38 protein-coding genes and 1 pseudogene (1 of these 39 running past the window's edge) are annotated in these 57,671 nt (G+C 66.2%); 25 read left to right on the top strand and 14 right to left on the bottom strand.

What is annotated here, in order from left to right; genetic code table 11:
- The 3 genes and pseudogenes from ACPYOD_RS10830 to ACPYOD_RS10840 all read left to right on the top strand — a co-directional run.
- The coding region (locus ACPYOD_RS10830) for an FKBP-type peptidyl-prolyl cis-trans isomerase (protein ID WP_481301747.1) at window positions 1–568 on the top strand (568 nt) is incomplete at its 5' end.
- 95 nt (window positions 569–663) lie between these two features.
- Window positions 664–1,466 (top strand): annotated as a pseudogene (locus ACPYOD_RS10835) (CoA pyrophosphatase).
- Window positions 1,460–2,329, top strand: coding sequence for a sulfurtransferase (locus tag ACPYOD_RS10840; RefSeq protein WP_481301748.1), 870 nt, complete (start codon window positions 1,460–1,462; stop codon window positions 2,327–2,329). Before ACPYOD_RS10835 ends, ACPYOD_RS10840 begins: the two are co-directional and overlap by 7 nt.
- 101 nt (window positions 2,330–2,430) lie before the next feature.
- Here the strand turns inward: ACPYOD_RS10840 and ACPYOD_RS10845 are convergent, their stop codons facing one another.
- On the bottom strand, window positions 2,431–3,462 hold the full coding sequence (locus ACPYOD_RS10845) for an oxidoreductase (protein ID WP_481301749.1): 1,032 nt from the start codon (window positions 3,460–3,462) through the stop codon (window positions 2,431–2,433).
- A 95-nt stretch (window positions 3,463–3,557) separates the two neighbouring features.
- Here ACPYOD_RS10845 and ACPYOD_RS10850 point away from each other — a divergent pair, with 95 nt between their 5' ends.
- Window positions 3,558–5,117 (top strand): POT-type proton-dependent oligopeptide transporter, encoded by a 1,560-nt coding sequence (locus tag ACPYOD_RS10850; RefSeq protein ID WP_481301750.1) that lies wholly within the window; start codon window positions 3,558–3,560, stop codon window positions 5,115–5,117.
- A gap of 56 nt (window positions 5,118–5,173) precedes the next feature.
- On the top strand, window positions 5,174–5,980 hold the full coding sequence (locus ACPYOD_RS10855; RefSeq protein WP_481301751.1) for an SDR family oxidoreductase: 807 nt from the start codon (window positions 5,174–5,176) through the stop codon (window positions 5,978–5,980).
- A gap of 117 nt (window positions 5,981–6,097) precedes the next feature.
- On the opposite strand, the gene ACPYOD_RS10860 is transcribed toward ACPYOD_RS10855, so the two are convergent.
- The 5 genes from ACPYOD_RS10860 to ACPYOD_RS10880 all read right to left on the bottom strand — a co-directional run bounded on the left by ACPYOD_RS10860 (window position 6,098) and on the right by ACPYOD_RS10880 (window position 10,548).
- Entirely contained in the window at window positions 6,098–7,411 is a 1,314-nt protein-coding gene (locus ACPYOD_RS10860) for a PQQ-dependent sugar dehydrogenase (protein ID WP_481301752.1), read from the bottom strand.
- Complete coding sequence (locus ACPYOD_RS10865; protein WP_481301753.1) at window positions 7,404–7,847, bottom strand: DUF2231 domain-containing protein; 444 nt, start codon at window positions 7,845–7,847, stop codon at window positions 7,404–7,406. Before ACPYOD_RS10865 ends, ACPYOD_RS10860 begins: the two co-directional genes overlap by 8 nt.
- 94 nt (window positions 7,848–7,941) lie before the next feature.
- Window positions 7,942–8,739 (bottom strand): metallophosphoesterase family protein, encoded by a 798-nt coding sequence (locus ACPYOD_RS10870; RefSeq protein ID WP_481301754.1) that lies wholly within the window; start codon window positions 8,737–8,739, stop codon window positions 7,942–7,944.
- Window positions 8,736–9,692 carry a diacylglycerol/lipid kinase family protein gene (locus tag ACPYOD_RS10875; protein WP_481301755.1) on the bottom strand — a complete coding sequence of 319 codons (957 nt, stop codon included), beginning with the start codon at window positions 9,690–9,692 and terminating at the stop codon, window positions 8,736–8,738. The genes ACPYOD_RS10870 and ACPYOD_RS10875 overlap by 4 nt, the downstream gene beginning before the upstream one ends.
- Before the next feature lie 40 nt (window positions 9,693–9,732).
- Complete coding sequence (locus ACPYOD_RS10880) at window positions 9,733–10,548, bottom strand: phosphatase PAP2 family protein (RefSeq protein WP_481301756.1); 816 nt, start codon at window positions 10,546–10,548, stop codon at window positions 9,733–9,735.
- A gap of 42 nt (window positions 10,549–10,590) precedes the next feature.
- Here ACPYOD_RS10880 and ACPYOD_RS10885 point away from each other — a divergent pair, with 42 nt between their 5' ends.
- The 4 genes from ACPYOD_RS10885 (at window position 10,591) to prpC (ending at window position 16,305) form a co-directional block, all read left to right on the top strand.
- Window positions 10,591–12,177: an alpha/beta hydrolase gene (locus ACPYOD_RS10885; protein ID WP_481301757.1), complete on the top strand. Its 1,587-nt coding sequence runs from the start codon at window positions 10,591–10,593 to the stop codon at window positions 12,175–12,177.
- 85 nt (window positions 12,178–12,262) lie between these two features.
- Complete coding sequence (gene prpE, locus ACPYOD_RS10890; protein WP_481301758.1) at window positions 12,263–14,170, top strand: propionate--CoA ligase; 1,908 nt, start codon at window positions 12,263–12,265, stop codon at window positions 14,168–14,170.
- A gap of 81 nt (window positions 14,171–14,251) precedes the next feature.
- Window positions 14,252–15,139: a methylisocitrate lyase gene (gene prpB, locus ACPYOD_RS10895; protein ID WP_481301759.1), complete on the top strand. Its 888-nt coding sequence runs from the start codon at window positions 14,252–14,254 to the stop codon at window positions 15,137–15,139.
- Window positions 15,140–15,150: 11 nt separating this feature from the next.
- The gene (gene prpC, locus ACPYOD_RS10900) at window positions 15,151–16,305 is read left to right on the top strand and encodes a bifunctional 2-methylcitrate synthase/citrate synthase (RefSeq protein WP_481301760.1); all 1,155 of its coding nucleotides are present in this window, start codon (window positions 15,151–15,153) and stop codon (window positions 16,303–16,305) included.
- 142 nt (window positions 16,306–16,447) lie between these two features.
- On the opposite strand, the gene ACPYOD_RS10905 is transcribed toward prpC, so the two are convergent.
- Complete coding sequence (locus tag ACPYOD_RS10905; protein WP_481301761.1) at window positions 16,448–18,466, bottom strand: FAD-dependent oxidoreductase; 2,019 nt, start codon at window positions 18,464–18,466, stop codon at window positions 16,448–16,450.
- A 300-nt stretch (window positions 18,467–18,766) separates the two neighbouring features.
- Between ACPYOD_RS10905 and ACPYOD_RS10910 the strand changes: the two genes are divergently transcribed.
- From ACPYOD_RS10910 to ACPYOD_RS10935, 6 genes are all read left to right on the top strand, one after another.
- Window positions 18,767–19,675, top strand: a complete 909-nt coding sequence (locus ACPYOD_RS10910) for a hypothetical protein (RefSeq protein ID WP_481301762.1) — start codon at window positions 18,767–18,769, stop codon at window positions 19,673–19,675.
- 95 nt (window positions 19,676–19,770) lie between these two features.
- Window positions 19,771–20,130 carry a hypothetical protein gene (locus ACPYOD_RS10915; RefSeq protein ID WP_481301763.1) on the top strand — a complete coding sequence of 120 codons (360 nt, stop codon included), beginning with the start codon at window positions 19,771–19,773 and terminating at the stop codon, window positions 20,128–20,130.
- Window positions 20,127–20,816 (top strand): C39 family peptidase, encoded by a 690-nt coding sequence (locus tag ACPYOD_RS10920; protein ID WP_481301764.1) that lies wholly within the window; start codon window positions 20,127–20,129, stop codon window positions 20,814–20,816. The genes ACPYOD_RS10915 and ACPYOD_RS10920 overlap by 4 nt, the downstream gene beginning before the upstream one ends.
- Complete coding sequence (locus ACPYOD_RS10925; RefSeq protein ID WP_481301765.1) at window positions 20,813–21,430, top strand: hypothetical protein; 618 nt, start codon at window positions 20,813–20,815, stop codon at window positions 21,428–21,430. Before ACPYOD_RS10920 ends, ACPYOD_RS10925 begins: the two co-directional genes overlap by 4 nt.
- Before the next feature lie 63 nt (window positions 21,431–21,493).
- On the top strand, window positions 21,494–22,825 hold the full coding sequence (locus ACPYOD_RS10930; RefSeq protein ID WP_481301766.1) for an acetate kinase: 1,332 nt from the start codon (window positions 21,494–21,496) through the stop codon (window positions 22,823–22,825).
- 138 nt (window positions 22,826–22,963) lie between these two features.
- Window positions 22,964–23,824 (top strand): outer membrane protein, encoded by an 861-nt coding sequence (locus tag ACPYOD_RS10935; RefSeq protein WP_481301767.1) that lies wholly within the window; start codon window positions 22,964–22,966, stop codon window positions 23,822–23,824.
- A gap of 494 nt (window positions 23,825–24,318) precedes the next feature.
- On the opposite strand, the gene ACPYOD_RS10940 is transcribed toward ACPYOD_RS10935, so the two are convergent.
- The gene (locus ACPYOD_RS10940) at window positions 24,319–24,999 is read right to left on the bottom strand and encodes a TerC family protein (RefSeq protein WP_481301768.1); all 681 of its coding nucleotides are present in this window, start codon (window positions 24,997–24,999) and stop codon (window positions 24,319–24,321) included.
- Window positions 25,000–25,284: 285 nt separating this feature from the next.
- Between ACPYOD_RS10940 and ACPYOD_RS10945 the strand changes: the two genes are divergently transcribed.
- From ACPYOD_RS10945 to ACPYOD_RS10965, 5 genes are all read left to right on the top strand, one after another.
- Window positions 25,285–26,736, top strand: coding sequence for a bifunctional 2-methylcitrate dehydratase/aconitate hydratase (locus tag ACPYOD_RS10945; protein WP_481301769.1), 1,452 nt, complete (start codon window positions 25,285–25,287; stop codon window positions 26,734–26,736).
- A 196-nt stretch (window positions 26,737–26,932) separates the two neighbouring features.
- Window positions 26,933–28,030 carry an OmpA family protein gene (locus ACPYOD_RS10950; protein ID WP_481301770.1) on the top strand — a complete coding sequence of 366 codons (1,098 nt, stop codon included), beginning with the start codon at window positions 26,933–26,935 and terminating at the stop codon, window positions 28,028–28,030.
- 134 nt (window positions 28,031–28,164) lie between these two features.
- Window positions 28,165–28,608, top strand: coding sequence for a DUF3574 domain-containing protein (locus ACPYOD_RS10955; RefSeq protein WP_481301771.1), 444 nt, complete (start codon window positions 28,165–28,167; stop codon window positions 28,606–28,608).
- Window positions 28,608–30,212 carry a hypothetical protein gene (locus ACPYOD_RS10960; protein WP_481301772.1) on the top strand — a complete coding sequence of 535 codons (1,605 nt, stop codon included), beginning with the start codon at window positions 28,608–28,610 and terminating at the stop codon, window positions 30,210–30,212. The genes ACPYOD_RS10955 and ACPYOD_RS10960 overlap by 1 nt, the downstream gene beginning before the upstream one ends.
- Window positions 30,213–30,254: 42 nt before the next feature.
- On the top strand, window positions 30,255–30,920 hold the full coding sequence (locus ACPYOD_RS10965; protein ID WP_481301773.1) for a rhomboid family intramembrane serine protease: 666 nt from the start codon (window positions 30,255–30,257) through the stop codon (window positions 30,918–30,920).
- Between the two features lie 199 nt (window positions 30,921–31,119).
- Here the strand turns inward: ACPYOD_RS10965 and ACPYOD_RS10970 are convergent, their stop codons facing one another.
- Window positions 31,120–31,446 carry a hypothetical protein gene (locus ACPYOD_RS10970; protein ID WP_481301774.1) on the bottom strand — a complete coding sequence of 109 codons (327 nt, stop codon included), beginning with the start codon at window positions 31,444–31,446 and terminating at the stop codon, window positions 31,120–31,122.
- Window positions 31,447–31,491: 45 nt separating this feature from the next.
- Between ACPYOD_RS10970 and ACPYOD_RS10975 the strand changes: the two genes are divergently transcribed.
- Window positions 31,492–35,415 (top strand): dermonecrotic toxin domain-containing protein, encoded by a 3,924-nt coding sequence (locus ACPYOD_RS10975; protein WP_481301775.1) that lies wholly within the window; start codon window positions 31,492–31,494, stop codon window positions 35,413–35,415.
- A 15-nt stretch (window positions 35,416–35,430) separates the two neighbouring features.
- Here the strand turns inward: ACPYOD_RS10975 and rapA are convergent, their stop codons facing one another.
- The 4 genes from rapA to ACPYOD_RS10995 form a co-directional block, all read right to left on the bottom strand.
- Window positions 35,431–38,262, bottom strand: a complete 2,832-nt coding sequence (gene rapA / locus ACPYOD_RS10980; RefSeq protein WP_481301776.1) for an RNA polymerase-associated protein RapA — start codon at window positions 38,260–38,262, stop codon at window positions 35,431–35,433.
- Window positions 38,263–38,388: 126 nt separating this feature from the next.
- Complete coding sequence (locus tag ACPYOD_RS10985) at window positions 38,389–39,069, bottom strand: Fe2+-dependent dioxygenase (protein ID WP_481301777.1); 681 nt, start codon at window positions 39,067–39,069, stop codon at window positions 38,389–38,391.
- Between the two features lie 19 nt (window positions 39,070–39,088).
- Window positions 39,089–41,407, bottom strand: a complete 2,319-nt coding sequence (locus ACPYOD_RS10990; RefSeq protein WP_481301778.1) for a catecholate siderophore receptor Fiu — start codon at window positions 41,405–41,407, stop codon at window positions 39,089–39,091.
- 260 nt (window positions 41,408–41,667) lie between these two features.
- On the bottom strand, window positions 41,668–43,812 hold the full coding sequence (locus tag ACPYOD_RS10995) for a M13 family metallopeptidase (protein ID WP_481301779.1): 2,145 nt from the start codon (window positions 43,810–43,812) through the stop codon (window positions 41,668–41,670).
- A 237-nt stretch (window positions 43,813–44,049) separates the two neighbouring features.
- Here ACPYOD_RS10995 and ACPYOD_RS11000 point away from each other — a divergent pair, with 237 nt between their 5' ends.
- Together ACPYOD_RS11000 and ACPYOD_RS11005 are read left to right on the top strand one after the other, a co-directional pair.
- Entirely contained in the window at window positions 44,050–45,750 is a 1,701-nt protein-coding gene (locus ACPYOD_RS11000; RefSeq protein ID WP_481301780.1) for a phospholipase C, read from the top strand.
- A complete protein-coding gene (locus tag ACPYOD_RS11005) occupies window positions 45,743–47,362 on the top strand; it encodes a multicopper oxidase family protein (protein WP_481301781.1) in 1,620 nt (539 codons plus the stop codon). The genes ACPYOD_RS11000 and ACPYOD_RS11005 overlap by 8 nt, the downstream gene beginning before the upstream one ends.
- A 21-nt stretch (window positions 47,363–47,383) precedes the next feature.
- Here ACPYOD_RS11005 and ACPYOD_RS11010 read toward each other — a convergent pair whose 3' ends face one another.
- Entirely contained in the window at window positions 47,384–49,180 is a 1,797-nt protein-coding gene (locus ACPYOD_RS11010; RefSeq protein ID WP_481301782.1) for a M14 family metallopeptidase, read from the bottom strand.
- A gap of 210 nt (window positions 49,181–49,390) precedes the next feature.
- On the opposite strand from ACPYOD_RS11010, the gene ACPYOD_RS11015 reads away from it, so the two are divergent.
- Window positions 49,391–53,650 carry a dermonecrotic toxin domain-containing protein gene (locus ACPYOD_RS11015; protein ID WP_481301783.1) on the top strand — a complete coding sequence of 1,420 codons (4,260 nt, stop codon included), beginning with the start codon at window positions 49,391–49,393 and terminating at the stop codon, window positions 53,648–53,650.
- 387 nt (window positions 53,651–54,037) lie between these two features.
- On the top strand, window positions 54,038–57,671 hold the 5' portion of the coding sequence (locus tag ACPYOD_RS11020; protein WP_481301784.1) for a dermonecrotic toxin domain-containing protein. The gene runs 131 nt beyond the window's last position; 3,634 of the gene's 3,765 nt are visible here — the first part of the coding sequence; the start codon lies at window positions 54,038–54,040; its stop codon lies off the right edge, out of view.

The following is a 57,671-nucleotide window of genomic DNA, read 5'->3' on the forward strand; positions in this document are numbered from 1 at the left end:
CACACAGTTCGCGAACAGCGCGCAGCCCGATGTCGACATCGCCGTGCTGGTGAAGGCCTTGCAGGACGGCTATGCGAAGCGCCCGCCCGGTGTGCCGATCGACGTGATGCAACAGCAGCTCGTGAATTTCGACGCCAAGGTGCAGCGCGACTCCGTCGTGGAGTTCCGGCGCGTCGCCGCGGCCAACGCGAAGCGCAGTGCCGACTTCCTCGCCCGCAACAAGACACGCCCCGGTGTGGTCACGCTGCCTTCCGGCATCCAGTACGCGGTGCTGGCGAAGGGTAACGGCCCGCAGGCGAAGGTCACCAGCACGGTGGTCGTCAATTATCGCGGTGCGCTCATCGACGGCACCGAATTCGACAGCTCCTACGCACACGGCAAGCCCGTCACCTTCACGGTGAACCGCGTCATTCCCGGCTGGCAGGACGTGATCCCGCGGATGCGCGTCGGCGACCGCTGGAAGGTGGTGATTCCACCCGCGCTGGCCTACGGTGAACGTGGCGAACTGCCTCGCATCGGGCCGAACGAGGCGCTGGTGTTCGAAATCGAACTGATGGACGTCCAGTAGTCGTGGGAGCCGCTTCAGCGGCGGTCCCGCGGCAGCGGCTGCCTTGTCCCGCCCATCGCCGCTGAAGCGGCTCCCACCGGTGCCATGACGCTACAATGACCGCAGGTATGGTCATTGCTTCCTCCCCCACGTTGCCCCTCAGCCCCTGCACCGGCGTGTGTCGCCTCGACACGCGTGGCCTCTGCATGGGCTGCCTGCGCACGGGCGACGAGATCGCCCGATGGACGAGGATGAGCGACGCCGAGAAGATCCGGCTCATGGATGAAGTGCTGCCCCTCCGGGAAGGCGCCTGATGGACGACATGCTCGCCCGGTTGCGCGGTGCGCTGCTTCCGCTGGAAGCGCCTCCGGGCCCGCGCGGCTGGAACCATGACGACATGGCCGAACTGATCGGCACCGGCCCGCGCCGACCGGCCGCCGTGCTCATCGGCATCCGCGACGACCGCGAACAGAACCTCCTGCTCACGCTGCGCACCGACACCTTGCAACAGCATGCGGGGCAGGTGGCGTTCCCGGGCGGACGGGTGGAGCCGACCGATGCGGACGTCGTCGCCGCTGCACTGCGCGAGAGCCACGAGGAGATCGGCCTCGCCGCCGACATGGTCACGCCGCTGGGGTACCTGGAGGCGTTCGAGACGATCAGCGGCTATTCCGTCACACCCGTGGTCGCCCGGGTCGCGGCCGACGCGACGCTGAAACCGGATCCGGGCGAGGTCGCGGAAGTGTTCGAGGTGCCCTTCGCGTTCTTCCTCGAGCCGGCGAACCTCCGCCGTTACACCATGGACTTCCGCGGTCACCGGCGGGAGATGGTCGAATTCCTCCATGCCGGCTACCGCATCTGGGGTGTGACGGCCGCGATCCTCCTCAACCTGCTGAAGCGGATGGGACACCCATGCTGATTTCACGCACACTCATCGACGCGGCCACGGCCGCCCAGTTGCCGGCGCACGACGTGCTGTTCGTCGATGCCCGGTTTGACCTCAACCAGCCGGGTGGCCGCGATCCGGGCAAGGGCGACCAGGACTATGCCGTGTCGCACATTCCCGGCGCGGTGCGCGCCGACCTCGATCGCGACCTGGCGGACATGCGTTCGCCGTCGAATGGCCGCGGGCGGCATCCATTGCCTTCCGCGGAAGATTTCTCGGCATGGCTCGCCGCCGCCGGCTGGCGGCCCGACCTCCAGGTGATCGTCTATGACGCGGCGGGAGGCTCGCTGGCGGCGGCACGCTTCTGGTGGCTGGCGCGTCTGGCGGGTATCGAGAACGTGGCGGTGCTCGATGGCGGCTGGCCCGCATGGGTGAAGGCGGAGCTGCCCGTGGACCATGCGCTGCCGGTGCGCGAGCCCACTGCCGTCCACGTGAGTTTTTACCAGGCCATCACGGCGGACGAACTCACCGAGGGTCTGGCCAGCGGCCGTCTGTTGCTGCTGGATGCGCGCGCGGCACCGCGCTTCCGCGGCGATATCGAACCGCTGGATCCCGTGGCGGGCCACGTCCCTGGCGCGCGCAACCGGCCGTTCGCCGACAACCTCGACGCCGAAGGATATTTCCGCGCACCCGAGGAACTGCGGCGCGCGTTCAGGGCGATCATCGGTCCTCATCCGCCGGAAGACGTCGTGCACATGTGCGGGTCGGGCGTCACGGCATGCCACAACCTCCTGGCGATGGACTACGCCGGTCTGTGTGGCTCACGCCTGTATGCACCGTCGTGGAGCGGGTGGGTCAGCGATCCGTCGCGTCCTGTGGCCGCCGGCGACCATTGAACACCTGTGGGAGCCGCTTCAGCGGCGATCCCGCGGTAGCGGGCCGGCTTGCCGCGAGTACCCATCGCCGCTGAAGCGGCTCCCACAATGGATCGGATGCCTTACAGAGCGATCGTACGACGCTCTTCTGCGCTGATCTGCGCGGCCTCGATCACCCGGATCACATCGCGCGCCTCGCGCGCTTCCACCGGAAGCGGCGAGCCGTCGCGAATCGACTCTGCGATGCCCTCGTAGAAGGCCGTGTAGCGGCCGGGCAGCGAATCGATCGTCGCGACCGTGCCGTCTGCATCGGTGAAGCGGCCGAACAGGGCCGGGTCGTCTTCGCCCCATCCCTCACCGCCCGGGCGGCGTCCCTCGCGAAGCGCCGCTTCCTGACCGTCCATGCCGTACTTCACGAAGCTGCCCCCGTCACCGTGCACGAGGTAGCGTGGGCCCGGATCGCGCACCAGCACCGACGCATGCAGCACCGCGCGCCGCCGCCCGTAATCGAGCACGACGTGGAAATAATCGTCGGCCCGCGCGGCGGCGCGCTGCCGGGTCACGTCGGCGGTGACGGCCCGTGGCATGCCGAACAGCACCAGCGCCTGGTCGATGAGGTGGGCCCCGAGGTCGTACAGGAGCCCGGCGCCCGGTACCTCCGTTTCGCGCCACCCCTGCTTGATCTCCGGGCGGAAGCGATCGAAGTGCGCCTCGTAGTAGGCGACCTCGCCGAGCCGGCCGTCGTCGACGAGGCGCCGCACCGTCAGGAAGTCGCTGTCCCAGCGGCGGTTGTGGAACACCGACAGCTTCCGTCCCGCGGCAGCGGCCAGTGCGATCAGTGCCTCGGCCTCACCGGCATCGAGGGTGAACGGTTTGTCCACCACCACGTGCTTGCCCGCGGCCAGCGCTGCACGGGCGAGGGCGGCATGCGTGTCGTTGGGCGTGGCGATCACGACCAGCTCGATGTCAGGGTCGTCGATAAGTGATTGAGGATTTTCGTAAGCCTTGGCCTCGGGAAAGTCGCGGGCGATCTCGTCCACCCGACGACTGCCGATGGCGGTCAGGCGCAGTCCTGACGCGGCCGCGATCAGCGGCGCGTGGAAGACGGCGCCTGCCGTGCCATAGCCGATGAGGCCGGTGCGAATGGGCTGCATGATGGCTCCAGGAGTGGGCATGGATACAAGCGTAGCGCGGCGCGCCTGAGCGTTTCGTTTAGGATCCCGCGGTTGCTCACTGCACCGGGAACGCCATGACCACCCTAGACGCCGACGCCCCGCGACGCCCGCGCCTGCCGCGCCAGATCCCGTACATCGTGGGCAGCGAGGGCTGCGAGCGCTTCAGCTTCTACGGCATGCGCAACATCCTCACCCCGTTCCTGGTCACGTCGCTGCTGATGTACCTGCCCGAGGGGGAAAGGCCGGGTGCCGCCAAGGACGTTTTCCACACCTTCGTCATCGGCGTGTACTTCTTCCCCTTGCTCGGCGGCTGGCTCGCGGACCGGTGGTTCGGCAAGTACCGCACCGTGCTCTGGCTGAGCCTCCTGTACTGCGTGGGACACCTGTGCCTCGCGGTGTTCGAGCACAGCGTGCCTGGGTTCTACACGGGGCTGGCGCTGATCGCGCTGGGCGCGGGCGGCATCAAGCCCTGCGTGGCCGCCTTCGTCGGCGACCAGTTCGACGAGAGCAACCGGCGCCTCGCGAAGGTGGTGTTCGACGCGTTCTACTGGATGATCAATGTGGGGTCGTTCCTGGCGTCGCTGTCGATGCCGTATTTCCTTCGCCACTACGGCGCGGCGGTGGCTTTCGGCATCCCCGGGGCCCTGATGTTCGTCGCCACGGTGGTGTTCTGGAGCGGACGCAGGCATTACGTGATGCTGCCTCCGTCCGGAAGCGATCCGCACGGGTTCACCAAGGTTGTTCGCACGGCCCTTCTGGCGCATGCGCCCGGGCAGGGGAGGCCCGGTCTCGCGGTCGCCGGCGCGGCCTTCGTCCTGGCTGCGGGCTCGCTCGCCCTCATGCCCACGCTCGGCATCGTCGCCGCCCTGTGCCTCGCCTTCGTGCTGGTTCTCGGCGGCATGGGCATCGGAACCCGCCTGCAGATCGATCGTGCCCGCGGAAAGCACCCGGACGAGGCGGTGGATGCCGTGGCCGCGGTGCTGCGCGTGCTGCTGGTGTTCGCGCTGGTCACGCCTTTCTGGTCGCTGTTCGACCAGAAGGCCTCCACCTGGGTGTTGCAGGCGAACGCCATGAGCATGCCGGACTGGCTGCACCCGGCGCAGATGCAGGCGGTGAATCCCGCCCTCGTGCTGCTGCTGATTCCGTTCAACAACCTCGTGCTGTTTCCGCTGTTGCGCCGCATGGGCATCGAGCCGACGGCGCTCCGTCGCATGACCGCGGGCATCGTGTTCTCGGCCATCGCCTGGGTGATCGTGGGCCTCATCCAGCTTGCGATCGACGGTGGCGACGCCGTTTCCATCGCATGGCAATTGCTGCCCTACGTTTTCCTCACCATGGGCGAGGTGCTGGTGTCGGCGACGGGTCTGGAATTCGCCTACAGCCAGGCACCGCCGTCGATGAAGGGAACGTTGATGAGCTTCTGGACCCTCAGCGTTACCGTGGGAAACCTCTGGGTGCTCCTGGCGAACGCGGGCGTGCGCAACGACGCGGTGCTGGCAGGCATCGCAGGCACCGGCATCGGCGCGACCGCGTTCCAGATGTTCTTCTTCGCGGCGTTCGCCGCCGTGGCGGCGCTGGCCTTCGGCCTGTATGCACGTAAGTATCGCGAGGTGGATTACTACCGTCATGCATGACATTTCCTCCACGGCGTCGCGCGGACGATCGCGGTGTCACCGTACGGAGTGAACCCATGCCAGCCCCGAAACATGCATCCCCGTCGCCGTCGCCCGCCGCCATCGAATGGCCGGGCAAGGTCGTGCTCGTCACCGGCGGCGCACAGGGTATCGGCAAAGGCATTGCGCAGGCGGTGCTGGAGGCTGGTGGCAGCGTGGTCATCGGCGACCTGGACGCCGAAGCCGGCAAAGCGTGCCTCGCCGAGTGGAACGTCGGCGAGCGCGCCGCGTTCCTCGTGCTCGACGTGGCGAAGGAGGCCAGCGTGAAACGCTTCGTCGGCAGCGCGCTGCGCCGCTTCGGGCGGATCGACGGGCTGGTGAACAATGCCGGCATCGCCGATCCGGAAACGGGTCCGTTGGAACGCCTCGAATGGAGCGAGTGGAAGCGCCGCATCGATACCAACCTCGGCGGCACCTTCCTTTGCAGCAAGCATGCGCTGCCGGCGTTGAAGGAAAGCAACGGTGCCATCGTGAACATCGCCTCCTCGCGCGCCCACCAGTCCGAGCCGGACACCGAAGCCTATGCCGCCAGCAAGGGCGGCATCGTGGCCTTCACGCACGCGCTGGCGATCAGTGCGGGACCGGTGCGGGTGAACGCGATCAATCCCGGCTGGATCGTTGTGGACGAGTGGAAGAAACCCTCGGCTCGCCGCAAGCCCAGGCTCTCGGCGGCGGACCATGCGCAACATCCCGTGGGACGTGCGGGCCTCCCGCCGGACATCGGCGCGCTGGCGCTGTTCCTGCTTTCCTCGCAGGCTGGCTTCATCACCGGCGAGAACTTCACCGTGGACGGCGGCATGGCCCGCAAGATGCAATACGCGTAGGAGCATGCCTTGTGAGAGCCGCCGCTTTGTGGGAGCCGCTTCAGCGGCGATCCCGCGGCAGCGGGCACGCCTGGGGCAAGCACCCATCGCCGCTGAAGCGGCTCCCACAGGTAACTATCAAGGCCCGGCGGCGGAGACGCGCCACACGGTATTGCCTACGTCGTCGGCGATGAGCAGCACGCCGTCCTTGTCGAACACCACGCCCACCGGCGCACCGTACAGTTCCTTTTCGTCCTTGGAGTAGAAACCGCTCACCAGTGTCTGCGGCTTGCCGACGGGCTTGCCGTCCTGGAAGGGAATGAACACCACCGCGTAGCCGCTCAGCGGCGAACGGTCCCAGCTGCCGTGCTCGCTGACGAACGCGCCGTTCTGGTACTGCGCGGGCAATGCGTTCCGCTGGCTCAGCAGGAAGCCGAGCGCGGCCACGTGCGAACCGAGCGCGTAATCGGGCTTGATCGCCTTCTGCACCATGTCGGGGCGCTGCGGTTTCACGCGTGTGTCCACGTTCTGCCCGTAATAGCTGTATGGCCAGCCGTAGAACGCGCCTTCCTTCACCGAGGTCATGTAGTCGGGCACGAGGTCGTCGCCGATCTCGTCGCGCTCGTTCGCGATCGCCCACAGGGTGTTCATCGTCGGGTCCCACTGCAGGCCGGTCGGATTGCGGATACCCGATGCGTAGATGCGGCTGCCACGGCTGGCCACGTCCACTTCCAGCACGTTGGCGCGGCGGTACTCGACCTCCAGGCCATTCTCGGTGATGTTGCTGTTCGACCCCACGCCCACGTACAGCTTCGTGCCGTCCGCATTGGCTTGCAGCGCCTTGGTCCAGTGGTGGTTGACCGTCGACGGCAGGTCGGTGAATTCCGTACCCGGCGCGTCGATGCGGGTCGCGCCTTCCGTATAGGGGAAGGTCACGATGTCACCGGTGTTGGCGACGTACAGCGTGTTGCCGATCAACTGCACACCGAACGGCGAATGCAGGTGCTCGATGTACGTGTGCTGCTCCCATGCGCCCGAAGCGGTCTTGCGCAGCAGCGTGATGCGGTCGCCGCCCTTCGCGCCCTTGCCCGAGGTGTTCTTGACCATGCCCGCGATCAACTGCTTCGGAGTGGTGACCGCTTCCTCGCCCGGTCCGTTGGCTTCGACGACCAGTACGTCGCCGTTGGGGAGCGTGAGCAACTGACGCGGATGCTTGAGGTCGCCGGCGATCTTCTCGATCTTCAGGCCCGGCGCGACGGTGGGTGTGGCTCCCTCCTTCCACCCTGTGTAGCGCGGCACCTGCATCGGCGGCAGGAGGAAGTTCCTCGCCTTCGGCAGCGACGGATCGCTGCCCACCTGGTCGGCGGGATTCTGCTGGCTTTTCCCGCTGCAGGCGCCCAGCGCCAGCACGCAGGAGAAGGCGAGGGCGGCGGGTCGGATTGCCTTAGTCATGGAGGATCTCCCGAGCCGTCGAATAGTGCACCGCAATGACCACGTTGCCGATGGCGATCAGCAACACGGTGACGATGGACAGCCACAGTCCAGCCGGCATGATCGCGTAGGCGTCGCGGGTGTGGACGAAAGCATTGAGGATGGCGGCGACGATGGCGACCACGTTCAACCAGAAATCCACATGGTCCGCGGCGGTGCCGAACCGGCGCGAGGTGATCCAGACCTGGGTGAGGTTGACGAGGCGTGGCACGATCGCGAGCAGCAGGCCGAAGGTGATCAGCCAGGAGGCGCCTTTCGCCCAGAGGATGGTGCCCGTCTTGGCATAGGCGATGTCGAAGATCAGGGCGGCTACGAAGAACCCGAAAGGAATGGGATTCAGCAGGCCATAAACGGCATTGGCCACGGCGGAACGGCGTGGTGCGGCTGGATAGCTCATGGCGTGGCCCCTTGGATGGACGGCCCGATAGTAGACCTGCGACACGTCGACAACTTGTATGGACAAGTCGCGACCAAAGGCGGCCCCGCCACCCTCAGGGCCTCAGTGGGATCGACGTCCGGCTGCCCGCAGCGAACCGCCTTGCCGCTTCGTCATAATCCCACTGTTCCACCGTGCACTCGCCGGCGCGGTCGCGCCGGATCGCGTGGAACGAATTGCTGATGCCTTCGCGGATGCGCTTGGACACGGCGGTGCCCGCCTGCACGGACCAGAGCGGCCGCGCAAGTTTTTGCGTTTCGCTGTCGAGGGGCCGTACGTAAGGCAGGTGGATATGGCCACCGAGCACCAGGTCGGCACCCGCTTCGGCCCACGCGGCGATCGCGCGCTCGCGGTTGATCAGGAGGTTCTGCACGTCCTTTTCGCGTATGACATGCACCGGCTGGTGCGTGACCACGATGCGCAGCTGGTTCCCGGCGGCGCAGCGCAGGCGGGTGGAAACGCGCTCGATCTGCGCGTCCGAGACCTCGCCGTTCTTGTGTCGGGCGGGCCGCACGGTGTTGACGCCGATGGCGAGCACGTCGGCGTTCTCGAATACCGGCTCCAGGTCGCGGCCGAACGCGCGCCTGTAGTTCCCGAACGGATCGAACGCGCGCGCGAACAGGTTGAACAGAGGCACATCGTGGTTACCCGGTATGACGAGCGTCGGCAGTGCATACCCGTCGATGAACCGGCGCGCCGCGGCGAACTGCGACCGGCGGGCGCGCTGGGTCAGGTCACCCGACAGGATGATCAGCGCGGGCCGAAGCGAGACGATCGCCTCGTGCAAGGCCGCGACCACGTCGGGCCGTTCGGTGCCGAAATGCGGGTCGGAGATCTGCACGACGAGGCTCAACCCGGATCCTCCCCCGGCTGGCGCTCCCCATCGGTCAGCAGGCGCAAGGGGCGCGGGGCGGCGCGGAAAACGATGGGGGGCTTGAGCCAGACGATTTCCCCGTCGACCGCCACCTTGATCGCATGGCCATGGCCCTTCGGCACGACCGTGATCTCGCGAAAAGGAAAGCTCACGGCGTGCTCCGCGTCGCCGAGTTTGCCGAGCGCGCCGCGCAGGATGATGCCGAGCATGGCCAGCCTGCCGATGGGTTTCAACATCAAGCCGGCAAGCGTACCGTCGTTGCGGCGCACATCGTCCGCCTCGGGCAAGCCGATCTTTTCCAGCTGCAACGCGTTGTTGCCGACGAACAGCGTGGGTGTGCGCAGCGAACGGGTACGCGCGCCGTCGCTCACGTCGATACGCAGCGGGCGGTACCCGCGCATCATCGTGGCAAGTCCGGACCACAAGGCCACGATACGGTGCCGGCCGAAACGTTGCTTCCAGGCCTCGCGATCCTCCAGCACCTGCGGGTAAAGACCCAGGCTCGCGTTCACGAGGAAGGCCCTGTCGTTGACCATGCCGATCTGGGTGTCGCTCGGCGTGGCGCGCAATAGCGTTTCGGTGGACTCCCGGGTGCCGGACGGTATGCCGTGGGTGCGGCCGACGAAATTGAACGTGCCCTGCGGCAGCACACCCATGACGAGGTCTTCCTGCCATGCCGTGCCGGCCACGCAATTGATGGTGCCGTCGCCGCCCGCCGCCACGAGCGCGCCGCCGCTGGCTTTCGCATGCTCGGCGGCTTCCCGTACCACGTCCTTGATGTCTCGCGCGCCGTCGATCGGGAAGAACCGGTAGGGACGTCCGGCGGCATCGAGCACTCGCGCGATCTCATCACGGGCGGCTTCGGCCTCGCCGTGGCCCGAACCGGTGTTCATCACGATGGCGAAGGGCAGGGCGTGGGACGGTGTCGGCATCGGCACAAGGAAGCATCCGCGCCGTCACGGTCGCATGAAATCACGCGGTGGCCCGGCGCCCCTCGCGCAGGCGAACGTACTCGGCGGTACCGGCACACAGGGTTACCCAGGCCAAACCCGTCGCATAGCCCGCCATCACATCGCTGAAATAGTGCACCTGGAGCAGGATGCGGCTGATGCCCACGAGGGTGATCATCGCGACAGAGGCGACCACGACGGCGCGGTGCCAGCGCGGCGGACAGAGCACCAGTAACACGTAGGCGAGCATGCCGTAGAAGACCATCGAGCCCGAGGCATGGCCGCTCGGAAAGCTGTAGCTGTGTTCCACGATGAAACCGTGGTCGTGCAGCGGCCGCTCGCGCTGGAACCAGGCCTTCAGTGCCGAATTGATCAGCGCAGTGCCCAGGAGTGCGGCGATCCACGCACCGGCGAGACGCCGGTGCCGGCGCCACAGCAGCAGGAGGAAGACGACGGCTGTCGCCACGCCGAGCACGAGCGCGTCGCCGGCGTGGGTGAGCAGGGCGATCGCACGCAGTGCGGTGTCCGGCATGTTCGCGCGCAACTGCCCGGCAAGCGCAGCGTCGAATGCCGTGAGGCCGGCGGCGTCGCGCACTTCCACGGCGATAGCGGCCGCGATCGTGAGCATGGCGACCACCACGGCGATCGTGGTCGCCGGCCGCAGGATGGCGCGCGCCGCGGCGTCCTGGCCTTCGCGCCGGTGAACGGCGCGGCGCCAGGCGAGGTCGGCAACACCCAGGGCCGTGGCCAGCAACAGGGCCCAGATCGACAGTGCGTGGCGGCTGATCCACTCCGCATCCATTCCGTTCGTTCCTCGTGTCGTGGCAGGATCGGCCATGTTGCCACGCCGCGCTCCCGCGGCCCGAGAGGGGACCACCCGATGAAGAACCTTCCCTGCGCGCTCGCCGCGCTCGCTTTCCTGGGTGGCGCGACCGCCGTCCAGGCCGACGAGGCGCCGCTCGCGCATCGCATCGTCCGTGTTTCCCTCGATGGCATCGGCAGTCCCGGCACGTCCGGCCGCCTACTCGTGTTCGCGACGCCGGTGTCGGGGAGCGACAAGCCCGAAGCGGTCGACACGAATCCGTTCCAGCCGAAGGCGGTATCGGTGGCGGCGCGCGAGGTGAGCTGGATTGCGCCAGGCCAGTCGGTGGACCTCGATACCGACGGGGAGGCCTTCCCGGCCGGCTTCTCGTCGCTCCCTTCCGGCGATTACTACTTCCAGGCCGTGCTCGACGTCGGCCACGACTACAACTACTCCGGCCGGCACGCCGGCGACCTCGTGAGCGAGGTTACGAAGGTGACGTTGACGCCCGGTGGCACCGTGCCACCGTTGAAGCTGAGCAAGCCCGTTCCGCCGGCCGACCCCTGGGCGCTTTCGCCGAAAGCGCCGCAGGCCGTGCGCGACGCGCTGCCGGAAGCGCGTGGACATGCCCACGCCGAAGTGCTGGAAAGCCGGTTGCTCACGGATTTCGCCGGGCATTCCCAATCCATCCGGGCATGGGTCGTCACCCCGCCGGGCTACGATCCGAACGGCATGACGCGCTATCCCACCGTGTACCTGACGCATGGCTTCACCGGGGGCTTCGACCGCTATGCCGGCACCATCGCGGCGCTGTGGCTGGCCATGTCGAAGAAGGAAATGCCGCCGATGATCTGGGTGCTCCTCGACGAGTCCGGCCCCACCGGTACGCACGAGTTCGCCGATTCGGTGAACAACGGACCGTGGGGGCAGGCGCTGACGACCGAGTACATCCCCTGGCTCGAGGGCCGCTATCGCATGGACGGTAAGCCGAGTGGCCGTTTCCTCAACGGCCATTCCTCCGGCGGCTGGGCAACGCTGTGGTTGCAGACGCGCTACCCGAAAATCTTCGGGGGGACGTGGTCGACATCGCCGGATCCCAGCGACTTCCGCGACTTCACGGGCATCGACCTTTCCAAACCCGGCGCCAACGCCTATCGCAAGCCGGACGGCAGCGAGAACCCGCTGGTGCGCGACAAGGGCAAGGTCATCGCGACTTTCGAGACGTTCGCGAAACTGGAGCGCGTGCTGGGCGCCTACGGCGGTCAGCTCGCTTCCTTCGAGTGGGTTTTCTCGCCCCGGGGCAAGGACGGACGGCCACAGCCCATGTTCAATCGGGATACGGGCGCCGTGGATCCGGCCGTCGCCGCCTACTGGCGGGCGCACTATGACATCGCGCAGCGCCTGCGTACGCAGTGGCCCGCGCTGAAACCCGACCTCGACGGCAAGATCCACGTCATCGTGGGTACGGCGGACACCTTCTACCTGGATGGCTCTGCGAAATTGCTCAAAGAGACCCTCGACGGCCTGCATGCCAGGAGCGACATCCGGTTCCTGCCGGGCAAGACGCACTTCGACCTCTACAAGGAGGGCGACGACGGTCAGGCCCTGCTGAAGAAGATCGCGTGGGAGATGTACGGCGTGGCAAGGCCGGGCCAGGAACGGTAGGGAGCGCCGGCGTTCGACCAACGTCCAGAGGCGCGTCTCGGTCGCGCGCTCTAATCTCACAGGCCCGTTTCCCCCGGATGCGAGCATGGACTACGACACCGCCTGGCGACGCTCGGTCGACGAACCGGAGGCCTTCTGGGCCGAGCAGGCGCGGCTGATCCATTGGGAGACGCCGCCGCAACGCATCCTCGACGCGTCGAACCCGCCCTTCCGGCGCTGGTTCGCCGGGGGCACGACCAATCTCTGCTACAACGCCGTCGATCGTCACCTGGGCGAGCGTCCCGAGCAGTTGGCCATCGTCGCGGTGTCCACCGAGACGGGCGTCACCCGCGAAATCACCTATCGCGAACTCCACCGCGAGGTGAATACGTTCGCGGCCGCGCTTGCCGAGTTGGGTGTGGGCCGCGGCGACCGCGTCGTCATCTACATGCCGAACGTGGCCGAAGCCGTATTCGCGATGCTGGCTTGCGCCCGGCTCGGGGCCATTCATTCGGTGGTCTTCGGCGGCTTCGCCGCGCATAACCTGGCATTGCGCATCGACGATGCGGAGCCGGCGGTGCTCGTATGCGCCGACGCCGGCATGCGTGGCGGCAAAGTGATCCCGTACAAGCCGCTGGTGGATGCCGCGCTGCGCGAAGCGAAGGCACCGCCGCCGCATGTGCTCGTGGTGAATCGCGGCCTCGATGCCGATATGGCATGGACCGAAGGGCGGGACGTCGACTACGGCGCGCTGCGCGCGACGCACGCTGCCGCGGACGTGCCCGTGGCTTGGCTGGAGTCCAACGAGCCGAGCTACCTTCTGTACACCTCGGGCACTACGGGCAGGCCGAAGGGTGTGCAACGCGACGTGGGCGGCTATGCCGTGGCGCTTGCCGTTTCCATGACGGCGATCTTCGACCTGCGCCCCGGCCAGACGATCCTGTGTACCTCGGACGTGGGCTGGGCCGTGGGACATTCGTACAACGTGTACGGTCCGCTCATCGGCGGCTGCACGGCCATCCTTTACGAAGGCCTTCCCACAGGGCCGGATCCGGGCATCTGGTGGCGCCTGTGCGAGACCTACGGTGCGCGCACCATGTTCTCGTCGCCCACCGCGGTGCGCATGCTGAAGAAGCAGGACGCGTCGTGGTTGCGCAGGTACGACCTGTCCGCGCTGAAGTGGATCTTCCTCGCGGGCGAACCGCTCGACCGCCCCACGTACGACTGGCTCACGGAGGGTACCGGGAAGACGGTGATCGACAATTACTGGCAGACCGAAACGGGGTGGCCGGCCCTGTCGATGATGCCGGGACTGGACTTGAAACCGGTCAAGCCGGGATCGCCCGGATTCCCCACCTTCGGTTACCGCATGCGCGTGATCGACGAGGGCACGGGCGAGGAAAAGGCAGCGGGAGAAAAAGGCGTGCTGGTGATCGAGCCACCGCTGCCGCCAGGATGCCTGACGACGATCTGGCGCGACGACGAACGCTATCGCCGCAGCTACTTCGGACACTTCAAGGAACTGCTGTACAGCTCGCTGGACTGGGCGGTGCGCGACGAAGAAGGCTACTTCTTCATCCTCGGCCGTACCGACGACGTGATCAACGTTGCAGGCCACCGTCTCGGCACGCGCGAAGTCGAGGAATCGGTCGCCACGCTCGGCGCCGTTGCCGAGGTGGCGGTGGTAGGCATCGCCGACGAGCTGAAAGGGCAGGTTCCCGCGGTGTTCGCAACGCTGAAGCAGGGTGTTACCGACGATCCGCGCGATGTCGCGCAGGCCATGGAGCGCCGCGTGGTGGAACTGCTCGGAGGTCTCGCACGCCCCGCGTGCGTATACGTGGTGGGCGCCTTGCCGAAGACCCGCTCGGGCAAGCTCCTGCGCAGGTCCTTGCAGGCGCTGATGCAGGGTACGGATCCGGGCGACCTGTCGACCCTCGACGATCCGGGCGCGCTGGAGGAAATCCGCAAGGCGATCGCCCACGGACCGCATTGCGGCCAGCGGCCGCCCGCATAGGCGTCGCGGCCTACGCCGCGGCGCAGCAAGGCCTTCCCACCACCCGTGCGCTAAAATGGCTCCCTTTACGCGGAGAGTTCCATGGCACAGCAACCCTCGCCCGGCGCCCGGTTCCGCGCCGCGCTCGCGGCCGAACGGCCGCTGCAGGTGATCGGGGCGATCAACGCCAACCACGCCTTGCTGGCCAAACGGGCGGGTTTCCGCGCCATCTATCTTTCCGGTGGCGGCGTGGCCGCGGGTTCGCTGGGCCTGCCGGATCTCGGCATCAACACGCTCGACGACGTGCTCACCGACGTGCGCCGTATCACCGACGTGTGCGATTTGCCGCTCATGGTGGATATCGACACGGGCTTCGGTCCCAGCGCGTTCAACATCGCGCGCACCGTGAAAAGCCTCATCAAGTTCGGCGCAGCCGCCTGCCACATCGAGGACCAGGTGGGCGCCAAGCGCTGCGGTCATCGCCCCGGCAAGGAAATCGTCAGTGCGGGCGAGATGGCCGACCGCGTCAAGGCGGCGGCCGATGCGAAGACGGATCCCGATTTCTTCCTGATCGCGCGCACCGACGCCATCGCGGTGGACGGCGTGGATGCCGCCATCGAGCGCGCCATCGCCTGCGTCGAAGCGGGTGCGGATGCGATCTTCGCGGAGGCGGCCTACGATCTGCCGACCTACAAGCGTTTCGTCGACGCCGTGAAGGCACCCATCCTCGCCAACATCACCGAGTTCGGCCAGACGCCGCTGTTCAGCACCGAGGAGCTGGGTGGCGTGGGCGTCGGCATCGTGCTTTATCCGCTATCCGCCTTCCGGGCCATGAACAAGGCCGCGGAGAACGTCTACACAGCCATCCGCCGCGACGGCCACCAGCGCAACGTCATCGATACGATGCAGACGCGCGAAGAGCTCTACGACCGCATCGGCTATCACGCCTACGAACGTCACCTCGACGAACTGTTCTCCAAGAAAGGTTAAGGAGTCACGCAATGAGCGACACCACAACCACCACGGCGCCGAAGGCGAAGAAATCCGTCGCCCTGTCCGGCGTCACCGCCGGCAACACGGCGCTGTGCACGGTCGGCCGTAGCGGCAACGACCTCCACTATCGCGGCTACGACATCCACGACCTCGCCGCGAAAGGGTCCTTCGAGGAAGTGGCCTATCTCCTCGTCCACGGTGTGCTGCCGAACTGGATGGAGCTGAATGCCTACCGCGCCAAGCTGAAGCGCATGCGTGGCCTGCCCGCGCCGGTGAAGAGCGCGCTTGAACTGCTGCCCGCGGCGACGCACCCGATGGACGTGATGCGTACCGGCGCGTCGGTGCTCGGCACCGTGCTGCCGGAGAAGGACGATCACAACCTCACCGGTGCGCGCGATATCGCCGATCGCCTGATGGCGAGCTTCGGTTCGATGCTGCTGTACTGGTACCACTACAGCCACAACGGCAAGCGCATCGAAACGGAGACGGACGACGATTCCATCGCCGGGCACTTCCTGCACCTGCTGCACGGCCGCAAGCCCAGCGAACTGCATTCGCACGCCCTGGATCGCTCGCTGGTGCTGTACGCCGAGCACGAGTTCAATGCCAGCACGTTCACCGCACGCGTCATCGCCGGCACGGGCTCCGACATGTATTCGGCCATCACCGGCGCCATCGGTGCGCTGCGCGGCCCGAAGCATGGCGGCGCGAACGAGGTGGCGATGGAGATCATCGCGCGCTACCGCGACGCAGCCGAGGCGGAAGCCGACATCCGTGCGCGCGTGGAGCGCAAGGAAATCATCATCGGCTTCGGCCATCCGGTGTACACGGTGTCCGATCCGCGCAACGAGATCATCAAGGAGATCGCGCGCAAGCTCTGCACCGAAGGCGGCAATCCGCGCCTGTTCGAAGTGTCGGAGAAGATCGAAAAGCTGATGTGGGAACTGAAGAAGATGTTCCCGAACCTCGACTGGTACTCGGCGTCCGCGTATCACATGATGGGCGTGCCCACGGCGATGTTCACGCCGCTCTTCGTCATCGCGCGTACGTCGGGCTGGAGCGCACACGTGATCGAGCAGCGCCAGGACGGCAAGATCATCCGTCCGAGCGCGAACTACACGGGGCCGGAAGACCAGGCGTACACGCCGATCGAGAAGCGCTGAGGGAAGCATCGCCGGCATAGCCGGCTCCCACACAAAGCTCCCCACACATCGCCGGCATAGCCGGCTCCCACACAAAGCTCCCCACACAAGGTCGGGGCTGCCTTGTGTGGGAGCCGCTTCAGCGGCGATTGCCTGCAAGGCGTCAGAGCGTCGCCGCCAGGCGCGTTGCCTGGTCGATCGCCCGCTTCGCATCGAGTTCCGCCGCGACGTCGGCGCCGCCGACCAGGCGAACGTCTACCCCGCGCGCCAGCAGCGCATCGTGCAGGTCGCGGTTCGGTTCCTGGCCCGCGCACACGACGACATGGTCGACCTCCAGCACCTGCGCCTTGCCTTCGACAACGACGTGCAGTCCCGCATCGTCGATACGCTCGTAGGCCACACCACCGATCATCTGCACACGCTTGTTCTTCAACGTGGAGCGGTGGACCCACCCCGACGTCTTGTTGAGGCGCCCGCCCGGCCGTCCCGCCGTGCGTTGCAACAGCCATACCTGTCGCTCCGGTTTTTCCGGCTGCGCGGGCATCAGGCCGCCGGGCGTCGACATGGCCATGTCCACACCCCATTCCTTCGTCCAGCGCGCGATGTCCGTGGTGGGCGAGGGCGCATCCTCCGTGAGGAACTCCGCGACGTCGAAGCCGATGCCGCCGGCGCCGACGATCGCCACCTTGTGGCCCACGGCCGCACCGTTCTGCAGCACGTCGAGGTAGCTGAGCACCTTCGGATGGTGCGCACCCGGAATGTCGAGCATGCGTGGACGCACGCCACTGGCGAGGATCACGGTATCGAAGCCGCCGTCGGCGAGGGCGTCGACAGAGGCTTCGGTACCGAGGCGGCGTACCACGCCGGTGGCGTCCAGGCGATGGTCGAAGTAGCGCAGGGTTTCGTGGAATTCCTCCTTGCCCGGAATACGCTTGGCCATGTTGAACTGGCCGCCGATCGCCGGGGCACGGTCGAACAGCGTCACAGCGTGGCCACGCTCTGCCAGTGTGGTCGCCGCGGCCAATCCCGCGGGACCGGCACCGACGACGGCGACGCGCTTCTTCGCCGGTGCTGGCGCGACGATCAGCTCGGTCTCATGACAGGCACGCGGGTTAACGAGACAGGAGGCGCGCCGGTTCTGGAACACGTGGTCGAGGCACGCCTGGTTGCAGGCGATGCAGGTGTTGATCGCCTCCGGCCGCGCGGCGCGTGCCTTGTTCACCCACTCGGGATCGGCAAGGAAAGGGCGAGCCATGGACACCATGTCGGCATCGCCCCGGGCGAGGATCTGCTCCGCCACATCGGGCATATTGATGCGGTTCGTGGTCACCAGCGGCAGGGACACTTCGCCCTTCATGCGCCGGGTGACCCAGGTGAAGGCGCCGCGCGGCACGCTCGTGACGATGGTGGGGATGCGTGCCTCATGCCAGCCGATGCCGGTGTTGATGATCGTCGCCCCGGCGGCTTCGATGCCCTTGGCCAGCGCGACGATATCCGTCCACGACTGCGCCTCGTCCACGAGGTCGAGCATCGAAAGGCGGTACACGATGATGAAATCCTTGCCGACGGCCTCGCGCATGCGGCGCACGATTTCGATGGGAAAGCGCATGCGGTTCTCGGCCGAACCGCCCCAGCGGTCGGTGCGGCGGTTCGTTCGCGCCGTGAGGAACTGGTTGATCAGGTATCCCTCGGAACCCATGACCTCCACGCCGTCGTAGCCGGCGTCGCGGGCCAGCTTCGCACTACGCACGAAGGCGTCGATACTGCGTTCCACGCCACGGGCCGACAGCGCCCGCGGGGTGAAGGGAGTGATAGGGGACTTGATGCGTGACGGCGCTACGGAGAAAGGCTGGTAGCCGTAGCGTCCGGCGTGGAGGATCTGCATGCAGATCTTGCCGCCCTCCGCATGCACGGCCCGCGTGACCTTGCGATGCCGCGCCACGTGCCAGGGCATCGACATCGTTCCCGACATCGGCTTCAGCCAGCCCTGGATGTTCGGCGCCATGCCGCCGGTGACGATGAGCCCCACGCCGCCGCGGGCGCGCTCGGCGTAGAACGCGGCGAGCTTGTCGAAGTCGGCCGCCTTGTCTTCGAGTCCGACGTGCATCGAACCCATGAGCACACGGTTGGGCAGGCTCGTGAAGCCGAGGTCGAGCGGGGCGAGCAGGTGCGGGTAGGCCACGAAAGGCTCCGTTCAAACGATCGTTCGAATGATGGTCGGAACCGGCACGAACGGCAAGTGGCCCTGCGGCCTTTCACGAATGCATCCGCAGCAGGCGCGTTACGGCGTGTATCGGGCCCGTTACAGCGTGGAGCGTTCAGAAGCGGACGGTGGCGCTGTAAACCCGCATGGGAACGGGTCTCGCCGCATGCGCGACGGAAGGCACGCAATTTGCTCCCTATATAGGACCCGGTGCGTTGGCAGGGCGCCCGGTCATCCCGAAGAAACAGGGGTTTCGCGTCGCTCACAGGAGACTCTCCCATGCGTAAGACTCTTATCGCCACGGCGATCTGCCTCGCTACTGGATTGGCACTGCCGGCCATGGCCGACGACACCCAGACCGGAGGAGCGGGCGCCAGCGCCCAGCGCCGGTCCATCGCCGTCCAGTATTCCGATAGCTCGACCACCACCAACACCAATACCAGTTCGTTCAACACCATCTCGACCACCGCCGTGGCCGAGAGCACCCTCAACGGCACTGTCACCGGTAACACCGTGCTCAGCCTCGGCAACGTGGCCGTGAACCTCGGCAACGCCAACGGCGCGCGCGGTGGAGCGGGCGGCGATGGCTACGGCGCGGTCGGCCGCGGCGGCGCCGGCGGAGACGGCGGAGACAGCGGCAATGCACGCGCTCGCGGCGCGGTCGGCGGCGGCGCCGGCACCAGCAGCGGCGATGCCCTCGGAGCGAGCGTCGCCTACGGCGGCGATACCAGCGGCGACGGCGGCAATTCCAACGGCGACGGCGGCAACGCCAACGGTCGCGGCAGAGGCGCGGACACGGCCACCGGCGGTTCGACTGCCGGAACGGGCGGCGCATCGGCCAGCACCGGTGCGACTTCGACCTCGGGCGATGCCTCGCCCACCTCCACGGGCGGAAGCTCGACGGGTGGCGCGGGCGGTACCGCGACGGCGATGTCGGGCGACGGCGGCGCGGGTGCGGCCGGCGGCGACGGCACGGGCGGATCGGGCACCGGCGGCAGCGGCGGTTCCGGCGGTTCGGGTGGTTCCAACTCCGTGGGAACCGGCAGCTACAGCATGGCCAACAACATGGGTAGCGCGGGCTCCACGCTGGCCGGTATCGGCAGCTTCGCGGCCAACTCGGGCGCGTCGTCGCTGATCCAGCAGAGCGTCAACGTCCAGGCCAACCTGAGCGTCGGCGGCGCCCCGTAACAGCGGCACGGTAGCGAGAAAAGGGAGCCACGGGGCGCGGTTGCGCCCCGTGGCATCCGAAGGGGATCCCCAGCTCCAGGAGAACACTCATGCCGATGTTCCGACCCCACACCGCGTTAGTGGCACTGGCCCTGGTGGCCGCCCCGTGCGTGGCCGGCGCGCAGTCCGCGCCAACCGGCGAAGCGCCTCCGGCATCGTTCGGCGCTCCCGCGTCGACGGCCCAACTGCAGGGCATGACCGGCGGCACCGATACCCACGTGACCAACAACCTCAATACGCAGGAATCGAAAGGCACGGTCAGCGAGAACACCGCGAAGGGCACCTTCAGCGGCGCGAACTTCGTCGGCGATTCGGCGTTCGGCAATTCCGCGGGCCTGCCCACCGTGATCCAGAACTCGGGCAACAACGTGCTCATCCAGAACAACACCATAGTCAACCTGCGGATGAACCCGTGAAACCACGCTATGCCCTCGCCATCGGACTCCTGTCGGTGCTGGCGAGCCCGTTCGCCCTGGCGGACCGTGCGGAGGTACAGACGAGCCCCGGCACGTCGTATCCGATGAGAATGACCAGCCTCAAGGAGGCACGCTTCCGCAACACCGTGCGGCAGCGTTACGACTTCAGCTGCGGGTCCGCGGCGGTGGCCACGTTGCTCACCTACCAATACGGCTATCCCGTGGACGAGCAGTCGGCGTTCGATGTCATGTACACCCATGGCGATCGCGCGAAGATCGGGAAAGAAGGATTCTCCCTGCTCGACATCAAGCGCTTCCTCGCCTCGCGCGGCTTCGAGGCCGACGGCTTCGAAGTACCGCTGGAGCGGCTGGACGCGGAAGGTATGCCGGCTATCGTGCTCATCAACGAGCGCGGCTACCACCATTTCGTGGTGGTGAAGGGCTACAAGAACGGGCGTGTGCTGGTGGGCGACCCGGCCCGCGGCACGCGCGCGATGTCGAAGCGGCGCTTCGACGCGATGTGGACCAACCACGTGGTGTTCGTCATCCACAATCGGCGCGAAAGCGCCATATTCAACAGTCCGCGCGACTGGGCGGTCGCTCCGGCGGCACCCATCGGCGAGGGCATCGAGCGCAACGGACTCGGGCCCATCGTCATGCCGAAACGCGGACCGGGGGACATATGAAAACCCGAACCCTCTTCGTCGCCGTACTGCTCGGAACCGGACTGTGCGCCACCGCCGGTGCCGCGGAGTTTCCGGTGAACCGCGTGGTCTCCGACGCGCGCCTGGACCGCATTCGCGGCGGCTTCGATTTCGGCGACGACCTACGCGCCTCGTTCGCGCTGCAGCGCACCGTGCTGATCAACGGCATGGAAGCGATGCGCACCACGATCAGCGTGCCGGATATCGCGAAGATGACCACGGAGCAGGCGGCCGCCTTGCGTGACGCGTTGCGCACCACGGTGGTCACGAACGGCGCAGGCGGCGTTGCCGATGCGGTGCCGACGATGCCCGCCGTGACCCAGACGCCATCGGCAGGCGCAAGCGTTCCACCCGTAACCAACATTCCGTCGTCTTCGGCGGCAACCCCCACGCCGATGCAGGCACTACCGCAGGCCGTCACGGCCACGCTGCCTTCATCCGGGCTACCGGGGCTCATCGTGCAGAACTCGCTCGACAACCAGGCCATCTCGGCCACCACCACGATCGACGCTTCGGTGAACACCGCGAACACGCTGCAAAGCATGCGGCTGGCCGAATCGCTCCACGATGCGGTGATCCAATTCCGGGGGAACTGACGCATGTATCGCAATGGCAGGGTGATGCAGGCAAGAACATGTGCGAGCGCCTTGGCGCTTGCGGTGCTTCCACTGTGGGTGGGGGCGTGTCTTGCGCAGGAGTCGTCGGTCGATCCGGCGCTGCGCGAGAAGATCGAGTCGCAAGGAAAGCGCATCGATGCGATGCGCAGCCGCATGGCGGAACAACTCGCGGAACTCGAGCAGATGAAGCGCGAGTTGGCGGCGCAGGAGGTGCAGTACAACGACCTTCGCCGCGCCATCGGGCTCAATGCGCTGGAAGAAGCGCGTGGCGGCTCTGCGGCGCTCGCCGATCCGCGCGCCCAGGCGACGCCCGGGCAGGAGCCGCCGCCCGCGCCGCCTCCGGGAGCACCCTCCGCACCAGGTTCGTCGCCCGTCGTCGCCACCCAGCCCGTGGGCCGCCGTCCGGAACAGGACGAGCGGCCGCCGGAAGTGGCGCCCATCTTCGACCAGCCGGGCGTACTGACGCCGCGTGGAAAGCTGATACTGGAACCGTCGTACCAGTATGGTTATTCGTCCAGCGACCGCGTGGCTTTAGTGGGCTACACCGTGATCCCCGCGATCCTCATCGGTCTCGTCGACGTACGCCAGGTGAAGACCACGACGCAGACCGGCGCCGTGGCATTTCGCTATGGCTTGACCAACCGCATGGAACTCGAGGTGCGGGTTCCCTACGTGGACACGCACACCGACACGATCAGCCGCGAGATATTCACCGGCACCGCGCAGGATCGCCTGTTCACCACGAGCGGCAAGGGCATCGGCGACATCGAGGCGACGCTGCGTTACCAGATCAACGACGGCGGCGCCGATAAGCCCTATTACATCGGCTGGTTCCGCGCCAAGTCGCGCACCGGGCGCGATCCGTTCGAAGTCACCAGCGACTGCGTCACACGTTGCGTGGAGAACTTCACGGGCACGGGCCTGCCGTTGCAAAGCCCGACGGGTACCGGGTTCAACTCGGCCCAGATCGGCGTCACGTGGCTGTTTCCGTCAGATCCTGTCGTGTTCTTCGGCAATTTGAGCTACCTGCACAACTTCGAGCGGAAGAACGTCAGCCGTAACGTACTTGGCGCGGGCAAGCAGTTCCTCGGCGACATCAAGGCCGGCGACATCGCGGATATCAGCATCGGCATGGGCCTCTCGCTGAACGAGAAGGCGTCCATCAGCATCGGTTACGACCAGGCTTTCGTGAGTCGCACGACGCAGAACGACCACCCGCTGCCGGGCTCCGCCCGCGCCACCCTGGGCTCGCTGCTCGTAGGCGGTTCGTACCGTTTCAACGACAAGGAAACGTTGAACGTGACGCTCGGCGTGGGCATTACGCGCGACACACCGGACACCACGATTACCGTCAGGGTGCCGATCACGCTGTAGCGGTTTCACGACGGTTTCACCATCTCTGCCTGAACGCGTTCAAACACGCGAAGGTTCCCGTGCACAGAATGCACACGCAAGGGCTCGTTAAGCTTTCGTCCGGGGGTACGAACAAAAACCTTGCAGGGAGTTCTTCGAATGCACACACGTCCACCTCGTCACGCCAAGGTCGCCGCCGGCCTTGTGGTCGCTTCGCTCGCTGCCTTCGGTGCCACCGCGCACGCGCAGGACAGCGGCAGCGACAGGAAATCCCAGTCGCGCGCGCTGGACAACATCAGCCTCTGGGTCGGCGGCTACTACACCAACAACGACACGACCATCGGTGCCAAGACCGGCATCCTCAACACCAGCGGCGACGTGAACCTCGAGGACGACCTCGACTTCAAGAAGCACAAGGTGGAACCGCGTGTCCGCCTGGACTTCCTGATCGGCGAGCACCAGGGCTTCTCTTTCGACTATTACCAGGTCGACCGCTCGCACTCGAAGACGCTCTCCGAGCAGATCAACTTCCTCGGGCAGCCCATCGATGCGTCGGCGCGGGTGAAGGGCGATCTGAAGTTCAACTTCGGCAGCGCCGCCTATAAGTGGTGGTTCGGCACGGGCGACGACGTGTTCGGCCTGGGCCTGGGTGCGGCTTACTACAAGGTGCACGCCAGCATCTTCGGCAGCGCCTCCGTCAACGGCCAGACGTTCTCCGATGGCTCGAGCACCAACGCCAGTGCCTGGGCTCCGGACCTCCAGCTCGGCTGGCGCCATGCGTTCAACGACCAGTGGCGCATGTACGTGAACGCCAACGGCGTGAAGAAGAACGGCGGCAAGCTCAACGGGCACATCTGGGACGCCGCGGTCGGCGTCGAGTGGTTCCCGTGGCAGAACGTCGGCTTCGGCGCCGAATACGCTTACACGCGCATCAAGCTAAACCAGGATAAGCGCAACTACGACCTGAACCTCGACATGAAGGTGCACGGTCCGACGGCCTACGTCCGCTTCCGTTTCTGATCCACCGCGTTCCGGGGGGATCCAGGGGCCGCCGCAAGGCGGCCTTTTTTTTGTTCTTCGCGTATTACCGGGCACCTGCCCAGCCTGGGTGATGACGAGCCTGTCGCGAGTTCCATCGGGCATGTCGTGGCGGTTCTTGCGACCTGATATCGCCAGAGCGCTATGCAGATGTCCCGCTCGCCGCGGCTTCTGCCTTCGGCAGTGATGCTCTCCAAACACTCTGCCTCAGTCATGGAAGGAGTCTTCGGTGTCCACCCTCGAGGCGAGTTCCGCACAAGAGAGCGGCCGAAGGCCATTAGGTACACGGGCCGCGCAGGCGGCCCCTCCCATTCGAACGCGGAGGACTGTCTGAGCAGCGAGGGTGGACACCGAAGGCTCTGGCGCTACCGCCCGAGCCGACGGCGACGCCAGTCGCTGGACACATGCATTCGCCTTGGCGAATGAACCGATCTACCCAGGCAGCGTCCACGGACTTCCGTGAAGAACCTCCTTGGCTACGCCAGCGCCTTGCGCTGCATCCGGCGCGCCCACAGCCAGCCGCCCCCGCACACGGCGGTCACCAGGATCACGTCGAGTAGCCAGGGGGCCCACGGACGTGCGTCGAACCAGGCGGCCACCAGGTGGTCGTGCGCGATCATCCGTGCGGCGGTCCACGCGATGGCGCCCGCGCCGATGTAGATGATGACGGGGAAGCGGTGGATCAGCTTCAAGATCAGCGTGGAGCCCCAGACGACCAGCGGCACGCTGATGGCGAGACCGAGCACGACGAGCCCCATGTGGCCCTTGGCCGCGCCGGCGATCGCGAGGACGTTGTCCAGACCCATGAGCGCGTCGGCCACCACGATGGTGCGGATGGCGGACCAGAAGCCGGAGGCGGCGGCCACGTCGGGATCGTGCTCGCCCGGTTTCAGCAGCTTCCACGCGATGGGCAGCAGCAGGATCCCGCCCGCCAGCATCAGGCCAGGCAGCTTGAGCAGCCAGATCACGGCGAAGGTGAGGGCGATGCGCACCGCCACGGCGCCGAACGTTCCCCAGAACACCGCTTTTTTCTGCAGATGCGGGGGAAGGTTGCGCGCCGCGAGCGCGATGACGATGGCATTGTCGCCCGCCAGTACCAGGTCGAGCAGGATGATCGCGGCGAGGCCGGAGAAGAACTCGGGGGTAAGGAAATCCATGCGGTGTGGCCCTTGCGCGCTGGTGGACCCATGCGGCGGCGACGGGTACGCGCGCCCGTCGTCACCACAAAAGTCTCGTTCCCGGCGCGAGCCGCCGCTACGACCGGGACGCGGGTGGCGTCCGTACTGACGATCGTGGCGCGCGGGCCGGGATGGCCCGCGGAACTACTCCCCTTCGGGTGGTAGTGGGCGCATTGTGGCGGTTGGGATGCAGCGCGGCAAGACATCCCCCGGTGGGGACCGGTTAAAATCGACGGCTTTCCCACCCCTTCGCGAGTGACATCCATGAGCGCACACGACATCCGTTCCGCCACGCGTCCCGATCCGGACCAGCCGTTGGTGGACATCGCCAACTACGTGGCCGATTACACGATCGACTCGCAGGAGGCCTATGACACCGCGCGCTACATGCTGCTCGACTCGCTGGCCTGCTCGGCGCTGGCCATGAAATTCCCGGACTGCGTGAAGCATCTCGGCCCCGTGGTGCCCGGTGCCACGCTCGCCGGCGGTTCCCGCGTGCCCTTCACCTCGCACGAGCTCGATCCCGTGCAGGCCGCTTTCGCCATCGGCACGCAGATCCGCTACCTCGACTTCAACGACACCTGGCTCGCCGCCGAGTGGGGCCATCCCTCCGACAACCTCGGTGCCATCCTTTCCGTGGCGGACTACCTGTCGCGCAAGGCGGTTAAGGAGGGCGGCAAGCCCCTCACCGTGCGCGACGTGCTCGGTTATGCCATCAAGGCCCATGAAATCCAGGGCTGCTACGCCCTCAAGAACAGCTTCAACCGCGTCGGCCAGGATCACGTGATCCTCGTGCGCCTCGCCTCCACGGCGGTCACCACGGCCATGCTGGGTGGCGGCAAGGAACAGATCACCACCGCCGTCTCGCACAGCTGGATCGACAACGGCGCCCTGCGCACCTACCGCCACGCCCCGAACACGGGTCCGCGCAAGAGCTGGGCCGCCGGCGACGCCTGCCGCCGCGCCGTCACGCACGCCATCAACGCCGTCTACCGCAACGTGGTCGGTTATCCCTCGGCGCTGTCGGCGAAGACCTGGGGCTATTACGACGTGGCCTTCAAGGGCAACGCGTTCGAGTTCGAGCGTCCGTTCGGCAGCTACGTTATGGAGAACGTGCTGTTCAAGATCAGCTTCCCGGCCGAATTCCATGCCCAGACCGCGGTGGAGTGCGCCATGGCGCTGCACGCCCAGGTGGGCGGCCGCCTCGACGAGGTGGAGAAAGTGGTGATCGAGACCCAGGAAGCCGGCTGCCGCATCATCGACAAGACCGGGCCGCTGGCCAACTACGCCGACCGCGACCATTGCATCCAGTACATGGTGGCCGTGCCCCTCATCTTCGGTCGCCTCACGGCCGACGATTACAACGATTCGGTGGCCACCGATCCGCGTATCGACGCCCTCCGCGACAAAATGACCGTGGTCGAGAACCCGCAGTTCACCAAGGATTATTTCGACCCCGAAAAGCGCTATATCGGCAATTCGGTCCAGGTGTTCTTCAACGACGGCTCGTCCACGGAGAAGGTGTCCATCGACTTCCCGATCGGCCACCGCAAGCGCCGCGCCGAGGGCATCCCCGTACTGCTCAAGAAGTTCGAATCCGCCCTGCGCGCCGAGTGGCCCGCGGACCGTGTCGAGAAGGTGCTGGCGGTGACTTCGTCGCCCGAAACGCTGGATGCCATGCCCATTCACGAGTTCATGACACTCTTCACGGCTTGATAATCGCTGTGACTCGAGTATGAACGGCGGTTTTTGGCAGGTGCCCAATTGTTTGATTTTTGCTAAACTGCCGCCGCCCGTTGAAGGGGTATCAAAGCGAGGGACGGCTGAAGTCCCCGGATTCGACAAGAGTTCTACGCGCGATTTCCGTCTGGGGTGGAGCGCGGACGCGAATACCAATAATGAGGAGACACCGATGAAACGTAAGGGCTTGTTTTTGCTGATCGGCTTGGCCCTGGGCGGCGTGGGTGCCGTTCACGCGCAGGAATCCGCCGACACCGCGGGTAACGGCTATGACGGCCGCTGGTACATCGCCCCGACGGTTGGCGGTTACTACAACGACACCGACCGCAACACCAACAGCCGCCAGGTTTACTACGGCCTGGGCTTCGGCAAGTTCATCTCCAGCAACGCGTCGATCGACATCTTTGCCGACCGCACCAAGCGCGACAACGATGGCGTTGGCCACTGGTCGAACAACAGCTACGGCGTTGCCGCCCGCTTCTACGCTGGTGCGTGGGACAGCTGGCGTCCGTACCTGCTCGCCGGCGTGATGGGTTCGTACCACCACAACCCGTCGGACAACGGCTGGTCCCCGGCCGCCGAGCTCGGCGTCGGCGTGTCCAAGACCATCACCGACAGCTCCGACTTCCGCGTGGAAGCCGGCTACCGCTACGACTGGGACGACAAGACCAACGATAGCGAGAACGGCTACGGCGACTGGTTCCTCGGCTTCTCGATCGTGTCGCGCTTCGGCGAGCCGCCGGCTGCTCCGGCTCCCGCCGCTGCTCCGGCCCCGGCTGCTCCGGATTGCTCCACGCTCGACACCGACGGCGACGGCGTGAACGATTGCGACGACAAGTGCCCGGCCACGCCGGCTGGCACCATCGTCGGCCCGGATGGTTGCCCGCAGAAGGTCGTCATCGACCTGCGCGGCGTCAACTTCAAGTTCGACCGTCCGAAGAAGGGCGAGACGAACATCGGCCCGACCCTGCAGGAGCCGACCAGCGAGTCGCTGGGCGTCCTCGACCAGGCTGTCGACACCCTGCAGCGTTACCCGCAGGTCAAGGTCACGGTTGCCGGTTACACGGATAGCGTTGGTAAGGACGCCTACAACCAGGGCCTGTCCGAGCGTCGCGCGAAGATCGTGTACGACTACCTGACCTCGCACGGCATCGGTGCGGATCGTCTGGAAGGCCCGATCGGCCACGGCGAGAACAACCCGATCGACACGAACGACACGGCCGAAGGCCGCGCTCGCAACCGTCGCACGGAACTGCAGGTTCAGCAGTAATACCTGCAAGCCGCTCGCAAGATCGGTAGCAACACAAGGGAGCCCGGCGAAAGCCGGGCTCTTTTTTTGTCGACCAGGGTCGCCGCGCTGTTACCCTTCGGACGCATAGCCGTACGGACGTCCACAGGGGAACCATGAAAGCCGCGCCAGTCCTTCTGCTGTTGATCTCATTCGCTTGCGCCGGCTGCGTCACACAGCCGCCAACCCCTGCGCCGGTACTCGCCGGAGACATTGCGCATCCCGCATCGGCGGCCGGCTGGCTGCGCACGGAACTGTATTTCGGGCTCGGCACCGCCGACGGAAAGGGTGGGGTGGACGAGGCGGGCTGGCGGGCTTTCCTCGATCGTGAAGTTACCCCGCGCTTTCCCAGCGGGCTGACCGTGGTCGACGTCTACGGCCAGTGGCAGGGTGCCGGGCAGTCGAATCCCGAGCGCCTTCGGTCGAAACTCATCGTGCTGTTGCATCCGGATACGCCGGCGCAACGGCAAGCGATAGACGCCATTCGCGCGGCGTGGAAGGCGAAGACGGGCGACCAGTCCGTTCTTCGGGTGAGCCAGCCGGCGGAGGTGTCGTTCTGATGGCCGCCGACTCCGCTCCGCGTCGCCGCTTCGGCGGCGGCGACCTCAACGGGGTGCTCGGCCTCGTCGTGGACAACCTCTCCCTGCTGGCCTTCATGGCGAGCGCGCTCGTGGGCATCTTCGGCATGCCGGCGGATATCGTCTTCCGCCGCATGTTCCCTGGCACGGCGCTGGGCGTCCTGCTCGGCAACCTTGCCTATACGTGGATGGCCCACCGCCTTGCCGCGCGCACCGGGCGCTCGGACGTGACGGCGATGCCGCTCGGGATCGACGCGCCGACGAGCATCGGCATGGCCTTGCTGGTGCTGGGCCCCGCTTTTGCCGCATACCGGCAGGCGGGCATGGATGCCGTCGCGGCAGGCGAGGCCACCTGGCGCCTCGGCATGGCCTCGCTGGTGGTCATGGGCCTGCTCAAGTTCGTGCTGTCGTTCTTCGGCGCATGGGTGCAGCGATCCGTGCCGCGCGCCGGTCTGCTCGGGTCGATCGCGGGCATCGCGCTGGTCCTCATGGGATTCCTGCCGCTGGTGGAAATCATGCGCGTGCCCGTGGTGGGCTTCGCGGGGCTGGGCATCGTGCTCTATGGCCTGGTGGCGAAGCGGCGGCTGCCGTTCGGCGTGCCGGGGGTGCTCGGGGCCTTCCTCGTCGGCGTGCTGCTCTACTACGGGCTCGGCCCCACGGGGCTGCTGGGTACCGGCTACCACGCGCCGGCCGCCTGGCAATGGCGGCTGGGCCTTCCCTTGCCTAATCTCGGCTTCCTGGAAGGGCTGCCCGCCACGCTGCCTTACCTTCCCCTGATCCTGCCCTTCGGTTTGCTCATGGTGGTGGGCGGCATCAACGTGACCGAAAGCGCCCGCGCCGCCGGCGACGATTACGCCACGCGCGACATCCTGCTGGTGGAGGCGCTCGCGACGCTGGTTGCGGGCGTATGTGGCGGCGTGGCCCAGACCACGCCGTACATCGGGCAGCCGGCATACAAGGCCATGGGCGCGCGCACCGGCTACACGCTGGCGACCGGCATCGTGATCGGGCTGGGCGGCGTGCTCGGCTACCTCTCGAACCTGGTGGAGTTGCTGCCGGTGGCGGTGCTGGCACCCATCCTCGTCTTTGTGTCCATCGGCATCACCACGCAGGCGTTCGAGGCGACGCCGTTGCGCTACGCGGGGGCCGTGGTCTTCAGCTTCTTCCCGGCGATCGCACGGATGCTGGCGATCAAGCTGGGCGATCCGACGATCGTGGATCCCGCGCGCTTCGCCGCGTTGTATGCGGACGCAAGCCACGGCATGCCGGCCATGGCCGTGATCGTGATCCTTGGCAACGGCTTCATCATCACGTCGATGGTGTGGGCTAGTTTCGTCGTGGCGATGATCGACGGTCACGTGCGCAAGGCGGCGGGCATCGTGGCGCTCGGCGCGGTGCTCACGGCATTCGGCCTGATTCATTCCGTGGAGCCGATAGGCTCGGTGTACCTGCCATGGACCCTGGACGCGGCCGCGCAATCCATGGTCTGGCCCTTCGTGGCGGCGTATGGCGCATTGGCCGCCGTCTTGCTGCTGCTTTCGCTGGGTCGGGGAGGGGAGCCGGCGCGAGGCCAGGCCAAGGCTTGATTTGCGCGGGCCGTGCAACCACCCTTGGGGATTGCCAGCCCGATGCCAACGACGATGCCGACGAACCTGCCGCCGGTCACCCGGAACCTGCTGATCGCCAACATCCTGGTGTTCGCGCTGCAATACCTCTTGCGCGACCAGGACACGCTGGCGCTGACGCGCTGGTTCGCCCTGTGGCCCTATGGCCACGACATCGCCGTCGACCTCGGCGGTGGGGACGTGGCGGGTATCGGCTTCCGCATCTGGCAACTGGTGACCTACGGCTTCATGCACGGCAGCGTCATGCACATCGTGCTGAACATGTATGCCCTTTACATGTTCGGCGGACTCATCGAGCGCGTCATGGGTGCGCGCCGCTTCACGATTTACTACTTCACCTGCCTGGTCGCCGCGGCGGTGGCGCAGTTGGCCGTCGTCTACTTCTTCGAACCTGAGCGGATGTATCCGACGGTGGGTGCCTCGGGCGCGGTGTTCGGCTTGCTCGGCGCATTCGCGATGCTGTTCCCGCGCGAGAAGCTGATGCTGATCCCCATTCCCATCGGCATTCCGGCATGGTTGTTCGTCACGCTGTACGGCGCGGCCGAACTCGTCTTCGGCGTCACCGGCACGCTTTCCGGCATCGCGCATTTCGCGCATCTGGGCGGCCTCATTGCAGGACTTTGCCTGTTGTGGGCGTGGGGTGTCAGGCCGCCACCTCGTTCTTTCTAGCCCATCGTAGAAAGTCTGTCTGAGCCCGACGCCGCGCGAAGGCGAGGGCCCACTCGCGTTTCGCCTTAGAGCGGCAGTTTCATCCTGACGCGAGTCCTACAGTCGTCCGCCTTCGATTCCACAAGAGGCCGAGACGATGACGACGACCCCCACGCACGCCCGCCGGCATGTGCTGAGCACATTGCTGGCTTCCGCCACGCTATCTTCCCTTGCCGGCATGCCGGTGGCCGCCGCGCAACCGTTCGTCCCGGCCGGCGATTTCGGCTACCAGACCGGCGATGCTTACGCCGCCGATGCGCTCGGATACGACAGGTACGACCTGGGCGAAACCACGCCGCCGCACGAGCAAGCCGCGAAGGAAACGTGGCTGGCCTCCCTCGAATTCGCTACGGCGGACGATGCCGAAGCCTTCGAAGACATCGCTGCCAATGCGGTAGCGGTCGCCCAGGTGGACCCGCGCGCGGTCGCGAGCGCCTTCATTCGCGAGCACCTGCACATCGATGGCGAGGACTACGTGGTCGCACATTTTCGCAGTGCGCAGGACCGCGGGCGTGGCGCACCTGACCACACGGTGCCGCTGATCGAGGCGGTCATGGAGGCGTTTCCCGAACAGGCCGGCTACAGCACGTTCGCGGTGGCGGCGGACACGGCCGGGGGACTCAACGGCGGCGGGCATAGCCCGAGCATCGTGCAGCTCGGCGAGCAGCTTGTTCACGCGGGCAGTGCCAGGAATGTGTTCGCCGATGCATGGGAGTTCCTTTGGAGCCGAACCGGTCCCGGTTACCTCTACAAGACATTCTTCGTCAAGGGCAACGTGATCGAAACGGCGGAGGAGGACTCGCGCGACGTGGACGAGGCGTTCGGTCTTTACCGAAAGGGCGGCTTCACATCGGAGGACCGGAGTCCACTTCGCCTGTCCGACGTGCTCAAGCAATTCAAGGCGCCGAGCGTATTTTCCGAGCTGCCTTACATCACCCGGCTGAATGGCGAGCTGGATGCGTACTGGCGCGACCACAAGGCGGATTGGACTGTTCTCGCCCGCTATCAGTTCGTGCTGCGGGCACGGGCGGCGCACGCTTCCGGACGGTTGAGTGGTGCACAGTTCGAACTCGTCATGCGTGGTGGCGCACCGCATGTTCCCCTTACCGGCCCAGTCACCCTGAGCCAACTGCGCGAATCGTCGCGCGACACCGCGGTGCAGGTTCGTCGCTTCGACATCAATGGCTACACGGCCAGCAATCTCGTCCGCTTCGTAGCGCCGGATGGCAGCGAGGTCATGTATATCCCCGGCATCGATCCATCGTTCGTGGTAGCGGGCAGCGAACGCGCGTTGCGGCAGTGGATATTCGAACAGGCGCAGAATCCTCGCTCCCTTGAGGCTCTCCTGTCGCACTTTTCCATCTATGACAGTCAGGACGGCGTGTTCTGGACCGGCGTCAGGCACGGCCTGGAAAAGATCGGTAACGGTCAATGGCAAGCCGATGGACGCGTGATCGACCATCGCAACGCCGCCATCGAGGGCGATGTCTTCGACGATATGCGGAACGCGACGGAGCGGCGCATCCGCGAGGACGCCCGCATGCAAACCCGTAACGCATGGGAGACATGGCGCGTCACCACGAATCGCACGGCGGCGCTGCTTTCCCCGCTCGGCTTCGTGCGCCCCCTCGTCGTGCCGGTGCAGATCGCCCTCGCTGTCGTCGGTACCGGCACGGGTATCGAGCAGGGGGTGGACGGCACGACGTTCGAAGAGAGGAGGCAGGGGTTCGAGCAGGCAGGCATGACCCTGGTTTCCACGGCACTTACCGGCGTGGGACTCGGCGGCAATTCCGACGACGAGACCATGGCAGGGAGTGCCGCCGAGCCCGTATCGGAGCGCCAGCCATTCATGAAACCACCGCAACGGATCAACGGACAGATCGGTTATCTGGCGAGTCCCACTCGTGGCCCCCGCTTTCCCGGTTTCGCCAGCCGCCTCTACACCGCCGCGTCCGGTCGCCTCGCCCGCTGGAGTGCGGGCGACTATTCTTTTAATACCCTCACACGCCTTCCGCAGGGTTCCCGGTCGTTATCGCGAGGAATCTATTTGTCCAAAACCCGACAGTTCGTAAAACTCGAAAACGGAAGGTTTGCGCAGATCGTGCCCGATGGGGCCGGCTATCGCATCCAAATGCACAATCGCATGCCGGGGCCGCGGATAGCACCAAAACGGTACGGCATTTGGGAGCTCGTGTTCACGGCTGACAATCATCTGCCGGGCAGCTACCTCTCCAATATAGTTGCCAGCGAGTACACAGCGTACCCGGAAGCGCTCTATCGCGCCGCGCGTGCACTGGAAGACCTCGGATCGTCGGAAACGAATCTGCGCGACGCGACGGCGGACGAGGCGGGGCCGCTGGTAAGGGTCTCGGTCGGGCACGGCGTCCTGGAAACGCTATCTGCGAGGTTGCGTGATCCGAACACCATCACCTGGATGCCGCGGGAGGTGGAGCTGCTGCTCCCCTTGCTTACAGCGAAATCTGCACGTCCTATCGCGCTGTTGCGGGAGAATGGCACGTTCCAGTTCGGGCTACGGCCGGACGGTAGCGAATTCGACGCACATTCCGTTCCGCCGACTGCGATACGACTCCAATATGTCCACGGCAGTTACCGCCTCGCTGACGGTGTGGGTGCGACATCGGGTGTGTGGCATTCGGTATTCCAGTTGATCGGCAGGGCGATGGGGGAACCTTTCACGCGCCTATCATGGGAGCGGCAATTCCGCGTTAGGTTGGCTGACGATTTCGATGCCCGGTCGAGCACCCCGGAACTGGACATTATCCATCGCCGGTGGATAGAGCCAACGGATCTTCCCGCAGGAAGGAGGCAAGCACTTGAGACACTGTCCAGCCTGCGCCGGGCATTGGTCGACAGACAAGCCGGCCTGTCTGTCGACCAACTGGCGAAGCTCCGCGCGGTGGACCAGGCGATCCGCACTGAGCTGTTCGCTGGCGAGCCCGATCCGCGCCCTCCGTTCAACGATGTGTTGGCACGGATTTCCGATCTGCGTCAACCGATGTCTGCCGCGGACATGGACTTCCTGATGACGCTCCTGGCGAGGATCGCGGAGGAACAAGACGCGCTGCTTCCCAGAGGGCTCAATCACCTGGTGGTGGAACAACCTTCCGTGCTCGCCGTGGGTGGGGCGTCGCCCGGCGACCAATGGACCGTCGCCGGGCGGCACTACGTGCGGCTGCGTCACCTGGACGGCCGCACGCAGGTCGTGGAAACAGAAACGCTCCACGCCGGCGACTATCTTCAGTTGCTGGCACCGGGCGATGGGCCGGGGCGGGCCACCGGGCGCTATGTCGTCGACCTGGACGGCGCCTGGTTCCCCGAGCAAGGCCTGCGCACCGGCCTCACGCTCATGCCTCCCCTGGTCGACCAGCAGGCCTTCGTGAGTATCGACGTACGACCGCCGCCGCTGATGGACGGCGAAGACACAGTCATCGAGCGCATGGTGAACAGTATCCCCCAGCCCATGTTGCGGCTCGTGGGAACATCCTTGCCCGAGGTGGGCGTGACGGCACAGGGCGCGGTGGAATTTACCATCCGCCATCCCACAACCAGACTGCCAGTCACTTTTCCCACCCACCTAGACAGCGCAGGCAATCCAGTTGCCCGCGCCTTGCCTCCCCTCCTGCCGCCGGAAACACTGACGCCGGACAGTCAACTCGTGTTGCCCGTTCCGCGAAGCGATCGGCCGCGGCCCGCCGAAGTCGATACGGCCAACTACGCGACCCTGCTCGAGGAAGAGCGGCCGGTCAGCGCGTTCGTCGAAGCCGGTTTCGGCGATCGCCACATCAAGACGCTGGTGCAGACGAGGCGTATGCGGGGACTCCTGCGGGAAGACGGACATCTCGCCGTCGTCGGTGCCGCGCCCGAGCACGCCTTCACGCTGGTCATGCCGACGAATGCGGAGTCGCTGGATTTCGTGTCGACAGGCGCGACCGGCAGCCGCCCGTTCGCGAACCTTCCCGCGGATACGGTCATTGTCGACCCAATGTTTGGCGTCGCGTCCACGGTGGCGGAGTACTCATCGAAGATCCGGGCCGTCGCGCAGCGTTGGGAAGCCGACAAGGTGGTCATGAAACGGATCGAGCGAGACGGCAGCGAGGCGCGAGAGTCGCCGCTGGCGTTCACGGAACGCCTCCTGGCATCCCCCGTCAAGGCCAACCTATGGAATCCCGCGGGCGATCCCATCTCCGAAACCGCGTATGTCATGTACATGCGCCGGCTCTACGAGACGAACGGACCGGTGCGCCATGCCGGCCTTGACTGGCTGGGTACCCGCGCGGCCAGACGCGACTATATGAGCTATTTCGCCAAACCCTTCGACGTGATGCCAACGTGGGATGCGCCGCCTGCGACCGACGCCGCCGCGACGACGTTGTACGAACTCGCGAAGACGGCGGTACAGGTCATGGCGCCACCCGGCTCACCACCCGTCATGTGAGTGCGAGGCCCGGACTCAGCGCAATGCGAGGAAGTCCGGGCTCACCACGAAGCGCACTGCGTCCAGGCGCAGTCGCGCGTCGGGGATCGCCGCCAGCAGGGCGTCGCGCTCGGCGGCGATGGCATCCACTTCCTCGTCCGTGATGGACGGATTGACGGAGTGCAGGGCCACCAGTCGGGCATGCTCGGCGTCCAGTTCGGTGCGTGCCGCGGCCGTCGCCTCGGCCTTGAGCACATCGGCGCGCGCGGCGGCGAGGTCCTGCGCACGCTCCAGCATCGGCGGAACGAGTTTGGACAGGAACTTGCGGTAACGCGGCACCTCGATATTCCGGTCGGCCGCGCGCCGGAGCGCCACGTCGCTGGGACGGAACTGCGCACGTTCGCTCAGTTTGGTGTCGACCGTCAGCATGAGCGGCGTGGCCGGCAGGAAGCGGTCGGCGTCGAGCGCGCGGTCGGCAACGACCTCGAGCACGAACACGGCCTGCAACAACGCGGTGCGCACGGGCAGGGCGTCGTCGACGAGGAAGGCGGCGTTGCCGTCCTCGCCGGAAACGAGAAGATCCACCGCTGCGGCGACCATCGGATGGTCGAGCCGGAGCAGGGGCAGGTCTTCCCGGGACAGGGCGATGTCGCGCGAGAAGGTGACCGATGTCGGGCCATCGGCGAAGCCGGGCAAGCCGTCCGTGGACAGGTATTGCGGATCGAGCAGCACGATGCCGCGCGCGAGCTCTTCCGTGTGCACACCGTAGGTTTCGAACAGGCGTTGCACGAAGAGGTCGCGCAGCGCGTCGTCGTCTTCGGCGGCAAAGCTGCCGGCCAGGTCGCCGGCATGCGGATCGCGGCTGGCGGCCAGTTCGAGCAGGTGGTCGCGCCCGGCATGGATCAGCGCGGACAGTTCCTCGTGCGCGCCGCGCGTTTCGGCGATGAGCGCGTCGAGTTCCTGGTCGCGGTCGTCGTCCTCGCGTGCATGCGCGTCGGCGAGCGAGGAAAGCAGGCCGCCGAAGCGGCGCAGCAGTTCACGGCCGTCCGCGGGACTTGTTCGGAACGCGTCCAGGCCTTCGTCGTACCAGCGTGCCAGCACGTGCTGCGCGCTCTGTTGCAGCACCGGTACGTGGATGACGATGTCATGCTTCTGGCCGATGCGGTCGAGACGGCCGATGCGCTGTTCAAGCAGGTCCGGATCCAGCGGCAGGTCCCACATCACCAGGCGGTGGGCGAACTGGAAATTGCGTCCCTCCGAACCGATCTCCGAGCACAGCAGCAGGCGGGCGCCGTCGGGCTGCGCGAAGAAGGCCGCGTTGCGGTCTCGCTGCACGATGCCCAGCCCTTCGTGGAAGCGCGCGACGCCGACGCCGCTCTTCGTGCGCAATGCGTCCTCGATCGCCATCACCTTGGCCTGGCTGCGGCAGATGAGGAGGAACTTGTCGTCGGGGTGCGCGTCGAGGAGGCCGATCAGCGCGGCGAGGCGCGGATCGTTCGCGTAATCGAATTCGAGCGCCGCCGGCGGTTGCTGGATGTCCGAGCGGAATTCCGCGAGCAACGCCTCGCGGCGCCCGGCGTCGAGCGTGGACGGATCGAGCGCCACGATGTCAGGCATGCGCCGTGGGAATCCGCCGATGCCGGCGCGGCGATTGCGGAACATGGCGCGGCCGGTGCCGTGACGGTCGATGAGCGCGGCGAGGAGCTCCGCACTGGCGTCGTCGCGTGCGAGGAGCGCCGCCAGTTCGCGGTCGCCCTTGAAGCGCGCCGCGAGGGTCGCGCGCTGTGAGGCATCGAGCGGTTTGCCGTCCGCGAGCGTCGTGGCGATATCGGAGAGCGCGGTATAGCCCTCGGCTTCGGCAAGGTAGGCGTCGAGGTCGGCATAGCGCTGGGGATCGAGCAGGCGCAGCCGCGCAAAATGTCCGGCGCGCCCCAACTGCTCGGGCGTGGCGGTCAGCAGGATGACCCCGGGCGTAGCCGATGCCAGTTCCTCCACCAGCCGGTACCGCGGGCTTGCACCTTCAGGCGTCCATTCGAGGTGGTGCGCCTCGTCGACCACGATGAGGTCCCAGCCAGCTTCGGCCACCTGCGCGGCGCGCTTCGGCGAGCCTTCCAGGAACGCAAAATCCGCGATGACCAGCTGTTCGTCCTCGAACGGATTGCGCCCATCGTTGGCCTCTTCGATGGCTTCGCAGCGCTCTTCGTCGAAGATGGAAAAGGAGAGGTTGAAGCGGCGCAGCAATTCCACGAACCATTGGTATACAAGGGTTTCCGGCAGCAGCACGAGCACACGGCCGGCGCGGCCGGTGGCGAGCTGCCGCGCCAGGATCATGCCGGCTTCGATGGTCTTGCCAAGGCCGACCTCGTCGGCAAGCAGTACGCGTGGCGGCCGGCGTGCGGCGGCAATGCCGGCCACGCGCAGCTGGTGCGGCACGAGGCCGATGCGTGCGGACTCGAGGCCCCAGGCGGGGGAACGGCGTGCTTCGGCGCGGCGGCGCATTGCCTCGAAACGGAGGTCGAAGCGGTCGTTGGGGTCGGTGCGGCCGCCGATAAGGCGGTCGTCCGCCTGCGACAAGGCCTGCTCGTCGTCGAGCTGGCCTTCCTCGAGCTCGCGTCCTTCGCCGCGATAGATGAAGAGGCCCTCGCGTTCCTCGATGCGTTCCACCAGGAAGGCGATGCCCTTGCCGGAAACGCGCTGGCCAGCGCGAAACTCGGCCCGGATCAGCGGAGCGCTGTCGGCGGCATAGGGGCGAAGGACGCCGGACTTGGCGAACAGCACCTGCACGCTGCGTCCTTCCACGCGAAGAATGGTGCCGAGGCCGAGCTCGGGCTCGGCGGTGGAAATCCAGCGTTGACCGGGTTGGAACATGCTTTTGGGGTGCCGGGACATCAAGGGGGCGCCAATTATCCGCTCCCGGGGCCTCCCCTCGCTACCTTCCGTTGCACGAAGCCCTTACAGCCTGCTTCCCGCGGGGCCATTGCCAGCTCGGCGCATTCATGTTTCGGCCCAACGCCGCAACAGGTTGTGGTAGACACCGCTCAATTGCAGGACAGCCGCCTGGTCGGCACCGCTTGCCGAGAGTGTGCGGATGGCCGTGTCCATTTCCAGCAGCAGCCGGCGCGCGCCATCGTCGCGCACCATGCTTTGTACCCAGAAGAACGACGCGATGCGGACCCCGCGTGTCACGGCCGTGACGCGGTGCAGGCTGGACGATGGATACACGATGGCGTCACCCGCCGGCAGCTTCACCTCGTGCTCGCCGTAAGTGTCGCTGACGATGAGTTCGCCGCCGTCGTATTCCTCGGGCTCGCTGAGGAAGAGCGTGCAGGAGATGTCGCTGCGCACATGCGTGTCCGCATCGCCGGTGGACATCACCGCGCCGTCGATGTGGAAGCCGTATTCTCCGCCGCCTTCGTAGCGATTGAATCGCGGTGAAAGCGTGCGCAGGGGCAGCACGGCCGCGTGGTAAAGCGGATGGCGGGCGAGGGCGCCAACGACGATCGCGCCTATCTCCCGACGCAGCGCCGACGCCTCGGGCAGCTGCAGGTTGCGTTTCACCATGGCGCCCTGTGGACCGACGGTCTGGCGGCCGTCGGTCCATTCGGCATCCGCCATGGCGGCGCGCATTCCGGCGATCTGTTCCTTGCTCAGGACATCCGGGATGTGCATCAGCATGGCGGGTTCCTCAGGTCGGTCAGAAGCGGACGTTGGCGGTGAGCATGGCTGAGCGGGGCGTGCCCGGAGTGTAGCGGTAGCCGCTCTTGTTGATGGCCGCGACGTAGCGCTTGTCGAACAGGTTGTACACGTTCAGCTGGATGTCGAGGTGCCGGTTGACCGGATAGCTGGCCATCGCATCGAACACCCAGTAGGCCTTCGTATAGGCCGGTGTGCCCACGGCGCCGTCGGTTCCGCGCTGGAGTTCGCCGGAGTAACGCGCTCCGCCGCCCAGCGTGAGATCGAAGGGCAGGTGGTACGTGGTCCAGGCGGTGAAGGCGCGCTTCGGGGTGTAAGCCAGGTCGTCCGAACCGGTGGCCGTGACGCCCGCGCCTTTCTCGACCGTGGCGTCCATCGTCGTGAAACCCGCGCTCACGGCCCAGTCGTCAGTGAGCTTGCCCAGCGCGGAGATTTCCACACCCTGCACGCGCTTCTTCCCCACCTGGTAGTAGAGGAGGTCGGTGGGGTCCTGCACCAGCTCGTTGGTGACCGTGGTGCGATAGAGCGCCGCGGTGAGGAGCAGCTTTTCGCCGAGCAGGTCCCACTTCGTGCCTATCTCGGCAGTGCGCGCCTTCTGCGCGTCGAAGTTCGGGTTGTCGGCGCTGTTCGCCGACGAGGACAAGGTGAGGGTATTGCCGCCCGGCGGTTCCTGCGACTGCGCGAAGTTCACGTAGATGCTGCCGTTCGACACCGGCTTGTAGAGCACGCCTACCTTGTAATTGACGAGGTTGTCGCTCTTCTTCGCATCCACACCCGGCACGATGCTTCCCGTGGGGAGGGGGCCGCAGACAGGTGCGCCGCGGCCGCCGCATACCACGGAGCTGTTGAAGTCGGTCTTGTAGTGGTCGAGGCGCACGCCGGCGTTGACCTGCCAGTGCTCGCCGAACTTCACGGTGTCGAAGATATAGGCCGCGGCCGTATTGGTCTTGCCCTGGCTGGTGGCGCCGGTCTCGCCGTAGCGCAGGCCGCCGACGCCGGAGTAGGGCCGGTACAGGTTCGCCGCGGGCCAGGTGCTGCCGCCCAGCGGACCCATGCCGATCGTGCGGGCACGCTCCTGCGTCAGTTCGATACCCGCACTGATATCTTGCGTGATGGCTCCGGTACCGATCGACGCGGTGAGGTTGGTCTGGTTGGTGGCGATGCGGTTCGACTGGTGCTTGAAGGTCGGGTTGCTGCGCGCGATGGTCCAGGTGGACGGATCGGTGGGATCGGGCGTGCGCAGGTTGGCCGCCGATCCCATGAATGCCGTGAGCAGGTAGTCCTGCGCGGTGCGCCCCACGCGCGTCGTGTTGTGCAGCGCCAGCGTGTCGTTGAAGTCGTGCTCCACGATCACGGTAAACATGTCCTGCGTGACATGGTCGTGGTCCTGGCTGGTGCCGTAGAAATTGTCGCGGTCGACCTTGCCGGCGTCGTTGAGGAAACCCCGGCCGTCGGGACTGCTGTAGCCGGGCAGACCGATCGTGGGCACACCGCCATCGGGCACGTTGTTCTGCTTGATGTGCAGGTAGTTCAGATAGACGCGCGTGGGTGTGCCGAGGCCGAAGGCAAGCGACGGTGCGATGCCCCAGCGGTTGGTCTCGACCTGGTCGCGGCCGTAGACGCCGCTTTCCTGGCCCATGACGTTGAGGCGGAAAGCCGCGTCGTTGCCCATGGCCTGGTTCCAGTCGGCGGTGGCGCGGCGGCGCTGGCCGCTGCCGACCTGCACGGAACCGGAGACGCCATTACCCAGGACGGGTTGCTTGGTGACGAGGTTCACCGCGCCGGTGGGGGCCGTGCGGCCGTATTCGGTGCCGTCCGGCCCCTTGGTGACTTCCACCTGCTCGATATTGAAGACGTCGCGCGACACGGTGCCGAGGTCGCGCACGCCGTCGACGAAGATGCTGCCGGACGTGTCGAATCCGCGCATGTAGATGGAGTCGCCGGTGTTGGTCGAGCCATTCTCGCCGACGAAGAAGGTGCCCACGCCCGGGCTGTTGCGCAGTGCCTCGGTAAGCGTGGTGGCGCCCTGCTGCTGGATCAGCTCCTTGCCGATGACCTGGATGGTCTGCGTGGTGTCGAGCAGAGGCTGGGTGAATTTGGGCGAGGACACCTTGTCCACGCGATAGTCGCTGGAGCGTTCGGCTTCCACCTTCAACCCAGGCAGCGCCTGCGCGTCGTTGACCTTTGCCTGCTGCGGCGGCGCGGCAGTGTCGGCGGGCAGGTCGGTGGCGGCGGCACCCTGGGCCAGGCCGAGGAGTACGGCGGCGCCCATGCTGCGCACCGCGGGGGCGGCGTGCTTGCGGCTCTTGATGAAGGCCATGGATCAATTCCTTGTGCGGTGACGAAAGAAGGGAAACGGCCTTCGTTCGCGCAAGCGCCTCCATCGCAGGCCACGGCGTGGCGCGAAGGAAAGGATTCCATGTGTCCCTGGAAGAGGCGGTGCGCGGGCACGGGACCCGTCTGAGCACGTATCGTAATTTTAATGAGAACGATTTGCAATTGTATCGGCGAAGGACAAAAAAAGGCGCCGCACGCAAGTGCGGCGCCCTCGTCGTCACCGTCACGACGGGAACGTCGTGCTTACCAGATCTTCACCTGCTTGTCGGCGGCGCGGATCATCTTCGCGTCCGGCTTGCACTGGAACGCCGAGGCGAACGCTTCCATGTTCGACGGCGCGCCGATGGCGCGCAGCGAGGCCGGTGCGTGCGGATCGACATTGAGGTACAGCATCGCCTGCTTCTCGCGGACGCTGCCGCGCCACACGCGGGCCCAGTTCAGGAAGAAACGCTGGTCCTGGGTGTAGCCGTCGATCTTCTGCTGGGCTTCCTGCGGATTCTTCTTCAGGGCTTCCTGCAGCGCGTCGTAAGCGACGTTGAGGCCACCGAGGTCGGCGATGTTCTCGCCCAGGGTGAGCTTTCCGTTGACGTGCAGGTCCGGGTGGTCCTTGATCGGCGCGTATTCGTTGAACTGCGCCACCAGCTTGCCGGCGCGTTCGTCGAACTTGGCGCGGTCTTCCTTGGTCCACCAGTTCTTGTTGTTGCCTTCGCCGTCGAACTGGCTGCCCTCGTCGTCGAAGCCGTGGCTGGCTTCGTGACCGATCACGGCGCCGATGCCGCCGTAGTTGATCGCGTCGTCGCCGTTGGCGTCGAAGAACGGCGGCTGCAGGATGGCGGCCGGGAAGTTGATCGTGTTGTCGGTCGGGTTGTAGTAGGCGTTGACCGTCTGCGGCGTCATGCCCCACTCGAGGCGGTCGGTCGGCTTGCCGATCTTCGCGATGTCGTAGTGGTAGTTGAACTTGCTGGCAGCTTCGACATTGGCGAAATAGTCCTCGCCGTTGATGTCCAGGCCCGACCAGTCACGCCACTTGTCCGGATAGCCGATCTTCGGCAGGAAGGTGTTCCACTTCTGGATGGCCTTCTGCTTGGTCTCGTCGCTCATCCAGTCGAGCTTCTCGATGCGCGCCTTGAGGGCGTTGCGCACGTTGTCGACCAGTTCGTTGGCGCGCTGCTTGGCTTCCGGCTTGAACACCTTGGCCACGTAGAGCTGGCCGAGGGCCTCGCCCATGGAGCTGTTGACCGTGCCGAGCACGCGCTTCCAGCGCGGCTTCTGCTGCGGCTGGCCGGCGAGGGTCTTGCCGTAGAAGTCGAACTTGTTGTCCTGGAAGGACTTCGACAGGTACGGCGACGCGCTGTCGATGGCGTGGAAACGTAGGTATGCCTGCCACGTAGATACCGGCGTGGACGCCAGCATCTTGTCGAACTCCTTGAAGAACTTCGGCTGCGAGAGCGAGAAGCCCTTGTCGACGGTCACGCCCTGGGCGGCGAAGAACTTCTCCCAATTGAAGTGCGGCGTGAGCTTGTCGGCCTCGGCGACGGAGACGAAGTGGTACTGGTTCTCCGGTGCGCGCAATTCCACCGGCGCCAGCGAGGCGGCGGCGAGCTGGGTTTCGAACTTCATCACGTCGTCCGCCTGCTTCTTCGCGTCGGCTTCGGGCACGCCGGCGAGCGTCAGGGTCTTGACGATGTAAGCGAGGTAAGCCTTGCGGTTGTCGGCCTGCTTCGGATCGGTGTAGTAGTCGCGGGTGGGCAGGCCCAGACCGTCCTGCTGTGCGTAGCCGATCTGGGTCTTCGCGTTCTGGAAGTCGGCGCCGGAGCCGAAGCCGAAGACATAGCCGTTGCCTTCGTTGAAGCTGGCATCGAGGAAGTCGACGATGTCCTGCGAGCTCTTGAGCGCGTCGATCTTGGCCAGTTCGGGCTTCAGGGGCTCGACGCCGGCCTTCTCGATGGCGTCTTCGTTCATGCCCGAGCGGTAAAGCAGGCCGATCTTCTGCTCGATGGAGCCGGCCTTCGCGTTGGCGGCACCCTTGTCCATCGCGTCGACGATGTCGTGCTGGGTGTTGAGGCTGTTTTCGGCCAGCTGGTCGAAGGCGCCCCAGCGGGTGCGGTCTTCGGGGATCGGGTTGGCGGCCACCCACTTGGCGTTGACGAAGCCGTTGAAGTCGTTGCAGGCGTCGATCCCGGTGTCGAGGTCGGCGATATTGAACGAGGGGCCGGCATGTGCGGCGGTGGCGGCGGTGCCGCTGGTAGCGGGTGCCGCGGTGGATGCCGGAGACGGCTGGTTGCCCCCCGGCGCCGCGGTGTCGCCGTCGTTGTGCTTGCTGCACGCCGTGCCGGCGAGCACCACGCTGAGCGCAAGTGCCAGCGGCTTCAGATACTGCTTCGTCATGGATGTCCCTCGTTCTGGTGACTGAACGGCGCCCCCGGCGCCGCAGGGGTTCGAGCATAGCGGCTGCGGCCACCGCGCAGGGCCGAGTGTGACGAAAGTCATGGTTGGCGACATTTCGCAATAACTCGCGAGCAATGTCCCCTGGCTGTCATGACCGGTTCGTAGCCTGCGGTGACCGCATGACAGGGGATGCGGCCCAGGGCCAAGCCATCGATCCCATTACGAGGAGCATCCGTCATGCGCAAGCTACTGGCCGCGGGCATTGCCTGCGTGCTCACCTTATCCGCCGCGTCCATCGTGGGCGCGCACCAGGCCGGCCCGGACACCGCCGCCGACGCGGCTGGCTTCGGCCAGGCCGGCCGTGGGCACGGCGGTCCGCGTACCGCCACGCCCATCAAGCACCTGGTCGTGATCTTCCAGGAGAACGTTTCCTTCGACCACTATTTCGGCACCTATCCCTATGCCGCGAATCCGCAGGGCGAGCCGGCGTTCTACGCGCGGCCCTTCACGCCGCCGGTGAATGGACTCTCGCACCGGTTGCTTACGAAGAATCCCAACGCCGGCAATGCCGACAACGGTGACGGGGCGATCAATCCCTTCCGCCTGACCCGGGCCCAGGCGGCCACGGCTGACCAGGACCACGGCTATACCGCCGAGCAACGGGCTTTCAACGGCGGCAAGATGGACCTCTTCCCGCTGTACACCGGGGTAGGCGAGACCTTGCCCGGAGGCGATCCGGCCGAGGAAGGCAAGGGCCAGGTCATGGGGTACTACGACGGCAATACCGTCACCGCGCTCTGGAACTACGCGCAGAACTTCGCCATGAGCGACAGCAGCTATGGCACCACCTTCGGTCCGTCGTCGCCGGGCGCCGTGAACCTCATCGCCGGCCAGACCGCCGGCGTAACAGCGACGTTGAACGGCACCGGTGCCACGACCGACGACGGGAATGGCGGCCTGACGATGATCGGCGATCCGGATCCCATCGGCGACGTCTGCTCGTCCCCCACCGCAAGCCAGGTGACCATGGGCGGCCGCAACATCGGCGACCTGCTCAACGACCGCGGCGTCACCTGGGGCTGGTTCCAGGGCGGTTTCGACCTTACCCGCGTCAATCCCGACGGAAGCACCGGGTGTTCGCGGCGCACGCTCTCGAAGGTGACCAACAACGCCTCGAAGGATTACAGCCCGCACCACGCGCCCTTCCAGTACTACCCGTCCACGGCCAACCCCACGCACGCGCGCCCGGCATCGATCGCGGCCATCGGGCACAGCGGCGACGCGGCGAACCACCAGTACGACATCCAGGACTTCTACGACGCGCTGGACGCGGGCAACCTCCCCGCGGTGAGCTTCCTGAAGGCCTCCGAATACCAGGACGGTCACGCCGGCTATTCCGATCCGCTCGACGAGCAGGCGTTCATCGTGCACGTGATCAACACCTTGCAACAGAGCGACGAGTGGCGGAGCACCGCGGTCGTCATCGCCTACGACGATTCCGACGGCTGGTACGACCACCAGGAACCGCCGCACGTGAATGCATCCCGCGGCAGCACCGATGCATTGGACGGCGACGGCGTGTGCAAGGGTCGCGATACGCTGCCCGGCCTGGATGGCAAGACGCCGGCACAGGGCCGCTGCGGCTTCGGCCCGCGTCTCCCGCTGCTGGTCGTGTCGCCCTGGGCGCGCGAGAACATGGTCGACCACACGGTCACCGACCAGAGCTCCGTCACGCGCTTCATCGAGGACAACTGGCTTGACGGCACCCGCATCGGTGGCGGATCCAGCGATGCGCAAGCAGGGCGCCTGGATCGCATGTTCGATTTCTTCCTGCCGCGGCTCTTCGATCGCAAGCTGATCCTGGACGAAACGACGGGGCAGCCGAAGCGCGGCAGCGGATGGCCTTTCTGGCCCTTCGGGAACGCAGGGCATGGTTGATCGCCGCCGCTTCCTGGCGACGGTGGGCTGGACGGCCGCGGCGGGATGGATCCCGTCGCGGCTGTTCGCGCACGACATGCATGCCATGAAGGCTGCCACCACGGGGAAGGTGGGCAACGACCTCTGCATGCACGCCATGGGCGATGTCACGCAGCTGCCTGGCCTTGTCGATCCTGCGAAGCTTGCTCCGTTCGTCGACCCCCTGTCGTTGCCGCCCGTGTTGCGTGCGGAGCGCGGCATGGCGTTGCGCGTGCGCATGGCCGAGAGCGCGCAGAAGCTGCACCGCGACCTGCCGCCCACCACGCTATGGACCTATGGCGGCCATTATCCGGGGCCCACCATCGAGGCACGCAGTGGACAGCCGGTCGACGTGCTGTGGGAGAACGCGCTGCCGTCGAAGCATTTCCTTCCCGTCGACCACGCTATCTGCGGCGCGGAGGCCGACAAGCCCGAAGTACGTGCGATCGTGCATCTGCATGGCGCCAAGGTGCCACGCAAGGACGATGGCTTTCCCGAGGACTGGTACGTTCCCGGCACATCGCGCCGGCACCACTACGCGAATGCGCAGGATGCCGCCACGCTTTGGTACCACGACCATGCGATGGGCATAAACCGCCTCAACATGTACGCAGGGCTCATGGGCCTGTACCTGTTGCGCGACGAACACGAGCTTTCCCTGGGTCTGCCGTCCGGCGAGCAGGAACTGCCGCTGGTGCTGGCCGACCGCCTGTTGCGCGAGGACGGCCGTCTCTACTACCCGGACTCGGGGGATGCGAAGGCGCCATGGGTGCCCGAGTTCTTCGGTAACGTCACGCTGGTGAACGGCACGATCCTGCCGCGCGCGGACGTGCAGGCGAGACGTTACCGCTTGCGCGTGCTCAACGCGGCCAACGGTCGCTTCTACCACCTGAGGTTTCGCGATGGCCGTGCGTTCCAGGTCATCGGCTCCGACCAGGGACTGCTTGCGTCGCCGGCCGGCATGACGTCGATCTTCCTCGCCCCCGGCGAGCGCGCCGACATCGTGGTCGACTTCGCGGGACTTCGCGGCGGCTCCGCCGACCTCATGAATGACGCGATGCCGCTCATGCGTTTCGCGGTCGGCGACGGCCAGGTGCGCGACGACAGTCGCGTGCCGCAGGTGTTGCGCGACGTGCCGCGGGTGACGGAGGCCAGCGTGAAAACCACGCGCGAGCTCACGCTGGACGAATACAGCGACTGCGTGGCAACGCCGATGCTGATGCTGCTGAACGGAAAGCGTTGGCACGACCCCGTAACGGAAACGGTGAAGCTGGGCAGCACGGAAGCCTGGAGCCTAGTGAACCTCACCGAGGACACGCATCCCATCCACCTCCACCTCGTCCGTTTCCAGATCCTCGACCGCCGTCCCTACGACGTCGACGAATACATGGCGAAGAAGACGCTGCGATTCCTGGGTCCGGCCCAGGAACCGCCGCCGCACGAGAGGGGATGGAAAGACGTGGTGCAGGCTTATCCCGGCATGGTCACCCGTATCGTCGCCACGTTCGATGGCTACGCGGGGCGATACGCCTGGCACTGCCACCTCGCGGAGCACGAAGCGAACGAAATGATGCGTCCCTTTGAGGTGGTGTAGGAGCGCGCCTTGCGCGCGTTCCTACCGCGGCAGGCTTTCGAGTGCCGCCGCGTCCAGCCTCACGACCGGATAGGCGCCGACCTTCTGCGCCGTGTACCAGGGGCTGCGCTCGAAGAAGAACATCAGGCGTGCCCGCGCGTTGCCCGTGAACGCCGGATCATTTTTCAGCTTTTGCTCGAACTCGGCCCGCAACGACGGATCCTTCGCCATCATCGTGCGCGCCAGCGCCTCGAGGACACGGGGCTCACCGTATTCCTTCGCCTCGAAAACGGCGTCGAGGTAACCCCAACGCAGCAGCGAGTCCGGCGCACGGGCATCGAGCAGGTTGAGCGCGAGCACGGCGTCGGCGTTATCGGCGCGCACGATCACCGTGCCGGCGGGAAGCGCCATGCCCTCCTTGACCGGCGCAATGGCCGCGTCCTTCAGCATGTGGTGCCCTTCGAAGGGCTTGTCGCTCCACTTCGGATCAGTGATGTCATCGCGCATGACATCCACCTTCGTCGCTGCGGCAAGCCGCGTATAGGGAATGCCGTGCGCATCCAGGCGGTCGATCAGCACCGTCCACTGTGGCGGGATGGCCCAGGCGGCGGGAAGCGGCGCGGAAACATTCGGTAGCAGGTCGTTCCAGCTCTGGATCTCGTAGGTTTTCTTTCTCGTAGGGTCGTAGCGCACCCAGGTATCGTTCGACACGTCGCTATGGGTCTGCGTGAACGCATAACCCTTCAGCGTGAACGGCTTTGGGGTGGGATCCTGCTTGAAGGTCACCGGAAGCGAGGCATCCGGTTTCGCCGAGAGGGAGGCAGCCCACGCATCCGCTTCCCGGGAAGCGTCGAGCAGCGCCTTGGGCTGCTTGCCCACCACCTCGAGCACGCTGCGCACGACGTCGTAGCTGGCCCGCACGCGCACTTCGTACGGCTTCAGCATATGCGTTTCGATCAGTAGCCCGGCGCGGTTGCGGATCGCGGCATAGCCGGTCGAAAAGCGCGGCCCGGAGCCGAAGTTCTCGATGCCCTTGGTGATGTCACGCCCGTCGCGGAATTCCAGGTAAGGCGAGGCCATGTGCCCAAGCTTCTCGAAGCGCGGCATCGTTTCGCGCGCATACGCCTGTTGCTGCCATGCGGCGATGGACGGCGGCAGCTTGTGCGGGTCTTCGGCGTACCAGGTGAGGTCGGGCTGATAATCCGCACCATCGGTCGTATGGATGTCCACAAGCAGGTCGGGCCGCCACGTGTTCCAGAGCTTCAGCCATGCGCGGGTTTCCGGAGCGTCGGCCTTTACGTAGTCGCGGTTGAGATTGAGGTACTGCGACTGGCCACGGAAGCCCATCTCCTCCGGGCCATTCTGGTTGATACGGAAATACTTACCGGAGTTTTCGTGGCCGTCCACGCTGTACACGGGGATGTAGACGAGCACCACGTGGTCCAGGAGGTGCGGCAGCTTGCTCGTGACGGCGAAGGCGCGCAGCAGCATGAGGCCCGCGTCCTTGCCTTCGATCTCGCCCGGATGGATGCCCGCTTGCACCAGCACCACCGGCTTGCCGGCGGCACGTGCACGCTCGGGCGTGAGATCACCGTCCGTCGCCGCGATGACCACCGTCATCGGGCGCCCCTCCGGTGTAGTGCCGAAGGTTTCCACGCGCAGGCTGCCCGGTGCGGCAGCAGACAAGCGGCGCAGGTAAGCCTCCGTGTCAGCGTAGGACGGCGTGGTATGGAACGACGATGCCTCGGCCGGAGTGGTCCAGTCCTGTTTCGCAGGGGTTGCCAACGGAGCAGCCGCCACCAAGGCGAGAAGAAGGCGCGCGGGGAACGAGGCGGGCATGGGAGGTTCCTTCGGGTCGATTCCTCCATTGTGTAATTTTTTTGAGGAATTACCCACCGCGGTGTTCCGTGCGTGCAACGCGTGGCGCATCCCGGGTCACTGACCGACGCGAGTTTCGTCGGTTGCGCTCCGTGTGGCTCGGCGTCGGCCGGCAGAGCTGTGGGCCGCGGCGTACTACGGTGGCGGGCTTTGTCCTCGTGTTGGATACGCATGTCTTCTGCCGCCATCGCCACACATTTTTTCAAGCGCGTCGCCATCTCGGGTGCCGTAGCGATCTGTTCCGTCGTCCACGCCGGGCAAGGGAGCGGGCAAGGCGCGACGTATGCGGTGGAGGTTCCAGGCAGGGTCGGCGTGTCCCCCGTGGCGCCGCAGTTCGTCACGTCGGCCGACGTGGACGCCTTTCGGGCCATGGTGGCAAGTGCGAATGCGTCCCCTTTGCCGGATGCCAGGTCGGTCGCGAAATCCTTCATCGACAAGGAGTGGGGGATCGATTCGGACCGCCACGTTGTGGCGCACTTCGCCACTCCCGGGGACCGCGCGCGAGGTACTCCCGACAGTGCGATCCGGCTCACCGATGCCTTGATGGAAGCGTTTCCCGACCACTCGCGGCACAGTTTTTTCGCCGGGTTTTCGGACACGGTAGGGGGCCTCAATGCCGGGGGAAGCGCGAGCCCCGGCGTCGTGCCACTGGTCGACAGCCTGATTCACGCCGGGGACGCGAAGCATGTCTTCGTCTCGCTGGGCAGGTTCCTGTGGAGCAGGACAGGCCCGGGTTACGTCTACAACACATTCGTCGGCAGGGGAAACGTGATCGACACCGTAGCGGAGGATGCGCGGTCGCTGGATGAAGCCTTCGGTGTGTATGCCGTGGGTGGCTACAGCGCCGCATACGCCAGCAGCATTCGTCTTTCGCAGCTGATCGAGCGGTTCGGCGCACCGGCCGCGTTCGCGGAACTGCCGTATGTAACGAAGCTTGTCGCGGCCCTGGACGCTTATTGGGAAACGAACCGGCGACACTGGCCAGTCATCGCGCGATACGAATTCATTCATCGCGCGCGACTTGCCTTGGATGCCGGGGTGCTCGACCGGGCTCACTACGAACTGGCGATGCAGGGCGGAGCGCCGCTCGCACCGTTGACCGGACCGCTTGCCTTGAATCAATTGGCGCCGTCGTCGCCAGCTGGGGGCATAGAGGCCCGGCGCTTCGACATCAACGGCTACGCTGCCAGCGACATGGTCCGCTTCCTTGCACCGGATGGAAGCGAGGTGCTGTACGTTGCGGGCGGCGATCCGGCGTTCGTCGCGGTGGAAAGCGAGCGCGAACTCAGGGAGTGGACGCTCGCGCAGGCCAGGGATCCGAAGAAGCTGGACGCACTGCTCTCGCATTTTTCGATCTACGACACGCAGGACGGTGTGTTCTGGACCGGGGTGAGGACGGGCTTGGAAAAAATCGCAAACGGGCAATGGCAGGTCGGCGGGCGTGCAGTGGATAGCAACGACGCGGCCATTGCAGGCGACGTTTTCGAAGATATGCGCGCGCAGGTCGAAGGGCGGCTGCGCAACGACGCACGGATGCAAGTGAGCAACGCATGGGAGGCATGGCGAGGCACCATCCATCGCACGATCACCCTCCTGGGGCCCCTCGGCTACGCGCCTCCCCTGGCTGTTCCGTTTCAGGCGACGACAGGTCTCGTCGAAGCCGGGCTAGGTGTGGAGCAGGGGAGGGATGGCCGGACATCCGGGGACAGGAAGGCAGGCGTGGAAAACGCGTTGTCCACGCTGGTCGAAAACGTCCCCCTGGGCGTGGCGTTCGGTGGACACCTGGCAGGCGAGCATCCTTTCTTCATGGCTCCGGAAAGGGTCAACGGCCGCATCGGCTATCCCCTGTCGCCGAGGATGCCTCCCGCGTGGCCGGTCGACCTCGCGAACAGGATTTATCGCGGTCGCAACGGCAGGCTTTCCCTCTGGGTCGGTGCCGATGCGGAGCGCCATACCGTGCGGCTGGCGGCGGATGCGGCCCTGCGCTCGGACGGTGTCTTCGTCCATGACAATGCGCGCTTCGTGCAGGTGGTGATCCGAGGGCGTGGGTTGCGCACGGTACGCGTCGCTTCCGATGGCGGCGGCTACCGCCTCGTTTTGCAAGACGGCTCCCTGGGCCCGCGCGTGGAGCGGCAGGAGAACGGCAACTGGCTCCTCGCCTTCGGTGGGGAGGGCTACCTTGCAGGCAGCGTGCTTTCCGAAATCGTCAAGCGCGAAACCACCGCGGACCCGGCGACGCTGCACTGCGCGGGCAACATACTGGCGCAATTCGGCGTGTCCGAATCGATGCTTGCCCAGGAATATCTCGTCCACGACGACGTGGAAGCGAAGCCGTTGCTGGCCATCGCGCTCGGGCATGGGTTCATCGAAACGCTGCCCGCACGCCTTCGCGATCCGGCAAGCACCCTTTGGAGCGCCCGGGAGGTGGCCTTGATCGCACCCATGATCGCAAAGCAGGCCGGGCGGCCTCTCGCGCTGTATCGCCCCGACGGACGGTTCCATCTTGGCGTGTCCCCCGATGGGACGGACTTTCCGGCCAGCCGTGTTCCTGCCAACGCGCTCCATCTGCGCCGCCACGGGGACGGTTACGCCCTATCGCCGCTGCAATCCGACGTGCAAGCGGAGTTTCCTTCCGTGTTCGCCGCGGTGGCCGAGAACCTGCCGCCCGGTACCGATGAAGCGCCCGCAACGCCGGCGCTACGGGAAGCGGCGTTCCGCGGTGCGCTGGCCAACGCGCTCGACGCGAGGTCGACGCGCGGCGAGTTGCAGCGCATGCACCGGACATGGCTGGAGCCCGTTGCCCGTACGCAAAGGGAAAAACAACTCGTAAGGCGCCTTTCCCGGCTACGCCACGCCTTGGTCGATCGGCACGAGCCGCTCACGCCGGACCAGCGGAGCTGGTTGCGCGACGTAGCGCAGGGCGTGCGTGGGGAAGGGATCGCTCTGCTGCCGGCTGCCGTGGAAGCCGAGAGCAGCTTGTTGCCGGCGGGCTTCGATCACCTCTTGGTGAAGGACCCGCTCGTCGTGGCGCAGGCCAGACGCAACGAGACGGAACAATGGAGCGACGGAACGCGCCAGTACGTGCGGCTGCGTCACCTGGACGGACGCATACAAGTGGTGGAAACCGGGCCGGATCGCCCCGACCGCTACCGCGAGGTGCTGGCCCTCGGTGATGGCGCGGATCGCCGCACGGGATGGCACGTGGTAGAGATGGGCGGTATGTGGCTGCCGGAAGAAACGTGGCGCGAAGGGTTCACGCCGCTTGATCCCGGCGAGCATGCCGAGGCCCTGGCGGCAGTCGCAGCGCATTGGCCTGGAGAGGTGGACGACGACTTCGCGAACGTGCAGCGTGTCGTGGACACCATTCCGCAACCCCTGCTGCGGTTCGTGCGCACGTCGCTCACCGGTATCGACGTGGCCGCCGACGGCGGACTGGAGGTCAAGGTGGAGCATCCGGTATCGAAGCGGCGGCTGGCTTTCGCTACCCATCGCGACGCGGGAGGGCGCCCGGTGACGGCCAAGCGTTCCGGCACCGGGTCCCCTGCGACGGTGGTGTCGATGCAGGCGAACGACCGTCTCGCCCTGCCGGTGCCGGTGGCTGCCGGAGCCGTCGCGCCCGGTCCTTCACCCGGTCCCGCGCCGTTCGCCGCAATGCTGCAGGCGGAACAGCCGCTCAGCGCATTCATCGAAGCCGGCATCGGGGACCGCCATGTCAGGACGCTGGCGAACACTCGCCGCTTGCGGGGAATGCTGCGCGAAGACGCTCATATCGCGCTGGTCGGCGCCATGCCCGAACACGTGCTCACCATGGTCATGCCGGTCGGCCCCGAATCGATCGACATGGCGGTGCACGGAAGCGGCCGCATGGTGCACGAACTGCCCGGCGGCACCGTCATCGTCGACGACATGTATGGCGTGCGCTCACCGGCAGCGGAATACCCCGCGCGGATTCGCGATGTCGCAAGGCAATGGGACGTAGCGGGAGTCCGGATCAGGCACGTCGACGACAACGGCCACGTCACGTGGGAATCGCCGATGCCGTTCACCGAGCGGCTGCTTGCGACCACGGTGCGGCCGAACCTGTGGAATCCCCGCAACGACCCGATCTCCGAGGCGGCCTATGTGGAGTACATGCGGCACCGCCACGCAAGCGGCGAGCCGGTGCGGTACGCAGGCCTGGACTGGCTGCAGGCACGCGCCGCACGCCGCGACTACACGGTCTATTTCTCCCCGCCTTACGACGTCATGCCCGACGGCGTCGTTCCTTCGTCCGCGGACCTGCCTGCGGCGATGATCCACGCGCTGGCGGAAACCGCCATCGACATGACGTTCCGAACCGAGGTCGTGAAGGCCGAGGTCGCGAACCTGCCGGCCGCGGGCTTGTGGCCGGATGCCGGGAAGGAGCCAAGGACCTCCGTGGAAGATTTTTGATTGGCCGGCTTTCCGGACATGCCTCTGCCCGTGCATTGGCAATGTCCGACGCCCGGTCAGGATGTCGCCCTCGCGCCGCTCATGGCGTCACCGGCAGTGCCGTTGTCATCGACAAACTACAGTTCGCAGTCTTCACCTCTACATGGAATGGTTTCCGCGATGGCTTGCACCCCCTTACTTCCGCGAACCGTGATAGCCGGCGGACTCCTGGCCGCCGCCATGACCTCGGCGTCCTTGCCTCTGCGGGCAGACAACGCGCCTCCCGCCGGTGTGCAAACACCTGGCGACACGGCTCCCGCCGAACTCGCCTTTATCACCGCCACGGACGCAGCGACATTCCAGGCCCTTGCGGACCGCGCGCGGCGCTCATCGGTACCCGACGCGAGGATGGCTGCAGGCGCCTTCATCCGCGAGCAGCTGGGCCTCGACGGCGACGCGTACGTTGTCGCGCATTTCGGCTCGGTTGCCGACCGGGCGCAAGGCAAGCCCGACCATGTCCTTTCCCTGACAGACGCCCTGATGCAAGCGTTTCCCGACGCTTCGCGGCACAGGTTCTTCGCGGAAGCGTCCGATGCCGTGGGTGGTCTCAACGCGGGCGGCGCAGCGAGTCCAGGCGTGCTTTCGTTCTCGGAAGGCCTATACCACAGCACCAGCGCCGGCGACTTCTTCAGGAGGTTCGGGTGGTTACTGTGGAGCAGGTCAGGCCCCGGATACATCTACAACACCTTCTTCGCGCAGGGCAGCGTGGTGGAAACCGTCGGGGAAGACGCGCGCGCTCTGGACGAGGCCTTCGGCATCTATCGGACCGGCGGGTTCACCGGCGCGTTCGCAAGCCCGCTCACGCTTTCCTCCCTCATCGGGAAGTTCGGAGCGCCGGGTCTGTTCGACCAGCTGCCCTACGTCGCGACATTGAATCGCGACCTGGAAACCTATTGGGACGAGAACCGCGGGGTGTGGCCCCTGCTTGCACGCTATCACTTCGTCCGGGAGGCCAGGCGCGCGCGGGATGCCGGTGTACTGAACCTGGAGCGCTACCGGCAGGTCATGTCCGAAGGAGCCCCGCAGGTGCCGCTTGAGGGTCCCATCGCCATCGACCAGCTACGGAACGGTTCCCCCGTTGGCCTGGGCAGGCCCAGGCGGTTCGACATCAACGGCTATGCCGCGAGCGACATCGTCCGTTTCGTCGCCGCCGACGGGAGCGAAGTGATGTACGTGCCAGGGAGCGACCAGGCATTCGTGGTGTTCGCCAGCGAAGCAGACCTGGGCGAATGGGTCCTGCAGCAGGTGAAAGATCCGCAGAAACTGGAAGCCCTGCTCTCGCATTTCAGCATCTACAACAGCCAGGACGGCACGTTCTGGACGGGCGTCCGACACGGCCTGGAAAATATCGCCACGGGGAAGTGGGACGTCGACAGAACCGTTGTCGACCGTGCCGACCGCGTCATCGAGGGCGGCCTGTTCGAGGATATGCGAAACCAGGCGGAGGCGCGGCTTCGCGAGGACACCGGGATGCAGGTGCGGACAACCTGGGACGCGTGGCGCACCACCGTCAACCGGACGGTAACCCTCATGGCGCCGCTGGGCTACATACCCGCGCTGGCTCTCCCGTTCCAGGTAGGCAGCGGCATCGTCGGGGTCGGCGTGGGCGTCGACCAGGGAGTGAACGGGCGGACCGCCGAAGAGCGCAAGGCGGGGCTCGAACTAGCGGCGACGACTGTCCTGACCAACGTACCTCTCGGCGCCGCGTTCGATGGGCTGAAGGGCATCACCGCGGAAGAAGAGACGGCGCCTGCGCAGATGAATCGTCCTTCCTTCGTTCCGCCGGAACGGATCAACGACCGCATCGGTTATCCCCTCAGTCCGACCAGGCCTCCGCGGTTTCCCAATTCCGCGGGCGGCACCGTGCCGGCAGGCAACACCCTGGCTCAGTTGATACCGGCATACATTACGCGCGACCCGATGGCGTTCGAACGAGCGGCAAGGATACTGCGACAGTTCGGAGTGAACGAAGCCGAGTTGGCCATGGCGCCCAAGCCCGAGGTAGGCGCCCACCCACAGGGGCCGATCGCCTTGGCAGCCGTTGGGCAGGGCGTCATCGAGACGCTATCGACCCGGCTTCGAGCCCGTACGGGCACGCCATGGACGCCGCTCGAACTGCAGTTGCTGGCGCCGGTGCTGGCGAAGCAAACACGCCGTGCATTCGCGATCTACGGTGAAGACGGAACGTTCAAGTTCGCTGCGGGGGCCAATGGTGACAGTATGACGCCGGAGTTGATTCCGCCGAATGCGCTGCGATTGCGCAAAAGCGGCGACGGGTATGTTTTGCTCAACGCCAACCTGGGCACTACCCGGCATACTTATCGTTCGGTCTTCGCGGCGCTTGAAGAAAGCACGCGTGCGTCTCACAACGCGCATGAGCTGGACGATACGCGTCTGGAACAGGACTTCCGTACGATGCTCGCCGATTCCATCGATGCCAGGTCGATGCACCCGGAGCTCGAGCGCATGCATCGGCATTGGATTGACCCGATGCAGTTGCCCGACCGACAGAAGCGGCTCGTGAAGGAGCTTTCACTGCTCCGCCTGGCGCTCGTCGACACGCGCGAGTCGTTGACCGCCGCGCAGAAGCACCGCCTGGCGGATGCGGGCGTCGACGTGGACCTGGCACTATCGACAGCGGCTGCCAGGTTGCAACTGGTCGACGACGGTGTCCTTGCCCGGCTTGCAGATGAGGACAGCGCCTTGCTCCCGCCAGCGCTCGAACACCTGGTCGTGAAGGACCTCGACACCGGGTCGCAGGCGATTGCGCGGGGCGCCGAGGAGTGGGCCCTCGATGGCCGGCACTACGTGCGGCTACGCCACATCGACGGTCGCACACAGGTGGTCGAGACGGCGCCGGGCCAAGGAATGGCGCCACGTGAAATCTTTGCGCCGGGCGGAAGGGCTGGCCGGGAGACGGGTCGTTGGCTGGTGAACATTGAGGGCATGTGGTATCCGGAAGCCTCACTGCGCGAAGGGCTAGCCCCCATCGATCCCCTTGTCCACGCCGCCATCATCGAGGTCATTGCGGACAAGCTCCCTCCGTCGATCCCTCGGGACGACGAGGCCATCGCCCGTATCGTCGACGCCATTCCGCCGCCGCTCATTGGGTACTTCAAGTCGTCCCTCTCCACGATAAGCACGGCGGCCGACGGAGGCCTGGTGCTGCAGGTTCGCGATATACGGGACGGCACGCCTCGGAGGTATGCCACGCATGTCGATGCCGACGGCGCGTCGGCACCCCGCTCCGCCGCTGCACCACCTGTACCACTGGATAACCTGGCTGGCGACGCCCAGTTGGCGCTTCCTGTGTTGCGGCGCAACGCTGGAGCCACGCATGGTTCGATCGCAAATCCGGTCCCCGCAACCTATCAGCGCATGCTGATCGACCAGCGCCCGATCAGCGAGTTCATTGCACTGGGGGTGGGTGGCCGTCACATCGGTGTGCTTGCGACCACGCGGCGCCTTCGTGGCATGCTGCGCGAAGACCGTAACGTGGCGCTTGTGGGTGCCACGCCCGACCATGTCCTGACGCTGTTGCTTCCGGCAAACGCCGAGACGCTTCGGCTGGTCGGACCGGAGAGGGCGACCGGCAGGCTGGTGGACAACCTGCCGAAGGGTACGCTCATCGTCGACAGCCTGTACCAGGTCACGGCGTCCGTGGACGAGTACCCCGGGCTTGTTCGCGAAGTCGCTCGTGAGTGGCGGGCCTCGGGCAGCACGATGACGCGGGTCATGCCGGACGGGGCCGAAGTGGCCGAGTCGCCGGTCGACTACACCGAACGGCTTCTGAGTACGCCACTGCGTATCAACCTTTGGAATCCTCTGAACGATCCGATCTCCGAGCAGGGCTACGTCCGGTATCTGCATAGTCGCCTGACAGACAACGGTTCCGTACGCCACGCGGGGCTGGACTGGCTGGTGACCCAACAGGCCAGGCGGGACTACATGGGGTACTTCGCGCCGCCGGCAAACGCCCTTC

The organism is Luteibacter sp. HAY1-4A (genome assembly GCF_056755355.1).

Bases quoted from the DNA above. Each gene is read 5' to 3' on its own strand.
- prpB (WP_481301759.1), top strand. From the start codon at position 14,252: ATGGCACAGCAACCCTCGCCCGGCGCCCGGTTCCGCGCCGCGCTCGCG.
- ACPYOD_RS10955 (WP_481301771.1), top strand. From the start codon at position 28,165: ATGAAAGCCGCGCCAGTCCTTCTGCTGTTGATCTCATTCGCTTGCGCC.
- ACPYOD_RS10855 (WP_481301751.1), top strand. From the start codon at position 5,174: ATGCCAGCCCCGAAACATGCATCCCCGTCGCCGTCGCCCGCCGCCATC.
- ACPYOD_RS10965 (WP_481301773.1), top strand. From the start codon at position 30,255: ATGCCAACGACGATGCCGACGAACCTGCCGCCGGTCACCCGGAACCTG.
- ACPYOD_RS10865 (WP_481301753.1), bottom strand. From the start codon at position 7,847: ATGAGCTATCCAGCCGCACCACGCCGTTCCGCCGTGGCCAATGCCGTT.
- ACPYOD_RS10840 (WP_481301748.1), top strand. From the start codon at position 1,460: ATGCTGATTTCACGCACACTCATCGACGCGGCCACGGCCGCCCAGTTG.
- ACPYOD_RS10910 (WP_481301762.1), top strand. From the start codon at position 18,767: ATGCGTAAGACTCTTATCGCCACGGCGATCTGCCTCGCTACTGGATTG.
- ACPYOD_RS10945 (WP_481301769.1), top strand. From the start codon at position 25,285: ATGAGCGCACACGACATCCGTTCCGCCACGCGTCCCGATCCGGACCAG.
- ACPYOD_RS10875 (WP_481301755.1), bottom strand. From the start codon at position 9,692: ATGCCGACACCGTCCCACGCCCTGCCCTTCGCCATCGTGATGAACACC.
- ACPYOD_RS10995 (WP_481301779.1), bottom strand. From the start codon at position 43,812: ATGACGAAGCAGTATCTGAAGCCGCTGGCACTTGCGCTCAGCGTGGTG.
- ACPYOD_RS10860 (WP_481301752.1), bottom strand. From the start codon at position 7,411: ATGACTAAGGCAATCCGACCCGCCGCCCTCGCCTTCTCCTGCGTGCTG.
- prpC (WP_481301760.1), top strand. From the start codon at position 15,151: ATGAGCGACACCACAACCACCACGGCGCCGAAGGCGAAGAAATCCGTC.
- ACPYOD_RS10990 (WP_481301778.1), bottom strand. From the start codon at position 41,407: ATGGCCTTCATCAAGAGCCGCAAGCACGCCGCCCCCGCGGTGCGCAGC.
- ACPYOD_RS10850 (WP_481301750.1), top strand. From the start codon at position 3,558: ATGACCACCCTAGACGCCGACGCCCCGCGACGCCCGCGCCTGCCGCGC.
- ACPYOD_RS10935 (WP_481301767.1), top strand. From the start codon at position 22,964: ATGCACACACGTCCACCTCGTCACGCCAAGGTCGCCGCCGGCCTTGTG.
- ACPYOD_RS11000 (WP_481301780.1), top strand. From the start codon at position 44,050: ATGCGCAAGCTACTGGCCGCGGGCATTGCCTGCGTGCTCACCTTATCC.
- ACPYOD_RS10940 (WP_481301768.1), bottom strand. From the start codon at position 24,999: ATGGATTTCCTTACCCCCGAGTTCTTCTCCGGCCTCGCCGCGATCATC.
- ACPYOD_RS10915 (WP_481301763.1), top strand. From the start codon at position 19,771: ATGTTCCGACCCCACACCGCGTTAGTGGCACTGGCCCTGGTGGCCGCC.
- ACPYOD_RS11005 (WP_481301781.1), top strand. From the start codon at position 45,743: ATGGTTGATCGCCGCCGCTTCCTGGCGACGGTGGGCTGGACGGCCGCG.
- ACPYOD_RS11015 (WP_481301783.1), top strand. From the start codon at position 49,391: ATGTCTTCTGCCGCCATCGCCACACATTTTTTCAAGCGCGTCGCCATC.
- ACPYOD_RS10925 (WP_481301765.1), top strand. From the start codon at position 20,813: ATGAAAACCCGAACCCTCTTCGTCGCCGTACTGCTCGGAACCGGACTG.
- ACPYOD_RS10985 (WP_481301777.1), bottom strand. From the start codon at position 39,069: ATGCTGATGCACATCCCGGATGTCCTGAGCAAGGAACAGATCGCCGGA.
- ACPYOD_RS10885 (WP_481301757.1), top strand. From the start codon at position 10,591: ATGAAGAACCTTCCCTGCGCGCTCGCCGCGCTCGCTTTCCTGGGTGGC.
- ACPYOD_RS10950 (WP_481301770.1), top strand. From the start codon at position 26,933: ATGAAACGTAAGGGCTTGTTTTTGCTGATCGGCTTGGCCCTGGGCGGC.
- rapA (WP_481301776.1), bottom strand. From the start codon at position 38,262: ATGTTCCAACCCGGTCAACGCTGGATTTCCACCGCCGAGCCCGAGCTC.
- prpE (WP_481301758.1), top strand. From the start codon at position 12,263: ATGGACTACGACACCGCCTGGCGACGCTCGGTCGACGAACCGGAGGCC.
- ACPYOD_RS10845 (WP_481301749.1), bottom strand. From the start codon at position 3,462: ATGCAGCCCATTCGCACCGGCCTCATCGGCTATGGCACGGCAGGCGCC.
- ACPYOD_RS10970 (WP_481301774.1), bottom strand. From the start codon at position 31,446: ATGTGCGACCACGTAGTCCTCGCCATCGATGTGCAGGTGCTCGCGAAT.
- ACPYOD_RS10960 (WP_481301772.1), top strand. From the start codon at position 28,608: ATGGCCGCCGACTCCGCTCCGCGTCGCCGCTTCGGCGGCGGCGACCTC.
- ACPYOD_RS10880 (WP_481301756.1), bottom strand. From the start codon at position 10,548: ATGGCCGATCCTGCCACGACACGAGGAACGAACGGAATGGATGCGGAG.
- ACPYOD_RS11010 (WP_481301782.1), bottom strand. From the start codon at position 49,180: ATGCCCGCCTCGTTCCCCGCGCGCCTTCTTCTCGCCTTGGTGGCGGCT.